Annotated in this window: 54 protein-coding genes and 1 tRNA gene (2 of these 55 only partly in view); 26 read left to right on the top strand and 29 right to left on the bottom strand. The window is 70.6% G+C overall.

The annotated features are described in order from the left end of the window. Positions 1-725: the 5' portion of an ABC transporter ATP-binding protein gene (locus OG510_RS23265; protein WP_406139282.1), read on the bottom strand. 64 nt of this gene lie to the left of the window's left edge; the window shows 725 of its 789 coding nt (coding positions 1-725); it begins with the start codon at positions 723-725; its stop codon lies off the left edge, out of view. 401 nt (positions 726-1,126) lie between these two features. Between OG510_RS23265 and OG510_RS23260 the strand changes: the two genes are divergently transcribed. From OG510_RS23260 to OG510_RS23250, 3 genes are all read left to right on the top strand, one after another. Then, positions 1,127-1,315 (top strand): hypothetical protein, encoded by a 189-nt coding sequence (locus tag OG510_RS23260; RefSeq protein WP_406139281.1) that lies wholly within the window; start codon positions 1,127-1,129, stop codon positions 1,313-1,315. After that, the gene (locus tag OG510_RS23255) at positions 1,312-1,668 is read left to right on the top strand and encodes an ArsR/SmtB family transcription factor (protein ID WP_406139280.1); all 357 of its coding nucleotides are present in this window, start codon (positions 1,312-1,314) and stop codon (positions 1,666-1,668) included. Before OG510_RS23260 ends, OG510_RS23255 begins: the two co-directional genes overlap by 4 nt. A gap of 109 nt (positions 1,669-1,777) precedes the next feature. Next, positions 1,778-1,918 (top strand): DUF6126 family protein, encoded by a 141-nt coding sequence (locus OG510_RS23250; protein WP_406142501.1) that lies wholly within the window; start codon positions 1,778-1,780, stop codon positions 1,916-1,918. A gap of 64 nt (positions 1,919-1,982) precedes the next feature. Here OG510_RS23250 and OG510_RS23245 read toward each other — a convergent pair whose 3' ends face one another. The 8 genes from OG510_RS23245 to OG510_RS23210 form a co-directional block, all read right to left on the bottom strand. Then, on the bottom strand, positions 1,983-2,345 hold the full coding sequence (locus tag OG510_RS23245; RefSeq protein WP_406142500.1) for an ArsR/SmtB family transcription factor: 363 nt from the start codon (positions 2,343-2,345) through the stop codon (positions 1,983-1,985). 249 nt (positions 2,346-2,594) lie between these two features. Further along, entirely contained in the window at positions 2,595-2,969 is a 375-nt protein-coding gene (locus tag OG510_RS23240; protein WP_406142499.1) for an ATP-binding protein, read from the bottom strand. 79 nt (positions 2,970-3,048) lie between these two features. Beyond that, entirely contained in the window at positions 3,049-4,740 is a 1,692-nt protein-coding gene (locus OG510_RS23235) for a SulP family inorganic anion transporter (RefSeq protein ID WP_406142498.1), read from the bottom strand. A 20-nt stretch (positions 4,741-4,760) separates the two neighbouring features. Beyond that, a complete protein-coding gene (locus OG510_RS23230; protein WP_406139278.1) occupies positions 4,761-5,036 on the bottom strand; it encodes an ArsR/SmtB family transcription factor in 276 nt (91 codons plus the stop codon). A gap of 234 nt (positions 5,037-5,270) precedes the next feature. Then, positions 5,271-5,858, bottom strand: a complete 588-nt coding sequence (locus OG510_RS23225; protein WP_406139276.1) for a class I SAM-dependent methyltransferase — start codon at positions 5,856-5,858, stop codon at positions 5,271-5,273. 188 nt (positions 5,859-6,046) lie between these two features. After that, the gene (locus OG510_RS23220) at positions 6,047-6,943 is read right to left on the bottom strand and encodes a cellulose-binding protein (protein WP_406139274.1); all 897 of its coding nucleotides are present in this window, start codon (positions 6,941-6,943) and stop codon (positions 6,047-6,049) included. Positions 6,944-7,321: 378 nt separating this feature from the next. Further along, positions 7,322-10,129, bottom strand: a complete 2,808-nt coding sequence (locus OG510_RS23215) for an SUKH-4 family immunity protein (protein ID WP_406139273.1) — start codon at positions 10,127-10,129, stop codon at positions 7,322-7,324. Positions 10,130-10,136: 7 nt separating this feature from the next. Continuing rightward, positions 10,137-11,120, bottom strand: a complete 984-nt coding sequence (locus tag OG510_RS23210) for an HNH endonuclease (RefSeq protein WP_406139271.1) — start codon at positions 11,118-11,120, stop codon at positions 10,137-10,139. Between the two features lie 263 nt (positions 11,121-11,383). On the opposite strand from OG510_RS23210, the gene OG510_RS23205 reads away from it, so the two are divergent. Together OG510_RS23205 and OG510_RS23200 are read left to right on the top strand one after the other, a co-directional pair. After that, complete coding sequence (locus OG510_RS23205) at positions 11,384-11,971, top strand: YwqJ-related putative deaminase (protein ID WP_406139269.1); 588 nt, start codon at positions 11,384-11,386, stop codon at positions 11,969-11,971. A gap of 10 nt (positions 11,972-11,981) precedes the next feature. Beyond that, positions 11,982-12,515 carry an SUKH-3 domain-containing protein gene (locus OG510_RS23200; RefSeq protein WP_406139268.1) on the top strand — a complete coding sequence of 178 codons (534 nt, stop codon included), beginning with the start codon at positions 11,982-11,984 and terminating at the stop codon, positions 12,513-12,515. A 345-nt stretch (positions 12,516-12,860) separates the two neighbouring features. Here the strand turns inward: OG510_RS23200 and OG510_RS23195 are convergent, their stop codons facing one another. Next, positions 12,861-14,186 carry a sensor histidine kinase gene (locus OG510_RS23195; protein ID WP_406139266.1) on the bottom strand — a complete coding sequence of 442 codons (1,326 nt, stop codon included), beginning with the start codon at positions 14,184-14,186 and terminating at the stop codon, positions 12,861-12,863. A 151-nt stretch (positions 14,187-14,337) separates the two neighbouring features. Between OG510_RS23195 and OG510_RS23190 the strand changes: the two genes are divergently transcribed. The 7 genes from OG510_RS23190 (at position 14,338) to OG510_RS23160 (ending at position 20,069) form a co-directional block, all read left to right on the top strand. Continuing rightward, a complete protein-coding gene (locus OG510_RS23190; protein WP_406142497.1) occupies positions 14,338-15,210 on the top strand; it encodes a hypothetical protein in 873 nt (290 codons plus the stop codon). Between the two features lie 7 nt (positions 15,211-15,217). Next, positions 15,218-15,290 (top strand) — tRNA-Gln (locus OG510_RS23185). Between the two features lie 112 nt (positions 15,291-15,402). Continuing rightward, positions 15,403-16,899, top strand: a complete 1,497-nt coding sequence (glmU, locus tag OG510_RS23180; RefSeq protein WP_406139265.1) for a bifunctional UDP-N-acetylglucosamine diphosphorylase/glucosamine-1-phosphate N-acetyltransferase GlmU — start codon at positions 15,403-15,405, stop codon at positions 16,897-16,899. Between the two features lie 139 nt (positions 16,900-17,038). Beyond that, positions 17,039-18,016, top strand: a complete 978-nt coding sequence (locus OG510_RS23175; protein ID WP_164266846.1) for a ribose-phosphate diphosphokinase — start codon at positions 17,039-17,041, stop codon at positions 18,014-18,016. A 193-nt stretch (positions 18,017-18,209) separates the two neighbouring features. Then, positions 18,210-18,797 (top strand): 50S ribosomal protein L25/general stress protein Ctc, encoded by a 588-nt coding sequence (locus OG510_RS23170; RefSeq protein WP_164266845.1) that lies wholly within the window; start codon positions 18,210-18,212, stop codon positions 18,795-18,797. A gap of 171 nt (positions 18,798-18,968) precedes the next feature. Further along, positions 18,969-19,562, top strand: a complete 594-nt coding sequence (gene pth / locus OG510_RS23165) for an aminoacyl-tRNA hydrolase (RefSeq protein WP_164266844.1) — start codon at positions 18,969-18,971, stop codon at positions 19,560-19,562. 42 nt (positions 19,563-19,604) lie between these two features. After that, positions 19,605-20,069: a hypothetical protein gene (locus OG510_RS23160; protein WP_406139264.1), complete on the top strand. Its 465-nt coding sequence runs from the start codon at positions 19,605-19,607 to the stop codon at positions 20,067-20,069. 180 nt (positions 20,070-20,249) lie between these two features. Here the strand turns inward: OG510_RS23160 and ppc are convergent, their stop codons facing one another. Then, positions 20,250-22,985, bottom strand: coding sequence for a phosphoenolpyruvate carboxylase (ppc, locus tag OG510_RS23155; RefSeq protein WP_406139263.1), 2,736 nt, complete (start codon positions 22,983-22,985; stop codon positions 20,250-20,252). A 245-nt stretch (positions 22,986-23,230) separates the two neighbouring features. Between ppc and OG510_RS23150 the strand changes: the two genes are divergently transcribed. From OG510_RS23150 to OG510_RS23140, 3 genes are all read left to right on the top strand, one after another. Next, complete coding sequence (locus OG510_RS23150) at positions 23,231-24,214, top strand: acyl-CoA desaturase (protein ID WP_406139262.1); 984 nt, start codon at positions 23,231-23,233, stop codon at positions 24,212-24,214. Further along, complete coding sequence (locus OG510_RS23145) at positions 24,211-24,900, top strand: TetR/AcrR family transcriptional regulator (protein ID WP_203600799.1); 690 nt, start codon at positions 24,211-24,213, stop codon at positions 24,898-24,900. Before OG510_RS23150 ends, OG510_RS23145 begins: the two co-directional genes overlap by 4 nt. Positions 24,901-25,014: 114 nt before the next feature. Continuing rightward, positions 25,015-25,617 (top strand): Uma2 family endonuclease, encoded by a 603-nt coding sequence (locus OG510_RS23140; RefSeq protein ID WP_406142496.1) that lies wholly within the window; start codon positions 25,015-25,017, stop codon positions 25,615-25,617. Between the two features lie 17 nt (positions 25,618-25,634). On the opposite strand, the gene OG510_RS23135 is transcribed toward OG510_RS23140, so the two are convergent. From OG510_RS23135 to OG510_RS23125, 3 genes are all read right to left on the bottom strand, one after another. After that, positions 25,635-26,264 (bottom strand): Uma2 family endonuclease, encoded by a 630-nt coding sequence (locus tag OG510_RS23135; protein WP_406139260.1) that lies wholly within the window; start codon positions 26,262-26,264, stop codon positions 25,635-25,637. A gap of 124 nt (positions 26,265-26,388) precedes the next feature. After that, a complete protein-coding gene (locus OG510_RS23130; protein ID WP_406139259.1) occupies positions 26,389-26,751 on the bottom strand; it encodes a VOC family protein in 363 nt (120 codons plus the stop codon). Continuing rightward, positions 26,748-27,536 (bottom strand): trans-aconitate 2-methyltransferase, encoded by a 789-nt coding sequence (locus OG510_RS23125; RefSeq protein WP_406139257.1) that lies wholly within the window; start codon positions 27,534-27,536, stop codon positions 26,748-26,750. Before OG510_RS23125 ends, OG510_RS23130 begins: the two co-directional genes overlap by 4 nt. A gap of 103 nt (positions 27,537-27,639) precedes the next feature. On the opposite strand from OG510_RS23125, the gene OG510_RS23120 reads away from it, so the two are divergent. Beyond that, positions 27,640-28,134 carry a MarR family winged helix-turn-helix transcriptional regulator gene (locus OG510_RS23120; RefSeq protein WP_164267265.1) on the top strand — a complete coding sequence of 165 codons (495 nt, stop codon included), beginning with the start codon at positions 27,640-27,642 and terminating at the stop codon, positions 28,132-28,134. Here the strand turns inward: OG510_RS23120 and OG510_RS23115 are convergent. The 4 genes from OG510_RS23115 to galT all read right to left on the bottom strand — a co-directional run bounded on the left by OG510_RS23115 (position 28,096) and on the right by galT (position 32,304). Then, positions 28,096-28,860, bottom strand: a complete 765-nt coding sequence (locus OG510_RS23115; protein ID WP_406142495.1) for a LuxR C-terminal-related transcriptional regulator — start codon at positions 28,858-28,860, stop codon at positions 28,096-28,098. The two genes, OG510_RS23120 and OG510_RS23115, sit on opposite strands and share 39 nt — an antisense overlap. Before the next feature lie 211 nt (positions 28,861-29,071). Then, complete coding sequence (gene galK, locus OG510_RS23110) at positions 29,072-30,202, bottom strand: galactokinase (protein WP_406139256.1); 1,131 nt, start codon at positions 30,200-30,202, stop codon at positions 29,072-29,074. Between the two features lie 3 nt (positions 30,203-30,205). Continuing rightward, positions 30,206-31,198: a UDP-glucose 4-epimerase GalE gene (gene galE, locus OG510_RS23105; protein WP_406139254.1), complete on the bottom strand. Its 993-nt coding sequence runs from the start codon at positions 31,196-31,198 to the stop codon at positions 30,206-30,208. After that, positions 31,195-32,304, bottom strand: a complete 1,110-nt coding sequence (gene galT / locus OG510_RS23100; RefSeq protein ID WP_406139253.1) for a galactose-1-phosphate uridylyltransferase — start codon at positions 32,302-32,304, stop codon at positions 31,195-31,197. Before galT ends, galE begins: the two co-directional genes overlap by 4 nt. A gap of 219 nt (positions 32,305-32,523) precedes the next feature. Here galT and OG510_RS23095 point away from each other — a divergent pair, with 219 nt between their 5' ends. Next, entirely contained in the window at positions 32,524-34,194 is a 1,671-nt protein-coding gene (locus OG510_RS23095; RefSeq protein WP_406139252.1) for a sodium:solute symporter family protein, read from the top strand. Positions 34,195-34,209: 15 nt separating this feature from the next. Beyond that, positions 34,210-34,506, top strand: a complete 297-nt coding sequence (locus tag OG510_RS23090; protein WP_164266931.1) for a hypothetical protein — start codon at positions 34,210-34,212, stop codon at positions 34,504-34,506. 37 nt (positions 34,507-34,543) lie between these two features. On the opposite strand, the gene OG510_RS23085 is transcribed toward OG510_RS23090, so the two are convergent. From OG510_RS23085 to OG510_RS23070, 4 genes are all read right to left on the bottom strand, one after another. Continuing rightward, entirely contained in the window at positions 34,544-35,320 is a 777-nt protein-coding gene (locus OG510_RS23085) for a response regulator transcription factor (RefSeq protein ID WP_406139251.1), read from the bottom strand. A 210-nt stretch (positions 35,321-35,530) separates the two neighbouring features. Further along, a complete protein-coding gene (locus OG510_RS23080) occupies positions 35,531-37,465 on the bottom strand; it encodes a PQQ-binding-like beta-propeller repeat protein (RefSeq protein ID WP_406139249.1) in 1,935 nt (644 codons plus the stop codon). A gap of 43 nt (positions 37,466-37,508) precedes the next feature. Continuing rightward, positions 37,509-39,368: a PQQ-binding-like beta-propeller repeat protein gene (locus OG510_RS23075; RefSeq protein ID WP_406139247.1), complete on the bottom strand. Its 1,860-nt coding sequence runs from the start codon at positions 39,366-39,368 to the stop codon at positions 37,509-37,511. Positions 39,369-39,609: 241 nt separating this feature from the next. Further along, on the bottom strand, positions 39,610-41,418 hold the full coding sequence (locus tag OG510_RS23070; protein WP_406139245.1) for an ABC-F family ATP-binding cassette domain-containing protein: 1,809 nt from the start codon (positions 41,416-41,418) through the stop codon (positions 39,610-39,612). Between the two features lie 131 nt (positions 41,419-41,549). Here OG510_RS23070 and OG510_RS23065 point away from each other — a divergent pair, with 131 nt between their 5' ends. Together OG510_RS23065 and OG510_RS23060 are read left to right on the top strand one after the other, a co-directional pair. Next, on the top strand, positions 41,550-41,801 hold the full coding sequence (locus tag OG510_RS23065; protein WP_406139244.1) for a type II toxin-antitoxin system Phd/YefM family antitoxin: 252 nt from the start codon (positions 41,550-41,552) through the stop codon (positions 41,799-41,801). Continuing rightward, complete coding sequence (locus OG510_RS23060) at positions 41,798-42,058, top strand: Txe/YoeB family addiction module toxin (protein WP_406139242.1); 261 nt, start codon at positions 41,798-41,800, stop codon at positions 42,056-42,058. The genes OG510_RS23065 and OG510_RS23060 overlap by 4 nt, the downstream gene beginning before the upstream one ends. Here OG510_RS23060 and OG510_RS23055 read toward each other — a convergent pair. From OG510_RS23055 to rsmI, 5 genes are all read right to left on the bottom strand, one after another. Next, the gene (locus OG510_RS23055) at positions 42,046-42,990 is read right to left on the bottom strand and encodes a 4-(cytidine 5'-diphospho)-2-C-methyl-D-erythritol kinase (RefSeq protein ID WP_406139241.1); all 945 of its coding nucleotides are present in this window, start codon (positions 42,988-42,990) and stop codon (positions 42,046-42,048) included. The genes OG510_RS23060 and OG510_RS23055 overlap by 13 nt on opposite strands. Then, positions 42,987-43,823 (bottom strand): 16S rRNA (adenine(1518)-N(6)/adenine(1519)-N(6))-dimethyltransferase RsmA, encoded by an 837-nt coding sequence (gene rsmA, locus OG510_RS23050; RefSeq protein ID WP_406142494.1) that lies wholly within the window; start codon positions 43,821-43,823, stop codon positions 42,987-42,989. The genes OG510_RS23055 and rsmA overlap by 4 nt, the downstream gene beginning before the upstream one ends. Positions 43,824-44,059: 236 nt before the next feature. Further along, complete coding sequence (locus OG510_RS23045) at positions 44,060-44,941, bottom strand: TatD family hydrolase (RefSeq protein WP_406139239.1); 882 nt, start codon at positions 44,939-44,941, stop codon at positions 44,060-44,062. An 88-nt stretch (positions 44,942-45,029) separates the two neighbouring features. Continuing rightward, complete coding sequence (locus OG510_RS23040; RefSeq protein WP_406139237.1) at positions 45,030-45,479, bottom strand: hypothetical protein; 450 nt, start codon at positions 45,477-45,479, stop codon at positions 45,030-45,032. Between the two features lie 267 nt (positions 45,480-45,746). Continuing rightward, on the bottom strand, positions 45,747-46,712 hold the full coding sequence (rsmI, locus tag OG510_RS23035) for a 16S rRNA (cytidine(1402)-2'-O)-methyltransferase (RefSeq protein WP_406139236.1): 966 nt from the start codon (positions 46,710-46,712) through the stop codon (positions 45,747-45,749). Between the two features lie 61 nt (positions 46,713-46,773). Here rsmI and OG510_RS23030 point away from each other — a divergent pair, with 61 nt between their 5' ends. From OG510_RS23030 to OG510_RS23015, 4 genes are all read left to right on the top strand, one after another. Then, positions 46,774-48,543 carry a dolichyl-phosphate-mannose--protein mannosyltransferase gene (locus OG510_RS23030; protein ID WP_406139234.1) on the top strand — a complete coding sequence of 590 codons (1,770 nt, stop codon included), beginning with the start codon at positions 46,774-46,776 and terminating at the stop codon, positions 48,541-48,543. A gap of 104 nt (positions 48,544-48,647) precedes the next feature. Continuing rightward, the gene (locus OG510_RS23025) at positions 48,648-50,348 is read left to right on the top strand and encodes a penicillin-binding transpeptidase domain-containing protein (RefSeq protein WP_406139233.1); all 1,701 of its coding nucleotides are present in this window, start codon (positions 48,648-48,650) and stop codon (positions 50,346-50,348) included. Between the two features lie 79 nt (positions 50,349-50,427). Continuing rightward, positions 50,428-50,916: a YbaK/EbsC family protein gene (locus tag OG510_RS23020; protein ID WP_406139231.1), complete on the top strand. Its 489-nt coding sequence runs from the start codon at positions 50,428-50,430 to the stop codon at positions 50,914-50,916. Continuing rightward, positions 50,913-51,758, top strand: a complete 846-nt coding sequence (locus tag OG510_RS23015; RefSeq protein ID WP_406139229.1) for an EamA family transporter — start codon at positions 50,913-50,915, stop codon at positions 51,756-51,758. Before OG510_RS23020 ends, OG510_RS23015 begins: the two co-directional genes overlap by 4 nt. 25 nt (positions 51,759-51,783) lie before the next feature. On the opposite strand, the gene OG510_RS23010 is transcribed toward OG510_RS23015, so the two are convergent. Further along, on the bottom strand, positions 51,784-52,674 hold the full coding sequence (locus tag OG510_RS23010; protein ID WP_406139228.1) for a helix-turn-helix domain-containing protein: 891 nt from the start codon (positions 52,672-52,674) through the stop codon (positions 51,784-51,786). 152 nt (positions 52,675-52,826) lie between these two features. On the opposite strand from OG510_RS23010, the gene OG510_RS23005 reads away from it, so the two are divergent. Next, positions 52,827-53,588, top strand: a complete 762-nt coding sequence (locus OG510_RS23005; RefSeq protein ID WP_406139226.1) for an alpha/beta fold hydrolase — start codon at positions 52,827-52,829, stop codon at positions 53,586-53,588. Here the strand turns inward: OG510_RS23005 and OG510_RS23000 are convergent. Continuing rightward, on the bottom strand, positions 53,573-54,922 hold the full coding sequence (locus OG510_RS23000) for an MFS transporter (RefSeq protein WP_406139224.1): 1,350 nt from the start codon (positions 54,920-54,922) through the stop codon (positions 53,573-53,575). The genes OG510_RS23005 and OG510_RS23000 overlap by 16 nt on opposite strands. Before the next feature lie 163 nt (positions 54,923-55,085). Between OG510_RS23000 and OG510_RS22995 the strand changes: the two genes are divergently transcribed. Continuing rightward, positions 55,086-56,423 carry the 5' portion of an IlvD/Edd family dehydratase gene (locus OG510_RS22995; protein ID WP_406139222.1) on the top strand. It continues 381 nt past the right edge of the window, so the window shows 1,338 of its 1,719 coding nt (coding positions 1-1,338); its start codon is at positions 55,086-55,088; its stop codon lies beyond the right edge, outside the window.

The following is a 56,423-nucleotide window of genomic DNA, read 5'->3' as shown; positions in this document are numbered from 1 at the left end:
CCGTACATCTCGTCCACGATCCTGCCGTCCGCGAGGTAGAGCACCCGGTCCGCGTACGAGGCGGCCACCGGGTCGTGCGTGACCATCACGATGGTCTGGCCCAGCTCGGACACCGACTTGCGCAGGAAGCCCAGCACTTCGGCGCCGGCCCTGGAGTCGAGGTTCCCGGTCGGCTCGTCACCGAAGATGATCTCGGGCCGGGCTGCCAGGGCGCGCGCCACGGCGACCCGCTGCTGCTGGCCGCCGGAGAGCTGGGTCGGCCGGTGCTTGAGCCGGTCGGCGAGCCCCACGGTCTCCACCACCTGACGCAGCCACTGCGCGTCCGGCTTGCGCCCGGCGATGTCCATCGGGAGCGTGATGTTCTCGATGGCGTTGAGCGTGGGCAGCAGATTGAACGCCTGGAAGATGAAGCCGATACGGTCCCGGCGCAGCTGGGTGAGCTTCTTGTCCTTGAGCCCGGTGATCTCGGTCTCGTCCAGATGGATCTGCCCGCCGCTCACCGTGTCGAGGCCGGCGAGGCAGTGCATCAGCGTCGACTTGCCGGAGCCCGAAGGCCCCATGATCGCGGTGAACTGGCCGCGGGCGATGTCCACATCGACATGGTCGAGCGCCACGACCCGGGTCTCCCCCGACCCGTACGCCTTGACGACCTGCCGCGCTCGCGCGGCAACGGCCGTACGCCCTCCAGTACCCCCGTGCCTGGGAATGGTCACAGCCGTTGTCACGGTAAATCTCCTATGTCGGTCCTGCCCTGCTTGTCAGCAGGCATGGTTGAAGTCTGTCGATCCGGGATGCCCGGCACACTGGTGCACGTAGCCGCATCCGCCCTGGGGTTTTCCCCACCCCCACCCCTGCGGGCGACCATAAACAAACGCTAAGGACCGGCGCGCCCCCTCACGTCCTCCGCCGGGACGAACGCGCCCGGGCTGCAGGTAAGGGGCGGCCCCTAGGGGGATTCCACAGGGGGGATGCCTGCTTCTCAGGGGCGGCGGCGCCCCCGGCACAGCTGGAGACGCAAGACCTGCAGGACGGGGGGGCGGTGTCCGGTGGGACGCTCCCTTAGACTTGCAGAGTTCTGCAATTTGCGAGTTGTCCAATCGGCCAAGTGTGCCGGGCGTGGGGAGCGATGGTGGGCGGGTTCAGCGAGGCGGTGCGGGAGCGCATCTGTGAGGCGCGGTCCCGGCTGGCGGCCGCGTTGGAGGCCGAGGATGCCTACGAAGCGGCGATGGCCGAGGACGAACTCGATGACGCCCTGCGCCTGGCCCGCAAGCATCGCGTCAGCACGGAGACGGAGAACGGGGTGAGCGGGCAGTGAACGTGACAACAGTGCCGCTGTATCAGGCGAAGGCGGAGTTCTTCCGAATGCTTGGGCACCCGGTCCGCATCCGGGTCCTGGAGCTGCTGCAGGACGGGCCGCTGCCGGTCCGCGACCTGCTCGCGGCGATCGAGATCGAACCCTCGAACCTCTCGCAGCAACTGGCCGTGCTGCGCCGTTCGGGCATCGTGAGCGCGACCCGCGACGGCTCCACCGTCGTCTACGCGCTGGCGGGCGGGGACGTGGCTGAGTTGCTGCGAGCCGCCCGGCGGATCCTGACGGTGCTGCTGGCCGACCAGCAGCACCTGCTGGCCCAACTGCACGACGCCGAGACCGAAACGGACACCGCGTGAGGCCGGGCGGCCGCGGAGACGGCAACCGATGCGACACCAACCACCAAAACTGACCCATGACGGGAGACCCGCCGTGAGCGACGAGATCAAGAGCGAGCCGGCCCCCGCCGTGAGAGGCACCGAACGGGAGTCCGAGAGCTGGAAGGAGCGGGGGGTCGCCCTGCGCGCCTTCCTCTACATCTTCGGCACGCACGTCTTCGCGGGATTCATCTGGCTGCTGTTCTACCTGGGCGGCCACGCCAACAAATGAACGCGGCCCCAGCAGGCGAACCCATGACGAGAAGGTGCCACCAGCCAGGAGGCGCCGGAATCACCTACGACGACTTGCGCCGACGGGGCTTGGCCTCCGGTTCGGCGGCTCGAAGGTCGGCCAGCAATTCGGCCTGGCCCGCCAGTACGCCGGACAGGATCGTTCGCGCCACGCGCAGCAACTCTGCTACCTGAGGGTTGGCCAGCGAGTAGTAGACGGCGGATCCCTCCCGGCGGGGGACGACGAGGTTGGCCCGGCGCAGGACGGCCAGCTGCTGAGACAGGTGGGCTGCTTCGACGCCGACCGCGGGAAGCATTTCAGAGACCGCGTGTTCGCGCTCGCTGAGGAGTTCCAGGACCCTGACCCGTACCGGGTGGCCGAGGGTTTTGAAGAATTCCGCCTTCAGCTGGTAGAGCGGCGCGCTCACTGTGCCGACCCCTTGCCCGTAGGAGCAGCCCGGGTGCCGGACGGCCGCCGTCGTGCGTGCACCGTGCATCGCATCCATCCAAAACTCTTCGTCATGGGGACATCCTCGCGCCCTCAACCCAACCTGACAGCCTCAAGAATTTCCAAGTTCAGCAATTACGAAATCCATAAGCGGGAGGCACGGGGGTGCGTATCCACCGGTTCGCGGTCATACGGCGAGTTGGCGGGTGTCCGGGGATCTTTCACAGGGTCACAGAGGAAGGGTGATCCATATGCTTTTGCCCTTGCCGTCCGCGTCACCCCGGATGACGGCGGTGCCGCCCAGGCCGAGGGTGAGTTCCATGACGGTGCCCAGCCCACTGCCGTCGCCGGTCCCGGTGACCGTGGAGAACAGAGCAGGCTTGTGGGGGTGGCGGTCGTGGACCGCGAACGCGAACGTGTCCGATCCGGCCGCGTAGATCACAGTGACGTTCGGGGACATGCCGGCTGCGTGCCGGACGCTGTTGGTCACCAGTTCCGAAAGGATCAGGAGCGCCGGATCGACAAGGGGATGCCGACCGCTGATGCCCCATTCGGCAAGGACCTGCTCGGTCGTCTCGCGGACGATCCGCACCGCTGAGCCCATCGCGGGCAGGGTCAGGACATGTCGCAGGGGCAGGGAATCGAGCTGAGCGCTCACCGGGCCGCCCCGGCTCGGGAGGTGGTCATCGGGAAGCCTCTTCGGTGACGGGGGCGGCGGGCAGGAGGCCCGCCCGGTGCAGGTGGCTGCGGGCCCCGGCGATGGCCTCCCGTGTGGTGGTGTACTCCCGGCCCTCCAGCTGGAGCAGGTCAAGGGCGCCGACCGACTGCAGGGCCCGGCGCTGGGCGGGGCGTATCCCGGAGGCCAGCACGGCGATGCCGCGCCGGTTCAGTTTCTCCACGGCGTCCTTGAGGACCAGGGCCCCGGTGGCGTCCATCGTCGTGATCCGCGACATCCGCAGGATCACCACCCGCACGTCGGCCACCTCCGAAAGTTCCAGGAGAAAGCGGTGGGCGCCGGCGAAGAACAGTGGCCCGTCGATGCGGTAGGCGACGATGTGCTCGGCCAGCAGCGCTTGCTCCTCCTCGCTGTGCTCGCCGGGCAGGTCTGCTGTGAAGTCGACCTGGTCCATCCGGGCCTGATCGGCGACCGCCCGCAGCGTCAGGGCTCCCGCAACGACCAGGCCGATGACCACCGCGTACACCAGGTCGAGCGCGAGCGTGGCAACTGCGGTCAGCACCAGCACAGTCGCATCCGAGCGGGTCGCACGGGCCATCGCCCGCAGTGCACCGAGCTCCACCATCCGGATCGCGGTCGCCAGCAGCACCCCGGCCAGCGCGGCCAGCGGGATCTTGGAGACGAGCGGCGCGGCAGCGAAGACGATCACGGCGAGGACCGCGGCGTGGGTGATTGCCGCGAGCCGCGAGCCGGCGCCGGTCCGGACGTTGACAGCGGTACGGGCGATAGCCGCCGTTGCGGGGACACCACCGAACAGTGGGGCGGCCAGGTTCGCGATGCCCTGCCCGAAGAGTTCCTTGTCCGGGTCGTGCTGCTGGCCGACCGTCATACCGTCCGCGACGGTCGCCGAGAGCAGCGACTCCAACGCCGCCAAGGCGGCAACCGCGACGGCCGGGGCGAGCAGCGAACCCACCGCGGACAGATCAAGGAAGGCGAGCGACGGCGCGGACAGCCCGGAGGGCAGGTCACCGATCGGCTGGGCGGCGTCCAGGTGGAAGAGCTGGGCGGCCAGGGTGGCGGCGATGACCGCGACGATGGAGAAGGGGAGGCGGGGACGCCACCGGGCGCCGAGCAGCATGACGGCCGCCACCGCCAGGGCAAGGACGGTCGCGGTCCAGTTCGGTGCCTTCACGAACTCCCCGATGGCCCGCCAGGTCACCACCAGCACCTTGTCGCCCTCGGGCGTGGCTACACCGAGCGCGTTGGGGATCTGCTGCAGCCCGATGACACAGGCGATACCGAGGGTGAAGCCCTCCACCACCGGGGCGGGGATGTAGCGCATGTACCGGCCCGCCTTCAGCAGAGCGAGCACGATCAGCAGGACACCGGCCATCAGCCCGACGGTCAGGACCCCACCCGGCCCGTACCGCGAGACGATCGGCACCAGCACCACCGTCATCGCCCCGGTAGGCCCGGAGACCTGGAGGTTGGAGCCGCCGAACAGTGCGGCGAGCGTGCCCGCCACCACCGCGGTCGTGAGCCCCGCCTCGGCGCCCAGCCCGGATGAGACACCGAATCCCAGCGCGAGCGGCAGCGCCACGATGGCGACAGTCAGTCCGGCGAGCAGATCGCGGCGCGGGTTGCGGGCCATGACGGCGAAGTCGGCACGGGCGGGCAGCAGGGAGCGCACCCGGCCCATAGCCTGAGTGAGGAGCGTACTCACGAGGCCGCGACCTCGGCTTCCCACAGCTCCCCGGGGAGCTGGTTCTGCCCGGTCAGCATCTCGGCCGGAGTCCGCCGGGCCGCCCGCGTCAAGTCCGCCACGTCCACGCCCGCGAGGCGCCGGGACAGCGCGGAGGGCTCCACCTCGATCGCGGCCGGCACGTCGCGCACCGGCACCGGACCGCTCTGGAGCAGTTCCAGTACGCGTATGCGGACCGGGTGCCCAAGCGTCCGGAAGAACTCGGCCTTGGCCTGGTACAGCGGAACCGGCACGGTCTTCGGACTCCCTTCGCCGCCCCGATGTCCGGGGGCGTCTTCTGGCGCCGTGCCCGCGGCCACCTGCGGACACAACCAACACAGCATGTAGTGAATTGCATAATTTAGCAATTCACAGATTCCGAAGGTCTGTTCTGCCCGGGACGGCTACCGTGGCGCCGAACACCCCGTCACGGTCCGGCGCACGGCCGCGCAGCAGCTGGCGGGCTCACCCGGCGCCGCACGCGGGATTCATCGACGCACGGCGCGGACCACCGTGTCGAGTGCTTCGGCCTCCCCGACCGGACGGTGGGCCACCTCGGCCACGACAAGATCGGCGCACGGTTCCCACGCCTCGCGCACGAACTCGACACTGGACAGCACCCGCGCGTCCTTCGGCCCCCCGGTACCGTGCTCGAGGTTGCCGGCGTCGTGGCCGACCAGCAGCAGCGTGCCGCCGGGCCGGACCGCCCGGCAGGCGCTCGCCAGCACCGCAGCCATGTCCTGCCGGGGCAGCTGCAGATACGAGATCAGGACCAGGTCGTAGGCGGCCTCTTCGGGAATGTAGCGGGTGGCGTCGGCCACCGTGGCACGCACCGACTTCTGATCGCTGCCGACCGCGTCCATGATCCGGCGGACGGCGACCGGTGAGAAGTCGATCGCGTCCACCCGCCACCCCCGGCCCGCCAGCCACACGGCATTGCGGCCCTCCCCCGCGGCCAGATCCAGGGCCCGGCCGGGTTCCAGAGCGGAGGTCTCACGGACCACCCACCTGTTCGGCTCGACCGACCACACACGCTCCACGGCCCGGTACCGCTCGTCCCAGTCATCCGCGTCCATACGTACCCTTCCACCGCCGGTCTGCCGCGCCCGTCCCGGCGGACGCACTGGACGTTCCCCCGCCTTAACGCTACGGGACAGGTGACTGCCCAGGGCCCGGCAACCGGGCCATCACCCGCGGCAGGACCGGCCTCCCGGACCCGGGACTCCGCAGGGGAGGGAACAGGGCCGCTGGGCCGGGTGCGCGGTCAGGTGCCTTCCGTGGCCGGGGTCCTGCCCGTCAGTGAGGCCAGGCTGCTCCGCACATGGGACATGTGCGCCCGCAGCTCCTCCTGCGCCTCACCGTTCTCCCGCAGCACCCGTTCCGTCTCGCGTTCCGTACGCTCCGCGCGGACCCTGGCGTGCGCGATCAGCTCCGCCGCCTGCGCCTCCGCGTCCTCCTGGCTGTGCCGCGCCGACTCCTCCGTCGCCGACAGCGCCCGCTGCGCCTCGCCGAGACGGGCCTCGGCCCGTGCGATCAGGTCCGTATGGCGGGCGTCGAAGTCGGCCTCCCTCGCCGCCAGTTCACGCTCCGCCGCCTCGGCACGCTCGCCGTGCCCCTTCTCCAGCTCCGCCAGCGCCGCCGACGTACGCTCACGCATCTCCCGCAGCACACCCAGCGCCTCGCTGCGCCACTGCTTCGCGTCCTTGCGCGAACCGACCCGCAGCTCGTCGGACGCCTCCTGCGCGGCGGTCAGCACCTGCTGCGCGTGCGCCTCGGCCGCCGCCAGCGCCGCGTCCGCGTCCGCACGCGCCGCGTCCCGCAGCCCCCGCTCCGCCGCACCCGCCTCGTCGTGCAGCCGCTGGGCCGCCGCCAGCGCATCGCCGCGCAGCCCGGCGGCCTCCTCCGTGACCAGCGCGAGCAGCGTCCTGGCCCGCTCGCCCAGCGTCTCGTACGTCTGCGGGGCGAGCCCGGCCACCTGCTCGGCCAGCGCCGCCGACGTGGCCTCCATCTCCTTCGTCAGGACGGTCAGCCGCGCCGCACGCTCCCAGGCCCCGTCACGGTCGTCGGACAGCTCCGCGACGAACCGGTCGACCTGCTCGGGCCGGTACCCACGGCCCCGCACACCCGTGAAGCCATGAGGTGACACCGCTGCTGAACTCATCCGTCAAGCCCCTCTTCGAACACGATGCGCATCGGGTCGCCCCACGCGGCCCGGCGCACATCTTGGTGGATCATCGCGAAGTGCCCATACCGCGACACTCCGCCCATCCCATCCACCCAGGATGCGTCACCCGGCGCGGGAAGTCGGCATCGCCGTCCGGGACGGCTGAATTCAGCCCCCGCGCAGCCCCTGTTCAGGTCTCCCACGGCCGGAGCCGGCGGACCGCACGGTTCCGCCCCGCCCGCGCCGGCCCACCGGAAGGTGCGGCGCCCGTGCGCCCATACGGCAGAGGCGCCCGGCCGCTTCTCGCGGCCGGGCGCCTCGTACACGCACCGGATCCAGTGCCGTTCCAGTGCCGGTCCAGTGCCAGGAGTTACCTCAGAGCAGCCCGTCCCACATCTGCTCCAGCAGGACCGACCACCAGCTCTCCGGCGAACCGAGCGCCGCCGGGTCCAGCATCATCAGCTGCGCCTGGAAGTCGACCGTCCACCGGCCGGCCTGCTCAGGACTGAGGCCGAAGCGCAGCCGCCACATCCGGCCCAGCAGCGCCAGCGACCGTACGAACTCGGGCAGCCCCGAGTTCACGAACTGCGGCGCCACCGGCTGCCCGCCGGGCCCCGCCTCCACCGGCACCGCCACGATGTTCGCCGTGCCGTACTGCACACAGAGCGCCCGGCCGAAGTCGGACCCCATCACCAGATACGACCCCGCGTCGGACGCGGGCTGCACCTGACGCTGCGCGGCCAGCTCGGCCAGCGTCGGAACGGGCTGCCCCGGCACCGCCTGCGCCCAGAAGAACGGTCCGAAATCGACCGGCAGCCCCGCCCACACCAGCGTCTGCGCCACGATCTCCGGCACACCCTGACGGGACACCGCCCGCTGGTCGAAACGGAAGACACCCTGCGGCCCGAACGCCTGCGCCAGCTCGTGCGCGACCCCCTGCGGCGGGATCGGCGGCACCGGCTGCACCGCGGGCAGCGGAGCCCGCACCGGAGCCGGCCGCGCCGGACCGTCCGCGACCTGGTGCAACTCGCCCTGGTGCGTCAGCAGATGCTGCATCCCCTGCTGCCGGCTGGCGTGATCCCTGCCGTACGGGGCGACGCTGGTGATCCGGACCTGCGGCCAGGTCTCCCGGATCATCCGCGCACAGTACCCACCGGGCAGCTCGCACGACTCCAGCTCGGTGTGCAGCTCGATGACCTGCTGCGGCGGCACGTTCATGGCCCGCAGCTCGTGCAGCATCTGCCACTCGGGGTGCGGGGTGCCCGGCGCGGAACGGCGGATGAGCTGCTGCTCCGAGCCGTCCTGCGCGCGGTAGCGCAGCACGGCCTGGTACCCGGGGCCCACCGTCGGCAGCCCGCCGGGGGGCTGCTGCGGATACCCGTACGCGGCGCCCTGCGGCGGCGGCACGGGACCGGGCGGCTGCACCGGGCCGGGGGGCGGTGTCCGGCCGGGCTGCGGTGTGCTGCCGGGGCCGGCCAGCATGGTGGCCGCGTGGTGCACGTCGCCGCCGATGCTGCCACCGGGCGGCGGAGGCATCGGAGGCCCGGCCTGCCCCGGCCTGCCGGGCGGACCCGGCGGCTGCGGCACACCCGCACCCGGCACTCCGGGCGGACCCGGCGGCTGCGGCGCACCGGGCGGACCCGGGGGCCTGCCGCCGTGGCTGCCCTGACCGCCCAGACTGCCCTGGCCGCCCAGACTCGGACCGGCCAGCATCGTCGCGGCGTGGTGCACATCGCCGCCCGAACTGCCGCCCGCCGGCGGAGGCGTCGGCCGGCCGGGGGCCTGGCCGGGAGTCTGCCCCGGCATCTGGCCATGGCTCTGGCCGGGAAGCGGGCCGGGGGGCTGCGGCGCACCCGGGGCACCGGGCGGACCGGACTGTCCCGGCTGTCCCGGCTGACCCGGCTGACCCGGCTGACCCGGCTGACCCGGCTGACCGGACTGTCCGGGATGACCGGGTGTACCGGGCTGCCCCGGCGACTGCTGGCCCTCGGGGCCGAGCGACGAGACCAGCTGCGTCCGTACGTAACCACCGGCCGGCACACCCGGCGGCAGCGGCGGAGCCGCATCGGGCCGCGCACCCGGAGTGCCCGGGGCCCCGGGCGGAGGCGGCGTGGTCGCGCCACCACCACGCGGCGCCCGCGGGGGCGCCGTGGCCTTGCTGGTCGCGGCATCGGCAATGTCCTCGGCGCCCGGGCCGGGAGCCGCACCCTGCCCCGGAAGCCGGCCGGCAGCGGGCGGCGGCAGGGGCGCGCCCGGCGGAGGCGACGGCAGCTGCGAAGGCTGCTGCGGCAGCGGCGGCGGCTGCTGACCCGCCGGCGGCTGCTGGGGCGTACCCGAAGGCTGCTGGGAGTGTTGCTGGGACGGCGGCTGCGACTGCTGGAACTGCTGCGGCGGCGGCTGGGAACCGTCCAGCGCGGGCGCGACAGTCGTCCGCGGCAGCCCGCTGCCCCCGGACATCAGCGCCGTCTTGGCCTCGGGCGCGACACCGGGCGGCGGCGCCCCCTCGTCGTCCGAACCGGCCAGCGGCGGCGCGAACACCGTCGCGGGCAGCGGAACCGAACCGTCCTGGCCCCCCGGCACCGCATTCGTGTCGGTACCGGCCCACGGCGTGCCCTCCGCGGGAACACCCTCACGGGCCGTGGGCTCATGATCCCCACCGGCCCCGGAGCCCGCACCGGACGCACCAGCACCAGCCCCAGCGGATGCACCAGCACCACCAGCCCCGCCGGACACACCAGCCCCGCCCGACGCACTGGACGCACCCGACGCACCCGACGCACCCGTCCCGTCGGCCCCCGACCGCCGGTCGGGAATGCCCAGCTTGTCCGCCGCGTCCTGCAGCCACTCCGGCGGAGTCAGCAGGAACGACGTCTGGTTCAGATCGATCCGCTGCGACGGCTCCGGCGCCGCCGGTGCCTCACCCGAGGCCCCGTACTCCTCCTCGTACCGCCGCACCACCTCACCGACCGGCAGCCCCGGCCACAGCGTCGCCTCACCGCCGTCCCTGGCGATCACCAGCCGCTGCCGGCCGCCACCGCCCGAAGGGCCGTCGGCCCGGTCCTCCGCCCACACCACGAAACCGAGGTCGAACTCCCGTACCCGCACCTCACGGTGCTGATACACGGGAACGTCCCCGTTGACCCACTCTTCCGCGCGCTCCTGCGCCTGCGCAAAGGTCACCATCGGCTCATCACCCCTCGGCCGAGACCGGGACGGCCTGCGCGAAGCCGCCGTCCACCATCAGGTTCGCCACTGTCTCCAGCTCCGGCGGATTCCCCGCGAGCCGCTCGAGGAACGCGTCGAAATCCTCACCGCACGGCAACAGCAGCCGCTCCACCCGCTCAGCCGGCGGCCACGCGTCCTGGTCACGGGCATCGTCGTACGCACAGAACCAGACCGTGCCCACACCACCGCCCTTGACCTTCACGGCGACAATTCCGCCCTGGACGAAACCCACGCCCAGATAGTCCTTCGTCAGGTGGTCCCGCAAGCACTTGTTCACGTACACCAGGTCATTGACGGCGGCCTCGTCCCGCACCGTGAAGAACGGCTGGTCCACCAGCAGGCCCAACTCGGCGTCCAGCGCCGTACCGACCGGCGCACAGCCACCCGCCGCCTTCAGGAACGACCGGTACGCGGCAGGCAGCCGGTACCCCAGATCCTCCTCGGCGGCCAGCACCAGCTGCTCACCGACCGCCACCGACCCCCTGGGCAGCCCGAAATGGGCGGGCCGGGTGTCCTGCAGCGGACGCGTGCCCCGCTTGTTCTGGTCCACAGCAGCCGTCGCGAGCCCGCCGTGGTGCCGCAGCAACGCCTTGACCTCGACCGGCACCAGCTCCAGCCGGCGCGCGCCCGGCACGTGGTGCCAGGTCCAGCCGTGCGGCGTGGCGACCGCCGGGATCGTGTCCCACAGCTCGTGCCCCGACGCCGCCAGCGCGGCGTTGGCCGACACATAGTCCGTGAGCCGCAGCTCGTCCACGCCGAACCCCTCCGGGGGGTCCGCGATCTCCGCGGCCGCGCGCGCGTACGGCGAGAAATCCGGGAAACCGTTCCCGTCCACCCGCACACCGCGGGGGTGGCGCGCGGCCCGGACCGGGTCCGGGAAGCTTACGAGCTGCCCGGCATAGGCCGCGTTCGGTGGCGCGGCTTGCTGCCCGAGCCGACCTGTCGTCATGGCGGTTGCCCCCTGCTGCGAATGGCTTGGAGCGACAGCCTATGCGGTGGTGCAAGAGCCGGTCCCGCCCCGTCGCCGCACAGTCCCGGCCCCCGCACACCCACGTAACGGACGGTCACGTTCGAGTGACCCGCAGCCGACACACCACGCCGATCACAGGCCCCAGCTTCCCCACCCGGTGCCCCATTTGGCAGGCTGACCCCGCAACACGGGGGGCGCAACACCGGCGGCAGCCGCCGCGGGGTGGGAGGGGTAGCACGACCATGCACACCGCACAGACACCGCACACGCCGCACACATCACCGGCGGCACAGGCGGCACCGCAGACCGGCCCGGCACCGCACACCGCACCGCCGCACCGCACCGGACCGGCGGGCGACCCACGCCTGCGCTGGAGCAGCACCGAATCCCGCCCGCCCGAACTCCGCCACCGCAGAGACGGCATCCTCCCCACCGTCGCCGCCGCCCTCTCCGTCCGCGGCGCCGACACCCTCACCTCCACCGCGGGCAAGGCCGACCAGCCCCCCGCACTCCACCCCCTGGTCCAGGACTTCCTCACCACCCTCACCAGCGGCCAGCGTGAACGATTCACCGGACGCTGCCCCGAGGCGATCCTGCTCTCCCGCCACCTCACCGCCGTCGAGAGCACCCGCTCCAAACGCGCCTCCCGCAAACCCCTCACCAACGGCGAAGCCCGCCGCACCCTCAAACACGCCAAAATCACCGCACGCCACATCCGCGAGGACGGCGACCCGCTCCACGGCAGCTACGCACCACCCTGCCGCTCCTGTACGGCGATGCTCGCCCACTTCGGCGTACGCGCAGTCGACCCGACCACCGAGAAGGGCTGAACCACCGCCGATGCCGCCGCACCCGCAGGACGCACCGGACGCACCCGCCGCCACCGGCAGCCGCTTCCCCGAAACCGTGGACACCACGCTCCGCGAAGCAGGCTGGCTGCCAGGCCGCTGGGACATCCGGGGCGCCGAACAGTGGGCCGACACCCTCCGCGCCCACGTCTCACCCGCCGGCCACCAGCACGCCGTCTTCCCCGCGGCCGTCGAAGCCTGGGCCGAATTCGGCGGACTGCGCATCACCGGCCCCGCACCCGGCCGCCAGACAGCCCCCTCCCCCGTCAGGATCGACCCCCTCAGCGGCCTCCACCTCGCCCGCACCCTCGCCGACCTGGGCCGCGCACTCGGCACCGAGATGGCCCCACTCGGCGACGAAGCAGACGGCAGAGCACTGCTCGCGATCGACGCCGAAGGCCGGATCTACAGCATCGACCACACCGGCGACTGGTACCTGGGCCACGACATCGACCAAGCACTCGCCGCCCTCATCACCGGACTCCAGCCGGTCAGACTCGGCTCCGCACAGAGCACCGGCACCTAGCGAACGGACTCACGGAACGGGCGCGGAGAACCCGGGGGAAGGAAACCGCGGGCGGAGAACGGGCGCGGAGAACCGGGGAGGGGCAGAGACAACCGCCGCCCCACCGCCAACTCACCACCGTCGCCCCACCGCAGACCCGCCCGGCCCTCACCCCACCCCCGTCAGACCCGCTAGGGCGTGTCCGCAAAGTCGCGTCTGGCGCGCGACGCCCGGCACGCACTCTCGCCGCACCGGGCGAAAGCCCGAGTACGTCCAGTACGAGGACTTCCGCCCGGCACGCCGAGAGCACGCACCGGACGCCGCGCGCCCGCCCTGCGGGCGACGACGCGACTTTGCGGACACGCCCTAGGCAGGCCGCCGGTCCGGCAGCACCGCCGACACCCGGAACCCCCCGGCCTCCGTCGGCCCCGACACGAACACCCCGCCCAGCGCGGTCACCCGCTCCCGCATCCCCAGCAGACCGTTCCCCCCGCTCGGCAGCCCCGCATCCGCCGCACCCGCGTCCGACGGACCGTTCTCGACCTGCAACGCCACCTCGGCCCCCCGGTGCGCCAGCCGCACCCGCGTCTTCGCCCCGGCGGCATGCTTGTGCACATTGGTGAGCGCCTCCTGGACCACCCGGTACGCCGTCTGCTCCACCAGCGCGTCATACGTCCCGGCCGCACCCTCCACCAGCAGCTCCACCACCATCCCCGCCGCACGCGACTGCCCCACCAGCACATCCAGCTCGTCCAGACACGGCCCGTCCTCCACCGCGGCCGCCGCAGCGGCGGCCGCCGCCACCCCGACAGCCGCCAGCGGAACCGCGGTCGGCGGCACCGCCGCAGGAGCCCGCACCGGCTCACCCGAACGCAACACACCGAGCATCTCCCGCAACTCGGTCAACGCCTGCCGCCCCATGTCCCCCACCAGCGCCGCGTTCCTGGACGCCTTCGCGGGGTCCTTCAACGCCACCGCCTGCAGCGCCGCCGCATGCACCACCATCAGACTCACCCGGTGCGCGACCACATCGTGCATCTCCCGCGCGATCCGCGTCCGCTCCTCCGTCCGCGCCCACTCGGCCCGCTCCTCGGCCCGGTCCGCCAGCAGCGACAGCTCACGCTCCAGACTGTCCGCACGCTCCCGCAGACTCTCCATGAGCCGGCGCCGCGCCCCTATGTACAGCCCGAACAGCACCGGCGGCGCCGTCAGCCCCAGCGACATGAAGACGGACCCCAGCACCACGAACACCGGCCCCGGCGTCCCGTCCTCGGCGCCCACCCCGTGGCGCAGCCGCACGAACGTCACGATGAGCGTCCCGAGCGTCGCCATCACCGTCAGCGCACCGGTCAGCCGGCGCGGCACATCGGACGCGGCGAGCGTGTAGAGCCCGACGATGCCCATCAGGAAACCCATCTGGGCGGGCGTCGTGGCGATCGACACCAGCACCACCGCGATCGGCCACCGCCGCCGCAGCACCAGTACGAAACCGGCCAGCAGCCCGAACACCACCCCGAACGGCACGGGAAGCCCGGCCTGCCCGGAGAAATCAACGCCCTCCAACGCACATTCAAGAGCCGAGACGACACCCAGCCCCACATCCAGCACGGCACTACGCCGCCGTTCCCACCACCACCAGCCACGGGTGGTCAGCCCCGTGGCCGTGGCGTCATGCGCCCCCGTTGCGGTCATGGCAACCAGCGTACGGGCGGGCGCACCCCTGCCCCACGAATTTCAATGTGGGAGGTTACGCGCAATACGCCCCGATCACTCGATCCAGTGAATCGAGCAGGCTTTCGAACCGGACGTCCGCATTCCGGACGATGCTGTCGCCGTGACCGATATCCGCAGCAAAAACAGCAAGTACTCCGACTTCGAAGGACTGCGCGCACAGGCCGTAGCGCTGCGCAGGGAGGGGCTCAGCCGCCGCCAGATCCGCGACCGGCTCTTCGTCGACAACAACGACATCCTCAACCGCCTGCTGGACGGCGAGCCCGCCCCCGAGTGGACGAAACGCCCGAACGCGAAGGACGACCTGCGGGCGAAGGCGCGGGAATTGAGGCTCCAGGGCATGACGTACGACCGGATACAGCTGGAGCTGGGGTGCTCGAAGAGTTCGATCTCGCTGTGGGTGCGGGATCTGCCGAAGCCTCCCCGGCGTACGCGAGAGGACGCATCGGCGATCGCGAAGCGCGGCTGGGAGGCCACACTGCAGCGGCGCGAGACGGAACGCCAGGAGACCAAGCGTGCGGCCGCGGAGGACATCGGCACCCTGTCCGACCGGGAGCTCATGATGGTGGGGACCGCGCTCTACTGGGCCGAAGGGACCAAGGACAAGCCTCACGCCCGACGCGAGAGCGTGGCCTTCGTCAACAGTGACCCCAGCATGATTCAGGTGTTCCTGGCTTGGCTGGATCTCCTCGGAGTGGACCGCGGACTGCTCCACTTCCGCGTACTGATCCACGAGTCGGCCGACGTGACCGCAGCCGAGCAGCACTGGGCAGCGCTCGTCGGGAGCGACGCCTCGTCGTTCGGCAGAACCACCCTCAAGAAGCACAATGCGAAGACGGTGCGCAAGAATGTCGGCAGCGACTATCGCGGGTGTCTCGTCATCCAGGTTCGAAAAAGCGCTGACCTTTACCGTCGCATCGAGGGCTGGTGGTACGGCATAGTGGAGGCCAGCGTTTTGGGCGGGGAGTACTCCTCACCCGGTTGACGCACGTTCCGCCGTAGTGTAATCGGCAGCACGGCATCCTTTGGAGATGTTCGGTCTAGGTTCGAATCCTAGCGGCGGAGCAATGAGTGGTTCGGGTCCTGACCTCCCAGGTCGGGACCCGCCCCCATTTCCACCTCCAGGCCCCCCGGTATTCTGCGGATATCCACCCACCCGCACCCGAAGGGCACCACCGTGAGCGCCACTCCCCCCCAAGGTCTCGGTTCCGCGCAAACAGGGGGAGCGGCTCCCTCGGCTGCCGCCGCCGTCGTCGTTCTCGCGGCGGGTGCGGGCACCCGGATGAAGTCGGCCACCCCCAAGGTCCTGCACGAGATCAGCGGCCGCTCGCTCGTCGGGCATGTCATCGCCGCCTCCCGTGAGCTGGCGCCCGAGCAGCTCGTCGTGGTCGTCGGGCACGAGCGCGAGAAGGTCCAGGCCCATCTCGCCGAGGCCGACGCGAGCGTAAGGACCGCCGTGCAGCGCGAGCAGAACGGCACCGGGCACGCCGTCCGTACCGCGCTCGAAGAGCTGGGCGCGGCCCCGGACGGCACCGTCCTGGTCGTGTGCGGCGACACCCCGCTGCTCACCGGGGCGACGCTCGCCGCGCTCGCCGCCACCCACGCCACCGACAAGAACGCCGTCACCGTGCTGACCGCCGAGGTCCCGGACGCCACCGGTTACGGCCGCATCGTGCGCGATCACGCCACCGGCGCGGTGATCTCGATCGTCGAGCACAAGGACGCGTCCGAGGCCGAGTTGGCGATCCGGGAGATCAACTCGGGGGTGTTCGCCTTCGACGGGCGGCTGCTCGCGGACGCGCTGGGCAAGGTGCGTACGGACAACAGCCAGGGCGAGGAGTATCTGACCGATGTGCTCGGCATTCTGCGGGCGGCCGGTCACCGGGTCGGGGCGTCGGTCGCCGGTGACCACCGGGAGATCGTCGGGATCAACAACCGGGTGCAGCTGGCGCAGGCGCGTGCGCTGCTGAACGCGCGGCTGCTGGAGCGGGCGATGCTGGCGGGGGTGAGTGTGATCGATCCCGCGTCGGTGTTCATCGATGTGGCGGTGACCTTCGAGCCGGATTCGGTGATCCACCCGGGTACGCAGCTGCTGGGGACGACGCATCTCTCCGAGGGCGCCGAGGTGGGGCCGAACTCGCGGCTGAAGGACACCGTGGTGGGTGCGTTCGCGCGGGTGGACAACACCGTGGCGGACGGTGCGGAGGTGGGCGAGCACGCGACGGTGGGTCCGTACGCCTATCTGCGGCCCGGTACGCGGCTCGGTACGCGGGGCAAGATCGGGACGTATGTGGAGACGAAGAACGCCACCATCGGCGAGGGTTCGAAGGTGCCGCATCTCTCGTATGTCGGCGATGCGACGATCGGTGAGTTCAGCAACATCGGTGCGGCGAGCGTCTTCGTGAACTATGACGGACAGGACAAACACCACACAACGATCGGGTCGCACTGCCGCACCGGTTCGGACAACATGTTTGTGGCTCCCATCACGGTCGGGGACGGTGTCTACACCGCGGCGGGCTCCGTGATCACGAAGAGCGTGCCGGCCGGTGCGCTGGCCGTTGCCCGGGGCCAGCAAAGGAATATCGAAGGTTGGGTGGCCAGGAAGCGGCCGGGAAGTGCCGCCGCGCGGGCCGCTCAGGCCGCCTCTGATGAGTCCGGCGGCGAAAGCTGACCGGAAACACGTGCGTTCATCTGCGCGTACCGTGATAGACGCATGCTCGGCTTACGGGCCGGGACTCCGGGGTACGCCCCGGTACATACCTCCGGCTGGCTCGCCCAGCAGCAATCAACACGTCTGAGGAGACTGTGCTGTGACCGGGATCAAGACGACCGGCGAGAAGAAGCTGATGCTCTTCTCCGGCCGCGCCCACCCCGAGCTGGCCGAGGAGGTCGCATCCCAGCTGGGGGTCGACCTGGTGCCGACTAAGGCTTTCGACTTCGCGAACGGCGAGATCTACGTCCGTTTCCAGGAGTCGGCCCGCGGCGCGGACTGCTTCCTGATGCAGAGCCACACGGCTCCCATCAACCAGTGGATCATGGAACAGCTGATCATGATCGACGCGCTGAAGCGGGCCTCGGCCAGGAGCATCACCGTGATCGTGCCGTTCTACGGTTACGCGCGGCAGGACAAGAAGCACCGTGGCCGTGAGCCGATCTCGGCCCGGCTGATCGCTGACCTGATGAAGACCGCGGGTGCGGACCGTATCCTCACGGTCGACCTGCACACGGACCAGATCCAGGGCTTCTTCGACGGGCCGGTGGACCACCTCTTCGCGCTGCCGATACTGGCGGACTACGTGGGCGCCAAGGTGGACCGTTCGAAGCTGACGATCGTGTCGCCCGACGCGGGCCGGGTGCGGGTCGCGGACCGCTGGTGCGACCGGCTCGGTGCGCCGCTGGCGATCGTGCACAAGCGCCGTGACAAGGACGTCGCCAATCAGGTCACCGTCCACGAGGTCGTGGGCGAGGTGAAGGGCCGGGTGTGTGTCCTGGTCGACGACATGATCGACACCGGTGGCACGATCTGTGCGGCCGCGGACGCGCTGTTCGCGAACGGCGCCGAGGACGTCATCGTGACGGCGACGCACGGGGTGCTGTCGGGTCCTGCCGCGGACCGTCTGAAGAACTCCAAGGTGAGTGAGTTCGTCTTCACGAACACGCTGCCCGACCCGGACAATCTGGAGCTGGACAAGATCACGGTGCTCTCGATGGCGCCGACGATCGCCCGTGCGGTGCGTGAGGTCTTCGAGGACGGCTCGGTGACCAGCCTCTTCGAGGAGCAGGCGTAGCAGAGCAGGTCTGACAGCGGCCTGAAAGATCGATTTCTGGGACGGCCTCCCCGCCGGGTAGACTCACGGAGTTGCTCGGCGAGGGAGGCCGTACTCATGGGTACGGGACTCCGTTATCGACGCGCTCTTCGTAGCAGGCCGCGATACGTGGCCGGGTGACCCATCCGTTTTCGTCACCTCCGAGGAGTGCCACATGGCTGAGGTCAAGCTCACCGCTGAAGTCCGTTCCGAGTTCGGCAAGGGCGCTGCCCGCCAGATCCGTCGTGAGAACAAGGTTCCCGCGGTCATCTACGGCCACGGTGCCGACACCGTGCACGTCACCCTGCCGGGCCACGAGCTGATGATGGCGCTCAAGACCGCGAATGCGCTGCTGCGTCTGGACATCGAGGGCCGCACCGAGCTCGTCATCCCCAAGGCTGTCCAGCGTGACGCGATCAAGCGCAACCTGACCCACGTGGACCTGCTCGCGGTGAAGCTGGGCGAGAAGGTCACGGTCGAGGTCTCGGTGCACGCCGAGGGCGACCTGGCGCCGGGCGCCAACCTGCTGGAGTACGTGCTGAACACGCTGACGGTCGAGGCCGAGGCCACCCACATCCCCGAGTCGGTCACCGTCTCGGTCGCGGGCATGGACGCGGGCGACTCGATCCTGGCGAAGGATGTTCCGCTGCCGGCCGGCACGACTCTCGCGACCGACGAGGACGCGGTGGTCATCCAGGTCGTGGCCGCGCAGGCCGAGGAGCCGACCGCCGAGGCCGAGGCGGCCGAGGGCGCCGAGGCCTGAGCCTCGCGCTGAGTGTGTTTCCGCCGGTTGTTCCGGCGGGTCCCGGGGCCGTGGGTCCCGGAGTGTGTCCGAGTCCGCCGTCCGTGCCGTAAGGCGCGGGCGGCGGCTGGCTGTTCACCGGCTTCACCGGGCTTCGCCGGGAGTCGGACACGTGCAGATGGAGACGTGCAGATGACGCCCGACCCGACCGCTCCCTGGCTGATCGTGGGCCTCGGTAATCCTGGTCCCGACTACGCGGCCAACCGCCACAATGTGGGTTTCATGGTGGCCGATCTGCTGGCCGAGCGCATCGGGGGCCGGTTCAAGGCGCACAAGGCGCGCGCCCAGGTGGTGGAGGGCCGGCTGGGTCCGCCGGGGCCCGGCAACCGGCGGGTGGTGCTGGCCAAGCCGATGTCGTACATGAATCTCTCGGGTGGTCCGGTCACGGCGCTGCGCGATTTCTACAAGGTGGGGACGGCGAACATCGTCGCTGTCCATGACGAGCTGGACATCGATTACGGGACGCTGCGGCTCAAGCTGGGCGGCGGGGACAACGGGCACAACGGTCTGAAGTCGATGACGAAGTCGCTGGGTCCTGACTATCACCGGGTGCGGTTCGGTATTGGCCGGCCGCCGGGCCGGATGCAGGTCGCCGACTTCGTGCTGAAGGATTTCTCGTCGGCGGAACGCAAGGAGCTGGGGTACTTCGTGGACCGGGCGGCGGACGCGGTGGAGGCGCTGATCATCGAGGGTCTCGACCGGGCGCAGACCACGTACAACTCCTGACGGGTTGACCTGGCGTGGTCCGATGGCCAAGGATCGCGCCCCATGAAGCGGAGTCACGGCGTCCTGCTGTACGCGCGCCGGGCAGCCATGGGCTGTGTCGCGGTGCTGATCCTGGTGGCCGGTTTCTGGTCCTCGTGGGGCACGGCGCAGCATGTGCTTCTGGCGAAGGGCCGTGATCACGGGACGCTGACGGTCGCCTCGTGTTCCAAGGGCGTGTGTTCGGGTTCGTTTGCGCCGGCGGCGGGTTCGGCCGCGCACAGCGGTCTGGTCATCGACAGGTCGACGGCCGCGGACAAGGGTGAGCGGCTGCCTGTGGTGGTGCGTCCCGGGAGTGATGAGGCGATCCGGACGGGCTGGGCGGGTGCGTTGCACGCGTGGGTGCCGCTGGGGGGCGCGTTGCTGCTGGCGGCGCTGGTGATCGGGGGCGGGTTGCGGATGACGCGTACGGGGTGGGCGACGGGGGTCGCGGGGGCCGGGCTGCTGGTGGCGGCGTTCGTGGCGCTGTGAGGGCGCGCCGGTCGAGTGCGCCTCGGGTGCGCGGGGCGGGCGCGCCTCGGGTGCGCGGGGCGAGTGCGCCGGTCGGGTGCGCCTCGGGTGCGCGGATGCCTGTGGTGCCGCCGGGTGGCACCACCACAGGTCACGGGCCGGGGCGCGGGACAGGTGTCCGGCGCCCCGGCCCGTGGTGGCTCATCCTGTGTTGCGCAGTCCCGCCGCGACGCCGTTCACGGTGAGGAGCAGGGCCCGTGCGAGGGTCGGGTCGGCTTCTTCGCCGCGTTCGGCCGCTGCGCGCTGGCGGGCGAGCAGGGATACCTGGAGGTAGGAGATCGGGTCCAGGTAGGCGTCCCGGATGCCGAAGGTCTGCTGGAGCACCGGGTGGGAGTCGAGGAGCTTCTGGCCGCCGGTGACGCGCAGGACTTCCCGGACGGTCAGGTCGTGTTCGGCCTCGATGTCGGCGAAGACGTGCTTGAGTTCGTCGGGCACGAGGGTGTCGACGTAGTGCCTGGCGATCCGCAGGTCGGTCTTGGCGAGGGTCATCTCGACGTTGGAGATGAAGTTCTGGAAGAAGTGCCACTGTTCGTGCATTTCGTCCAGGACGGTGTCGAGTCCGGCTTCGCGCAGGGCCTTGAGGCCGGAGCCGACGCCGAACCAGCCGGGGACGATCTGGCGGGACTGGGTCCAGCCGAAGACCCAGGGGATGGCGCGCAGTCCGTCGAGCGAGACGCCCGAGCCGGGGCGGCGGGAGGGCCGGGAGCCGAGGTGCAGATCGGCGAGCTGGTCGACCGGCGTGGAGGCGAGGAAGTACGTCGGCAGGTCCGGGTCCTCGACCAGCTTGCGGTACGCGGCGTGCGCGGCGTCGGAGACGACCTCCATGGCGGCGTCCCAGCGGGCGAGTGCCTCGTCGGACTGGCGGGGCGCGGTGTGCAGCGCGGATGCCTGGAGGGTGGCGGCGACGGTGAGTTCGAGGTTCTCGCGGGCCAGGGACGGCACGAGGTACTTGTCGGAGATGACCTCGCCCTGTTCGGTGACCTTGATCTCGCCTTCGAGGGTGCCCCAGGGCTGGGCGAGGATCGCGTCGTGGGAGGGGCCGCCGCCGCGGCCGACGGTGCCGCCGCGGCCGTGGAAGAGCCGCAGCCGTACGCCGTAGCGGTGGGCGACGTCGCGCAGCCGGCGCTGGGCGCGGTGGATCTCCCACTGGCTGGTGGTGATGCCGCCGAACTTGGAGGAGTCGGAGTAGCCGAGCATGACCTCCTGGACGTCGCCGCGCAGGGCGACGAGGCGCCGGTAGGAGGGGTCGGCGAGCATTTCGTCGAGGATGACGTCGGCTGCGCGCAGTTCGTCGGTGGTTTCGAGGAGCGGCACGATGCCGATCTTGGCCCAGCCGCCGTGCAGGTCGAGGAGTCCGGCTTCGCGGGCGAGTACGGCTGCGGCGAAGACGTCGTCGGCGCCCTGGCACATCGAGATGATGTACGACTCGATGACTTCGGGGCCGAAGCGTTCGAATGCCTGCTTGATGGTGTGGAAGACGCCGAGTGTCTTCTCGCCGTCGGCGTCGAGCGGGGCGGGGCTGGGGGCCAGCGGGCGCCGGGACCTGAGTTCCTTGGCGAGGAGCTTCTGCCGGTATTCGCGGGGCATGTCGGCGTAGCGCCAGGATTCTTCGCCGAGCCGGTCGAAGAGCTGGCCGAGTGCGTGGTGGTGGGCGTCGGCGTGTTCGCGTACGTCCATGGTGGCGAGCTGGAGGCCGAACGCGGCGAGGGTGCGGATGGTGCGGTCCATCCGGCCGTCGGCGAAGAGTCCGCCGCGGTGGTCGCGCAGTGACGCCTGGATGAGGGTGAGGTCGCTGAGGAGCTCGGAGGTGCCGAGGTAGTCGCGGCCGACGCGGTGCGGGGTGCCCTTGGCGAGGCGTTCGCGGGTGTTGACGAGCTTCTGCCGGATGCAGGTGGCCTTGAGCCGGTAGGGCTCTTCGGAGTTGAGGCGCTTGTAGCGGGGGCTGATCTCGGGGAGGCGTTCCAGGTCGAGCTGGAGGGAGTCGAGGAGTTCCTGGGTGGCGCCGGTGTAGCGGATGGAGTTGGAGAGCAGGCCGCGCAGGTAGTCGACGAGGTCGATGGCGTCGGTGATGCCGTGTTCGTGCTGGAGGATCAGCACGTCCCAGGTGACGGCGGGGGTGACGTTGGGGTTGCCGTCGCGGTCGCCGCCGATCCAGGTGCCGAAGGTCAGCGGGCGGGTGCCCGCGGGCAGCTCGACGCCGACGCGGTCGAGTTCGGCGGCGAGGTCTTCGAGGACGTCGCCGACGGCGCCCGCGTGGAGTTCGTCAAGGTAGTAGATGGCGTTGCGCGCTTCGTCCGCGGGTTCGGGCCGTACGACGCGCAGTTCGTCGGTCTGCCAGATGAGGTCGATGCTCTCGGCGAGGCGCAGGTCGTGCCTGCGCCGGTCGGCCTCGATGACGGGTGTCTCCAGCAGTTCGGCGATACGCCGCAGCTTGTTCAGTACGGAGCGGCGTGCGGCTTCCGTCGGGTGTGCGGTGAAGACGGGCCGTACGTTGAGGTTGCGCACGGTGTCGCGCAGGTGGTCGGGGTCGGCGTCCTTGAGCCGGTCCGCGGTGCGGGCCAGGAGTCCGCCCTCGGCGGCCCGTACGGCGCGCATCTCGCGGCCGCGGTGTACCTGCTCGGTGACGTTCGCCAGGTGGAAGTAGGTGGAGAAGGCGCGCACCAGCTTGGCCGCTGTCTCCAGGTCGGTGTCTCCGAGCAGCTCGGCGGCTGCTTCGCCGTCCTCGCGGGTGAGGGCGCGGACGCGCTCGACGAGTTCGAGGAGTTCGGGGCCCTCCTGGCGTACGAGGGTCTCGCCCAGCAGATCACCGAGACGGCGGATATCGGCGCGCAGCTCGGGGCTGGCGGTCGGGTTGGGGGTCAGGTCGGCACTGCTCACAGGTGCGGCTCCTTGCAGTGTTGGCACGACTGGCAAAGGGGGTCTGGGTGTCATTCCCAGAAGTCACAGAACGGACCGCGCTGTCCGACGACACGCACACAGGATAGGTGTCCGGTTGTCCGGCTCGCCGGGGCGTCCACGGCCCTCTTGCCGCGAGGCTGCTCGCTGACATACTTACGAGGCCGTAGGTTACGGAACCGTAGCCGGGCATCAGCCGCATTCCTCACCCCACGGGGGACGTCCTTATGACCATTGGTCCCGATCTGATCGACGACGCCCAGACCCCGACAGGACCCGCCATCCCCTCCGCGACGCTGGGCGGGGACAGCAAAGGTTCCGTGGAGCAGTTCGGTCTGCTGCTCTTCATCATCGTGCCGTTTCTCGCTCTGGTCGCGGCGGTGCCGCTGGCCTGGAGCTGGGGCGGTGTGAGCTGGCTCGATCTGGGTCTGCTCGTGGTGATGTACTACGTCGGTTGCCATGGCATCACGATCGGTTTCCACCGGTATTTCACGCATGGTGCTTTCAAGGCCAGGCGTCCGCTGCGCATCGTGCTGGCGATGATGGGTTCGCTGGCCGTCGAGGGGCCGCTGGTCCGCTGGGTGGCCGATCACCGCAAGCACCACAAGTTCTCCGACGCGGAGGGCGACCCGCATTCGCCGTGGCGGTACGGCGAGACCTTCCCGGCCCTGCTCAAGGGGTTGTGGTGGGCGCACATGGCCTGGATGTTCGACGAGGAGCAGACCCCGCAGGGCAAGTACGCCCCGGATCTGGTCAAGGACCCGGCGATCCGCTGGATCTCGCGGAACTTCATCTACTGGACGGCTGTGTCGCTGGCGATCCCGCCGCTGGTGGGCGGTCTGGTGACGATGTCGTGGTGGGGCGCTTTCACGGCGTTCTTCTGGGGTTCGCTCGTGCGGGTGGCGCTGCTCCACCATGTCACCTGGTCGATCAACTCGATCTGTCACGCGGTGGGCAGGCGGCCGTTCAAGTCGCGTGACCGCTCGGGCAATGTGTGGTGGCTCGCGATCCTGTCCTGCGGGGAGTCCTGGCACAACCTGCACCACGCGGACCCGACGTCCGCCCGGCACGGTGTCCTGCGCGGCCAGCTGGACTCCAGCGCGCGTCTGATCCGCTGGTTCGAGCAGCTGGGCTGGGCGTACGACGTGCGCTGGCCCTCGGCTTCCCGGATCGATGCCCGGCGCAAGAGCGAGCTCACAGAAACGGCATGATGACAGACGTGGCGATCGAAGGCAGCAGTACCAGCGGTGGCAAGAACCGCCCGCCCGCGGCCCGGCGTGCGCGCCGGGTCCGTATGACCGGGAAGGAACGCCGCGAGCAGCTGCTGGACATCGGCCGCACCCTCTTCGCCGAGAAGGGGTTCGAGGGCACGTCGGTGGAGGAGATCGCGGCGAAGGCCGGGGTGTCCAAGCCGGTGGTGTACGAGCACTTCGGCGGCAAGGAGGGCCTGTACGCGGTGGTGGTCGACCGTGAGATGCGTCAGCTGCTCGACCTGGTGACGGGTTCGCTGACGGCCGGCCACCCGCGTGAGCTGTGCGAGCAGGCGGCTTTCGCGCTGCTGGATTACATCGAGGAGTACACGGACGGTTTCCGCATCCTGGTGCGGGACTCTCCGGTGGCCCAGTCGACGGGTACGTTCGCGTCGCTGATCAGCGATATCGCCACCCAGGTGGAGGACATCCTGGGGATGGAGTTCAAGGCCCGCGGCTTCGACCAGAAGCTGGCGCCGCTGTACGCGCAGGCGCTGGTGGGCATGGTGGCGCTGACGGGCCAGTGGTGGCTGGACGTCCGCAAGCCCCCGAAGGCGGAGGTGGCGGCGCATCTGGTGAACCTGGCGTGGCACGGCCTGGACGGCCTGGAACCGAAACCTCGGCTCATAGGCCATCGGAAGGGCTGATGGTCCGGATCAGGCGGACAACGAGGGGCGGTCCGTCACTCGCTGTGATGACCCTTCGGGATTCCGCCCGCTACCGTGAGAGGGCAGGCCGAGAATCCCCGCATGGGAGGAATCATGACCGCCGAGCCGATCGCCGGATCAAGCTGCCGCTGGCCGGTGCCGCCGCAGGACGGCTACACCGTGGACGACCTGTTCACGCTGCCCGATCTCCCGCCGCATACAGAGCTGATCGACGGGAGCCTGGTTTTCGTGAGTCCCCAGCGGGATTTCCACAGCACGATGATCGACCTGCTGATGACTGGGCTGCGCCGCACAGTTCCGCCGGAACTGAAAGCCCGGCGCGAGATGACCGTGGTCCTGGACCGGCGCAACGGCCCCGAACCGGACGTCTCAATCGTCCGTGCCGAAGCGGTGACGGGCCTTGATCAGACCCGGTTCCAGGCTGCCGATGTCCTTCTCGCCGTCGAGGTGGTCTCTCCGGACTCGGAGTCGCGCGACCGTGACACCAAGCCGCACAAGTACGCGGCAGCCGGCATCCCGTACTTCTGGCTGGTCGAGATGGCCGGCGCCAACCAGCACCCTGTCGTGCGCGTCTATGAACTCGACCCGCTGTCCAAGACGTACGGGCTGTCCGGCATCCACCACGACCAGCTCAAGGTCGGCGTCCCGTACGACATCGACATCGACATCACGCTGGACGCGCTCAAGGAGCTCTGACCGGCTCGGGAAGGGCGTCAGGCCCTGGTGATGTCCTCGCCGATGGCGAAGCCCTTCGCCGGGCCCTCCTGGATCACCGCGTCCGTGCCGTACGGGACGCGGTGTTCGTCCGTGTAGACGGCTTTCTTCGCGTCGGGCGAGGTCAGCAGGACGACCGTGCCGTCGCCGTCGTGGTCGTCCACCAGAACATAGAGCGGGATGCCCGCGCGTGCGTACTCGCGGCGCTTGCGGATCCTGTCCCGCTGCTCGTTCTGCCTGCCGGGTGAGACCACCTCGATGACCGCGGACACTCCGGCGGCATCGACTCCGAGGCCGTCCTCGTCCGGGATCTCGTCCAGATCGAGCGGCCCCACGAAGAGGTCCGGGATCCACGATTTTCGGTGATGGATCACGTTGACGTCGTGGTGGACAACTTCTCCGTGGTCTCCACCTGCCAGGTGAGCATCCAGCGCTCGGCGGATTCGTCCGATGAGCACGCCATGACGGCGGCGGCCAGTAGGTGACACCTCGATGGACCCCTCGATGATCTCGGCCCGGTAGCCCTCGGGGAGATCCATGGCTTTCCACGCCTGCCAGAGGACCTCGTCCAGGTCGGAGACCGGGTCGTCGTCCACAGCCGGGGAAACCTCGTGTGCGAGAGCGGTCATCGTGAAGCACCTCCTCCATCAGTGTGGGCGCGGGCGCCACAGCGGCACAAGCGACACCGCCAAGTTAGGCAGCGCGGTACCCCGGTGCGCACGGGATGCTGTCCGATCATCCGAAAGGGTGAGGTCAGGCCACCGGCTCCAGGAATTCGATGCGGTTTCCGGCCGGGTCCCAGGAGTAGAAGCGGCGGTGGCCCGGCAGGTCGCCGTCCCACTTCACCTTCGCGCCGTGTGACTTCAGCCGTTCCGCGTACGCCTCGATGCCGGTGACGCGCAGCGCCGGGTGGGCCTTCGCCGAGGGGCGGTGGTCCTCTTCCATGCCGAGGTGGAGCTGGACCGGGCCCGTCTGGAACCAGCAGCCGCCCCGCGCGGCGAGGACCGGGGGCTTGGGGATCTCCGTCATGCCGAGCGCCTGTGTGTAGTAGGCGCGGAGTGCGTCCTCGGTGCCGGGTGGGGCGGCGAGCTGGATGTGGTCGAAGGCGGTGATCATCGGGTCTCCTTGCGTGCGACGGCGAAGATGCGGCGGAACGGGAAGACCGTGCCGTGCGGGCCCGGCGGGTATGCCTCGCGGAGCAGGTCGCGGTATTCGGTGAGGAAGGCGGTCGTGGCCTCCTCGTCGTCGGCGAGCGCGGTGAGTACGGGGCGCAGGGCGGTGCCCTTGACCCAGTCGAGGACCGGGTCGTCGCCGGTGAGGAGCTGGAGGTAGGTGGTCTCCCAGATGTCCGTGGTGCAGCCGAGACCGGTGAGGCGGGAGAGGTAGGCGGCGGGCTCCAGGACCGCTCCCGTACGGTCTCCGACGCCGGAGAGCCGGGACTTCCAGCGCGGGGATTCGCGCAGTGCGGCGAGGATCGTGTGGCTGGGTGCGGTGAAGTTGCCCGGCACCTGGAAGGCGAAGGTGGCGCCGGGGGCGAGGGCGTCGAGCCAGTCGGGGAAGCGGTCCGCGTGGCCGGGGACCCACTGGAGCAGGGCGTTGGAGACGAGCAGGTCGTACGGTTCGGCCGGGGTCCAGGTGGTGGCGTCCGCGGGGGCGAAGCCGAGGCGGGGGCCCGCGTACCGCTGGGCCTCCGCCAGCATCTGCGGGGAGTTGTCGAAGCCGGTGATCCGGGCGTTCGGCCAGCGGTCGGCGAGCAGGGCGGTGACGTTTCCTGCGCCGCAGCCGAGGTCGGCGATGGTGGCCGGGGTGCCGGGGATACGGGCGAGGAGGTCGTGGAAGGGGCGGGTGCGGTGGTCCGCGTGGCGCAGGTACTGGCGCGGATCCCAGGTGGGTGCGGTCATGGAGTCAGCATTCCCCCGAAACTCTCTCGATGTCAAGATAGTTGTCGTCGAGATAGTCGATACCAAGAGACTTCATGTCGACAGACCCTCTACACTGATCCACATGGAGGATGAGGTCGACCGGCTGGTAGCTGCATGGCGTCGCGAGCGCCCCGACCTCGACGTGGAACCACTTGAGGTCCTGAGCCGCGTATCCAGGCTGGCGCGCCATCTCGACCGCGCCCGCCGGCTCGCGTTCTCCGAGCACAGTCTGGAGCCCTGGGAGTTCGACGTCCTGACGTCGCTGCGCCGTGCGGGCGACCCGTACCAGCTCTCCCCCGGACAGCTGCTGACCCAGACCCTGGTCACATCGGGCACCATGACCAACCGCATCGACCGGCTCGCCACCAAGGGACTCGTCGAGCGGCTGCCCGACCCCAGCGACCGGCGCGGAGTGCTGGTGCGGCTGACCGACGAGGGGCGCGACCGTGCCGACCAGGCACTGGCCGGGCTGCTCGCCCAGGAGCGCGCCCTGCTCGCCGAGCTCTCCCGCACCCAGCGCGGCGAACTGGCCAGCCTGCTACGCCAGTTGACCGCCCCGTTCGACAACATCCCCTAACTCCGCCGGCCCGACACCCGCCCGTCTCGCCAGGGCGACCGCGGCCAGTGTGGAGTGCACTCCGAGCTTTCCCAGCACGTTCTGCATATGGGTACGGACGGTGTGCGGGGAGAGGAAGAGCCGCTCCGCCACCGCCTTGCGGCCCAGGCCCGCGACCATGCACCGCAGCACCTCGCGCTCCCGGGGCGTCAGCGCCTCGACCAGCAGCTCGCCCTCGGAGCGGTGCCGGTGGGCCAGGGTCAGCTCCCGCAGGACGCCGGTGAGCAGTGCGGGCGGCAGATGTGTCTCGTCCCGCAGGACGCCCCGTACCACCGCGAGCAGGCGCTGCAGCGAACAGTCCTTGGCGACCCACCCCGAAGCCCCCGTCCGGAGCGCCAGCGCGGCCCGGCGGGGGTCGTCCCGCGCCGCGAGGACGACCGTGCGCAGCGCGGGCCGGGCCGCGCGCACCGCCGCGGCCAGCGAGATGCCGTCCTCCGGGGCGCTCTCCCCGTCGGCGGGGACGGCGGCCGGGCGGGCGCCCCACCCAGGGGCGACGCCCAGGTCGGCGTCGGCCAGCAGCACATCGAAGGGGCGCCCGTCCGCCGCGGCCCGGTCCAGGCAGCGCAGCGCGGCCGGCCCGCTGCCCGCTGCCGTGACCTCCACGTCGGGTTCGGCGGCGAGGGCCGCGGCGAGCGATTCGGCGAAGATGCGGTGATCGTCGACGACGAGAACACGGATATGACCCAGCTGACCCATAGGAACCCCCACGCCCGCGCACCGGCCCCCACCGGTGGCTCTGATTCAGCGTACGGGCGCGCACCGGACTCGTCCGGTGATTGGCGAACACCGGTGGGTGACGGGCGCCCACCGGTGACCGGGTATCTCACCTACGGCCGGCCGTCCCTCAGGCCACCCGGCGCGTGGCCGCCTCTCAGGCCACCCGGCGCGTGGCCGCCTCTCAGGCCACCCGGCGCGCCCCCGCCGATGCCGTGGCCGGGAAGATCCGCGGCGCCGTGTACCCGGCCCCGGCGAACGCCTCCGTCACCGCCTTCGCCACCGCGTCCGCGTGCACCTCGTCGACCAGTACGACGGCCGAGCCGCCGAACCCGCCGCCGGTCATCCGCGCGCCCAGCGCGCCGCCCGCGTTCGCCGCCGCCACCACCAGGTCCAGCTCCTCGCAGGAGACCAGCAGGTCGTCGCGGAGCGAGGTGTGGCCGTCGGTGAGGATCGGGCCGATGCCGCGTATGTCGCCCGCGTCGAGCAGCGCGACCGTCCGCGCCACCCGGTGGTTGTCGGAGACGACATGGCGGACGTAGCCGCGCACCTTCGGGTCGGTGAGCCTGGCCAGTGCGTCGGGCAGCTGCTCGTACGCCACGTCGCGCAGCGCGGGGACGCCCAGGATCCGGGCGCCCTCCTCGCAGCCCGCGCGCCGCTCGGCGTACGCGCCGTCCCCCAGGGCGTGTTTGACCCTGGTGTCCACGACGAGCAGCCGCAGCCCCTGCGCGGCCAGGTCGAAGGGGACCTGTCGTATCGAGTGGTCCCGGCAGTCGAGGTGCAGGGCGTGGCCCTCGGCGCAGCAGGCCGAGGCCGTCTGGTCCATGACCCCGCAGGGCACCCCGACGAAGTCGTTCTCGGCGCGCTGTGCGATCAGGGCCAGCTGGTTGCAGTCCAGGCCCAGTCCGTACAGGTCGTTGAGGGCGAGCGCCGTGACGACTTCGAGTGCGGCGGACGAGGAGAGTCCGGCGCCGGTGGGGACGGTGGAGTTGAGGTGGATGTCGGCGCCCGTCACCGGGTGGCCCGCCTCGCGGAGCGCCCAGACGACGCCCGCCGGGTAGGCCGCCCAGCTGGTGTTGGTGAGCGGTTCGAGTTCGTCGGTGCGGAGCTGGACGACGCCGCCCTCGATGTCCGCCGAGTACAGCCGCAGTACGCCGTCGGTGCGCCGCGAGACCTGGGCGACGGCGGTGTGCGGCAGGGCGAGCGGCATGACGAAGCCGTCGTTGAAGTCGGTGTACTCACCGATGAGGTTGACCCGGCCTGGCGCGGCCCAGGTGCCCTCGGGCGCCGCTCCGTACAGCTCCTCGAAACTCATTCCTCAGCAACTCCCCTGCGTCGGGACAACACTGTCCTGGCTGATGTGCTGTGCGAAGGCCCAGGCGTCGGAGACGATCCCGGCCAGATCGGAGCGCGAGGGGGCCCAGCCGAGCCGCTCGCGTGCGGTGTCCGCGGAGGCGACGAGCGCGGCCGGGTCGCCCGCGCGGCGGCCTGCGGCCTGTTCGGGGACCGGGTGGCCGGTGACCTTGCGTACGGTCTCGATGACCTCGCGGACCGAGAAGCCGCTGCCGTTGCCGAGGTTGCAGATCAGGTGCTCGCGCGGGGCGGCCGCGTCCAGGGCGAGCAGATGGGCGTCGGCGAGGTCCGCGACATGGATGTAGTCGCGGACGCAGGTGCCGTCCGGGGTGGGGTAGTCGTCCCCGTACACGGAGATGGCGTCCCGGCGGCCCTGGGCGACCTGGAGGACCAGCGGGATGAGGTGCGACTCGGGGTCGTGGCGCTCGCCGTAGGTGCCGTAGGCGCCCGCGACGTTGAAGTAGCGCAGGCTGACCGCGGCCAGGCCGTGCGCCGCGCACTCGCCGCTGATCATGTGGTCGACGGCGAGCTTGGTGGCGCCGTACGGGTTGGTCGGCGCGGTGGGCGCGCTCTCCCTGATCGGTACGGTCTCGGGCTCGCCGTAGGTCGCGGCGGTGGAGGAGAACACCAGGGTGCGCACCCCGGCGGACCGCATCGCGGCGAGCAGCGCGGTGGTGCCGCCGACGTTGTTCAGCCAGTACTTCTCGGGGTTGACGACCGACTCGCCGACCTGGGACGAAGCGGCGAAGTGCAGCACCCCGTCGAAGGAGGGGTCGAGCCACCGGGCGGCGTCCTGGATGCGGCCCTCGATGAACGCGGCGCCGGCGGGGACGGACTCGCGGAAACCGGTGGAGAGGTCGTCGAGCACGGTCACGTCGTGACCGGCCTCCAGGAGGTGGGCGGCCACGACACTGCCGACATATCCCGCGCCACCGGTGACCAGGTACTTCTTGCTCACTTGCTCGCTACCTCTCGCAGTCGCTCGGCCGCGGTCTCCGGCGGCACGTCATTCACGAAGACGTTCATGCCCGACTCGGAACCCGCGAGGAACTTCAGCTTGCCCGAAGTGCGGCGAATGGTGAAAAGCTCAAGATGCAGGGCGAATTCGTCCCGGTTGATGCCGTATCCGTCCAGCTCCCCGAAGGGTGCCTGGTGGATGGCGGAGATGTACGGCGTCGGGGGCTCGCCCGCTCCGTCCCTGCCGCCGCCCGGCGCACCTTCCTTCCCGCCGCCCGCACCGTCGAAGATCCGGTCGAAGCGCTTCAACAGTTCCAGATACATCTGTGGAAACTCTGTGCGCGCGTCGTCGCCGAGGAAGCGCAGATCGGGCACGCGCTGCTTGGGGTAGAGGTGCACCTCGTACGGCCAGTGCGCGGCGTACGGGACGAACGCGACCCAGTGCGCGCCCTCCAGCACCACCCGGGTGCCGTCGGCCACTTCGCGTGCGACGGTCTCGTCGAAGAGGTTCCGGCCGCCGCTGCTCTCCTGGAACGCCTCGGCGGAGCGCAGCATCAGGGCGGTGCGCGGGGTGATGAAGGGGTAGCCGTAGATCTGGCCGTGCGGGTGGCCGAGGGTCACGCCGATCTCGGCGCCGCGGTTCTCGAAGCAGAACACCTGCTTGACGGCGGGGAGTTCGGCCAGTTCGGCGGTCCTGTCGGTCCAGGCGTCGAGGACCAGGCCGGCCTGCTCGGGGGTGAGGTCGGCGAAGGAGGCGTCGTGGTCCGATGTGAAGCAGACGACCTCGCAGCGGCCGGAGTCACCGGCGAGCGAGGGGAAACGGTTCTCGAAGACGGCGACGTCGTACTGCGCGTCGGGGATCTCGCTGAGCCGTCCGTCGCGCGAGGGGCAGAGCGGGCACTCGTCGGCCGGCGGGTGGTACGTGCGGTCCTGGCGGTGCGAGGAGATGGCGACCGCGTCGCCCAGCAGCGGGTCGGTGCGGATCTCGGAGTCGGTGGCGACGGGGCCCAGGGGGCGCCGGTCCACGGCGTCCCGGACCACGTCGTCCCGGCCGTCATAGTAGAGCAGCTCACGACCGTCGGCGAGACGGGTCGATGTCTTCTTCACTCTGGCGCTCCTCGCCCACTGCTACCTACCCAAACAGAACCGCACACAACAAACCACAAGCCAACAGAACAGTCAATGCGTATGCAGCAAGCGCTTTCATCAGGACATACCAACCACCCCGATCACAATCAAACAAAGAACACCAGGCGTGTGTTCAATTTTTGAACATGTAGGCGTAGGTTCCACAGCGGAAAAGTTCTGGCAACGAAGCGAGTACTCATGCAATACCTGGCTGCCGGACTCCGGCTCCCCACGAACGGGCTCGACTACACGATTCTGGCGATCTACTTCATCGTGGTCCTGGGCATCGGATTCGCCGCCAGAGCGAGCGTGAAGACGAGCCTGGACTTCTTCCTCTCCGGCCGTTCACTGCCCGCCTGGGTCACCGGCCTGGCCTTCGTCGCCGCGAACCTCGGCGCGACCGAGATCCTCGGCATGGCGGCGACCGGCGCGCAGTACGGCGTGGCCGTCGTCCACTGGTACTGGATCGGCGCCATCCCCGCCATGGTCTTCCTCGGCCTGGTGATGATGCCCTTCTACTACAAGTCGAAGGTGCGCTCCGTACCGGAGTTCCTGCTGCACCGCTTCGACAAGTCGGCGCACCTGCTGAGCTCCATACTCTTCGCCTTCTCGGCGGTCCTCATCGCGGGCGTGAACCTCTACGCCCTGTCGATCGTCGTGGAGGCGCTCCTGGGCTGGCCGCAGTGGGTCGCGATCGTCGTCGCCGGCCTCTTCGTCCTCATCTACATCACCATCGGCGGTCTCTCGTCGGCGATCTACAACGAAGTACTGCAGTTCTTCGTCATCCTCGCCGCGCTGATCCCGCTCACCATCCTCGGCCTCAAGCGGGTCGGCGGCTGGGACGGCCTCTCGAACACGCTCACCAAGAGCAAGGGCCATGACTTCATGACCGCCTGGGGCGGCACATCGATCGGCCACGCGAACCCGCTCGGCGCGAACTGGCTGACGATCATCCTGGGCCTGGGCTTCGTGCTCTCCTTCGGCTACTGGACGACGAACTTCGCCGAGGTGCAGCGCGCGCTCTCCGCGAAGAACCTCTCGGCCGCGCAGCGCACCCCGCTGATCGCCGCCATCCCGAAGATCTTCATCGTCTTCCTGGTGATGATCCCCGGCCTGGTCGCCGCCGTCATCGCCCCGAAGATCGGCACGCCCGGCTCGGACCTCACGTACAACGACGCGATCCCGCTGCTGATGCAGGAGCTGCTGCCCAACGGTGTGCTCGGTATCGCGGTGACCGGTCTGCTGGCCGCCTTCATGGCCGGTATGGCCGCCAACGTCTCCTCGTTCAACACCGTCTTCACGACGGACATCTGGGCGCGGTACGTGAAGAAGGACAAGCCCGACGCGTACTACCTGCGCTTCGGACGGCTGATCACGGCGATCGGTGTGCTGGCCTCCATCGGCACGGCCTTCATCGCCGCCAGCTTCTCCAACATCATGAGCTACCTCCAGACGCTGTTCTCCTTCTTCAACGTCCCGCTGTTCGTGGTCTTCATCATCGGCATGTTCTGGAAGCGCGCCTCGATGAAGTCCGGTGTGTGGGGCCTGCTCGCCGGTACCACGGCCGCGATGGTCAACTACTTCTGGATCTACAAGCAGGGCATCATCGACATCCCGACCGACCAGGGCGCCAACTTCGTCTCGGCGATCGTCGGGTTCGTCGCCGGTGCGGTCGTCATGGTGCTCGTCACGCTCTTCACCGCGCCCAAGCCGGTGGCCGAACTGGCCGGTCTCGTATACGGGACGGAGTCGCCGGACGCCCCGGAGGCGCCGGCCGAGGGGGACGACGCCTGGTACCGCAAGCCGGCCCTGCTCGGCTGGGGCGCGATCGTCGTCGCCGCCCTGTGCTACCTGCCCTACTCGCTCTGATCGGAGGCACCCACCATGTCTGAACTGCAGAACGAAGTCTCCGAACTGGAGAAGAAGTCCGCGACGGCGGCCCGCCTCTTCGACATCCGGCGCATCATCGGCGGACTGTTCGTGGTCTACGGCGTCATCGTCACGATCGCCGGGTTCACCGCGTCCGACGCGGATCTGAAGAAGGCCCAGGGCGTCAACATCAACCTCTGGACCGGGCTCGCGATGCTCGTTCTCGGGCTGTTCTTCCTGGTCTGGCTGTGGCTGCGCCCGGTGGCGCCGCCCACGCCGCAGGAGGCACCGGCCGAGGAGAAGACGCCGTAACGGAAGATCCCGTAACGGCCGTACGAGGGGCCGGACTTCACTTCGGTGAGTCCGGCCCCTCCGGCGTGTCCGGGCCGGTGGCGTCCCGTGCGGCCGGGTTCCGAGAGGCCGCGTCCCGGCCGGTGGCGTCCCGTGCGGTCGGCGTCGCCCGTACCGCCGCGTGGTCGAGCAGCCCGGTGCGCGCGGCGAGCGCCGCCGCCTCCAGCCGGGAGCCGACGCCGAGCTTCACCAGGATCCGCTGCACATGCGTACGGGCGGTGCTCGGCGCGATCCGCATCCCGGCCGCGATCAGCCGGGTGTCCTCGCCCTCCGCCACCCGGACCAGCACATCGACCTCGCGCGAGGTGAGCAGGCCCAGCAGCCGCTGCCCCTCGTCGTCCGGCTGCGCCACCGGGTGGAGCAGCTCGGTGAAGACGGCCTGCAGCAGCTGCGGCGCGACCGCGGTCTCCCCCGCGCGCGCCTGGGCCATGGCCCGCTCGACGCCCTCCATGCGCTCGTCGTGGCGTACGTAGCCCGAGGCTCCGGCGGCGAACGCGGCCGCGATACCTGACGAGTCGGTCACCGGGCCCAGCACCACCACGGACACCTGCGGCCGTTCCCTCTTGATCCGCGCGACCGGGTCGAAGACTCCGGGCCCGCCGGGTGCGGCCGTGCCGAACAGACAGACGTCGGGCGCCCGGCTCACCACGAGGTCGGCCGCGCCCCCGGTGGGTGCGGCCGCGGCGAGCACCCGGTGCCCGCGGAGTCTCAGCGCCGAGGCGAGTGCCTCGGCGAGCAGTCGGTGGTCGTCGACCACTATGAGCCGCACGCCCATGGAGCAGTCCCCCTGTTCCCCGTACCGGGAGCGGTCCCGGCTTTCCTGCCCCGGCAAGTTACACGCCCGTACGGCTCCGCGCGCCCCCGACGGCCATAGTGCGCCGTCCCGTTGGGGCCCGACGGCGCCCGCGTACGCCGATGGGGGCGCCCCCGTCACCGGGTGGCGCCCCCATCGGGGTGTCCGGGGAGAGTGCCCCGGGGCCTGCGGTCAGCTCGTGCCGAAACCGATGGCCAGGTAGTGCTTCTCCGAGTCGGACGACGTGTACTCGCTGAGCGTGTCGTCGGCCAGATACAGCCGGCCGTCGGCGAAGCGGATCTCGGCGCTGTCCGGCAGGAAGGTGGACTCGGCCCCGCGGACCGCCTCGTCGCTGGGGTTGTTCATCAGCAGCGTCTGCTTGAGCGTGGAGCCGTTGATCGAGACGACCTGGCCGCCCTTGTTGTACGGGCCGGTCTTGTACGCGATGACGTTGGAGCCGTCCATCCGCACCGGATAGGACGTGTAGCCCCCGCCCGCGTCGGCGCGGCCCGGGACGGCCTTGCCGGTGCCCAGGTCGAAGGCGACGATCTCGTTGGTCTGGCCGATCGCGTCACCGGTGCCGTCGTGCTGCTCGGTCGGGACGTACAGCCGGTCGTCGCCGACGACCAGGTTGGTGCACTGCTCGACCTCGGTGCTCCCGCACTTGCCGCCGTACTTGTCCGCCTGGGCCGGGATCCGGGCACGCAGCTTGCCGGTCTTCGCGTCGACCGAGAAGTAGTCCGAGATACCGCTGCCGTCGCCCGCGGTGTCGCCGACGTCGGCCGCCACGACCAGCGGGTCCGTGGAGACGATATGGGCGTACTCGACACCCGCCGGCATCTTGAAGGAGGAGAGCGGTGCGCCCGTCTTCGGGTTCAGGTTCTGAACACTGATCTGCGGACTGTCGTAGTCGCCGCACTTGCGGACGGCGACCAGGGTGGTGGCGCCGCCGCCGTATCCGGCGTCCTCGCACTGGTCGGTGGAGACCTTCGGCGCCCAGCGCAGCTCGCCCTTCTCCAGGCCCCAGGCGGCTCCGCCGTGGGTGCTGCCGGTGGCGACGGTGTCGCCGCCGAGGGTGACCTCGTCGACGCTGACCTTGTCGTCACCGTCCTTGTACGACTTCTGCCAGAGCAGCTTGCCGCTGTCGAGGTCGAGCGCGGCGACCTCCGAACAGCCCCAGAACTGCTTGGCCTTCGTCGGCACCTTCGGCTGGAAGGCGATGGCCGTCTTGTCGTCCTTGCTGACATGGCTGGTCGCGGCGCAGAGCGGGCCCGGCAGCGGCAGCTTCCAGACCTGGCGGCCCGAGACCGCGTCGTAGCCGTAGACCGCGTCGACGCCGGACTTCACATACAGCTTGTCGGTGGTCCAGGAGCCGTCGACGCCCGTGACGTCGCTGACCTTCGGGGCCGGCAGCTGGAAGAGGACCTTGGAGCTGGTGTCGGCGGGCACCTTCTCCTTGCCCCCGCTGCCCCCGGTGTCGCCGCCGCTCTTGTCGTCGCGGCCGGTCGGGCCCGCGGTCGACACGTTGGCTTCCTTGTCGCCCTTGCTCGACGAGTAGACGAAGCCCGCGGCGACGATCAGCACGATCGCGACGACCGCGGCGGTGATGATCTTCGCGTCGATGCCGAACTTCCCGCCACCGGCGCCGCCTCCCGTGCTGCCGGGCTGCGGCTGCATGGGCTGCGTCGGGTACTGGTACGCGGGTGCGCCGGGCTGCTGCTGGGGTGGCTGCTGGGGCTGCTGCTGCTGCTGCTGCGGGAAGCCGTACCCGGGGGCGCCCGGCTGTTGCTGCTGCGGATAGCCGTAGCCCGGCTGCGGGGGCTGGGCCTGCGGATAGCCGTACACCGGGCCCTGCGGGGACCCGGCCTGCGGCGGACCCGCGGGCGGGCCGCCGGCCGGCGGGGTCTGCGGTGCCGGCGGGGTCTGCGGTGCCGGCGGGGTCTGCGGTGCCTGGGGCGGCATCTGCGGCGGGACCGGCGGGGTGTTCGGGGGCGGGGTGTTCGGCGGAGTGTTCGGCGGCGGGGCCGGGGTGCCGTATCCGCCCGCCGGGGACTCCTTGGGTGCGCCGAACCCTCCCGGCGGCGGTCCGTTGGGCGGCTGGGGTGGCTGCTGGGGCGGCTGTGTCATCTTTCTGCCTTCGTGGAGGGGGAGTTGAGGATCCGGGGACAGCTCACTTGCCGAAGACCAGCATGGTCTTCTCGGTGGTGTCGCCCTTCTTGCCCCTGACCTGGCCCGACATCAGGAAGAACCGGCCGTCCTGATAGGCGACCAGCTTCGAGTAGAAGGAGTTCTCGATACTGGCCGTGGACTCCGGGTTCTGCAGGACCACACTCGCCTTGCCGCCCGTCGGCGGGACGGAGACGACCGCGCCGCCCCCGTCGTACGAAGGCTCCTTGTACGCGATGAGGTGGGAGCCGTCCATCCGCAGCGGCAGCAGCGTACGGTCGCTGCCCGCCGGGACCCGCCACTTCTCCTTGCCGGTGTTCAGGTTGAAGGCGACCACGTCGTTCGCGCCGCTCTTCACCTGCGTCGGCAGATACAGCGTGTTGGCGTCGGCCGCCGTGCCGACACAGCCCTGGAGGTCACGGTCGATGATGGACAGACCGCACTCGGGCTGGAAGCTGTCCTTCGTGGTCAGCTGGGAGCGCCGGGTTCCGTCGTGCTTGAGGACGGAGATGTTCCAGGACTTCTTCTTCTCGTTGGTCGAGTAGATGACCAGCGGGTCGAGCGAGTAGACCTTCTTGACCTGCCAGCCCGCGGGGAGCGGGAACGTCCACTTGGACTTGCCGGTCGACGGGTCGAGTTCCTGCACCTGCTCGGTGGCGTCCGGCTGGCCGCTCTTGGTGCACTCCTCGACCGCGATCAGCTTGGCACCGCCGGCGAAGGCGTCGGGCTGGCACGCGCCCGCCATCTTCCCGAAGATCTTGTGCCCGTCGCTGACCGAGAAGGCGCTGGAGGGTCCCATCCGGCTGGCGGTCACGGTGTCGCCCGCGATCGTCAGCTCCAGGGAGCTCATGATGTCGAAGCTGCCCTCCTGCGGGATCTGCTTCTTCCAGCCGCCCTTGCCCGCCTTCAGGTCGATGACCTGCATCTGGTTGCAGTCGGCCTTGTCGGTGTCATTGCTCTTGTACGCGATGACGATCTTGTCGTCGGGGGTGGTCTGGCGGGGCGCGGCGCAGATCGCGTGCGGGACCGGCACGCTCCACTTCTCCTTGCCGTCGTTCACCCCGTACGCGGTGACCGTCTTGTACATCGCGCGTACGACGACGTCACCTGCGAACCACATGCCGTAGTTCTGGGCGCCGTCCTGCGGCAGCGCGACCTTGTTGGTCTGCAGCCAGAGGACCTTGTCCTCGCCCGCTTTGCGGCCCGCGTTGAGGTTGTCGTCGCCGGAGCGCCCGTCGCCGCTGCCGTCGCCCTGGTCGACACTGGCGGACGCGGACGGCCGGTCGTCCGTGTTCTTGCTGTCGCTCGCGACCGGCTTCTTGCCGTCGTCGTCACCGTTCCCGACGGCCAGATAGACCCCGCCGCCGATGACGAGCAGCGCCGCGACGGCCGCGCCGATGATGACACCAGGCTTGCCCTTGAAGGGGTTCTTGCCCCCGCCCTGCGGCGGGACCGGTCCACCCGGGTACTGCTGCTGCGGATAGCCGTACGGGCCCGGCTGCTGCCCGTAAGGACCCTGCGGCTGCTGGCCGTACGGGCCGGGCTGCTGGGTCTGGCCGTAGGGGCCCGGCTGCTGGGGCTGCTGCTGCGGGTATCCGTAGGGGCCCGACTGCGGCTGCTGGGGGGCCTGCTGGGGATATCCGTATCCGGGCTGCGGCCCGGACGGCGGCCCCTGCGGCTGACCCTGCGGCGGCGTCGGCGGCTGGGCGGGTGCGGACGGCGGGCCGGGCGGTGTCTGGGGCGGCGGCGGCATCTGCGGCGGCTGGGCGGGCGGCGGCGGAGCGCCGAAGCCACCCGGCGGCGGGTCCTGCGGGGCGCCGAAACCGCCCTGCGGCGGCTGCTGGTCGGGGGGCGGCTGAGTCATCAGCACATACCTCTTTACGCGGGGTCCACTGCCCGACCGGCCTCCCCCGCAATTCCGGCGGCGACAACCACCGGAAAGGAGCGAATCGGGTGTGGACCCCACACATCAACGTCAGTCGAGCGGGAGTTCTTTCTATCACCCGGGGAACGCACGGAGACGGCCCGGTCCGCCCCTGTGCCCAAGGGAGAACCGGGCTGTGATGCCCTCGTTACGCGCGTCTCGCGGTACGGCCGGACAGGTCCTAGGCGTCCTCGGCGAGCTCCAGCCAGCGCATCTCCAACTCTTCGCGCTGACCGGCCAGTTCCCGCAGCTCGGCGTCCAGTTCGGCCACTTTCCCGAAGTCTGTGGCGTTTTCGGTGATCTGGGCGTGCAGCTTGGTCTCACGGTCGGAGAACTTGTCCAGCTGCCGCTCGATCTTCTGGAGTTCCTTCTTCGCGGCGCGGCCGTCCTTCGCGGACACCATGCCGGGGACCTCCTTGGCCACGGACTGCACGGCGGCCGGGGTCTGCGCGTCGATCACCTTGCGGCGGCGCTCCAGATACTCGTCGACTCCGCGCGGCAGCATCCGCAGGCTCGCGTCGCCGAGCAGCGCGAAGACGCGGTCCGTGGTGCGCTCGATGAAGAACCGGTCGTGCGAGATCACGATCATCGACCCGGGCCAGCCGTCGAGGAGGTCCTCCAGCTGGGTCAGGGTCTCGATGTCCAGGTCGTTCGTCGGTTCGTCGAGGAACAGGACGTTGGGCTCGTCCATCAGCAGCCGCAGGATCTGCAGGCGGCGCCGCTCACCGCCGGAGAGGTCGCCGACCGGTGTCCACTGCTTCTCCTTGGAGAAACCGAACTGCTCGCAGAGCTGGCCCGCGGTCATCTCGCGGCCCTTGCCGAGGTCGACCCGGTCCCGTACCTGCTGCACCGCTTCGAGCACCCGCAGGGTCGGCTTGAGTTCGGCGACCTCCTGCGAGAGGTAGGCGAGCTTGACGGTCCTGCCGACGACGACCTTGCCCGCGGCGGGCTGGGTGTCGCCCTGGGTACGGGCCGCCTCGGCCAGCGCCCGCAGCAGCGAGGTCTTGCCCGCGCCGTTCACACCGACCAGACCGATGCGGTCGCCGGGGCCGAGCTGCCAGGTCAGATGCTGGAGCAGCAGCTTGTCCCCGGCCCTCACGGTGACGTCCTCCAGCTCGAAGACGGTCTTGCCGAGCCGGGCGTTGGCGAACTTCATCAGCTCGGATGTGTCGCGCGGCGGCGGCACGTCCGCGATCAGTTCGTTGGCGGCCTCGATGCGGTAGCGGGGCTTCGACGTACGGGCGGGGGCGCCGCGCCGCAGCCAGGCCAGCTCCTTGCGCATCAGGTTCTGCCGCTTGGACTCCTCGGTGGCCGCGATGCGTTCGCGCTCGGCGCGCGCGAAGACGTAGTCGCTGTAGCCGCCCTCGTACTCGTGGACCGCGCCGCGCTGGACGTCCCACATGCGGGTGCACACCTGGTCGAGGAACCAGCGGTCGTGGGTGACGACGACGAGCGCGGAGCGGCGGGCGCGCAGGTGGCCGGCGAGCCAGGAGATGCCCTCGACGTCGAGGTGGTTGGTGGGCTCGTCGAGCACGATCAGGTCCTGCTCGGCGATGAGCAGCTTCGCCAGGGCGATCCGGCGGCGCTCACCGCCGGAGAGGGGGGCGATGACGGTGTCCAGGCCATCGGAGAATCCGGGCAGGTCGAGCCCGCCGAAGAGCCCGGTCAGCACGTCCCTGATCTTGGCGTTGCCCGCCCACTCGTGGTCGGCGAGGTCGCCGATGACCTCGTGCCTGACGGTGGCCTGCGGGTCGAGGGAGTCGTGCTGGGTGAGGACACCGCTGCGCAGACCGCCGTTGTGGGTGACCCGACCGGTGTCGGGCTCCTCAAGACGGGCGAGCATCCGGATGAGGGTCGTCTTGCCGTCGCCGTTGCGGCCGACGACGCCGATACGGTCGCCCTCGGAGACGCCGAGCGATACACCGTCCAGCAGGGCACGGGTGCCGTAGACCTTGCTGACGGCCTCGACATTGACGAGGTTGACGGCCATTGACGCTCCTGGGACGGGGGTGATCGATCTCCCAGGGTACGGCGCGGTGGGCGAGCCCATTGCGACACCTCCGATTCCCGCGTACAGTTTCCTGTACGTACAATTTTCCGTACATCCGGGAGGGAGACTCCATGCGGACCATGACGTACACAGAATCACGGGCGAAATACGCCGAAACGCTCAACGCAGTGGTGGATGACCGCGAGGAGGTCGTCGTGACGCGGGCCGGGCACGACCCGGTCGTGATCGTGGCTCTCGACGAGTACGAGTCGCTGCGGGAGACGGCCTACCTGCTCCGCAGTCCTGCGAACGCCCGGCGTCTGCTGGCGTCGATCGAGCGCCTCGAGAGCGACGGCGGCACCGCACGCGAGCTGGCCGAGTGAAGTTCGTCTGGGACGAATCGGCCTGGGAGGACTACGTCTGGTGGCAGGCCCAGGACCGGAAGATCCTCAAACGCATCAACGCCCTGCTGCGGGACGTCGCGCGTAACGGCAACGACGGCATCGGCAAACCGGAGCCGTTGAAGCACGGGTTCCAGGGGTACTGGTCCCGCCGCATCACCGATGAGCACCGGCTGATCTACAAGCTGGTCGACGAAGAGGTCCGGATCGCCGGCTGCCGCTATCACTACGGGCGCTGACCGGAAACCCGCAGCACCGTCGCCCCCGCCACCCCGGACACCGCGACCCGCGCGGACCGGCAGGTGCCCGATTCCAGGAGCTCCGCCGCGATCCGCTCCGCCGTGTCCGCGTCCTTCGCCAGGAACGCCGTCGTCGGGCCCGATCCGGAGACCAGCCCGGCCAGGGCGCCGGCCGTCGTGCCTGCCGTGAGCGTGTCCGCCAGGGACGGGCGCAGGGAGAGCGCCGCCGGCTGGAGGTCGTTGGCCAGGGCGCCCGCCAGGGCCACCGTGTCGCCGGTGCGCAGCGCTTCGATCAGCGCCGGTGCCGCCTGCGGCGGGCCGGCGCCGGGGGTGAGCCGGTCGAACTCGCGGAAGACCGTCGGGGTGGAGAGCCCCCCGTCGGCCATCGCGAACACCCAGTGGAACGCGCCGCCCACCTCCAGCGGTGTCAGCCGCTCGCCCCTGCCGGTGCCGAGCGCCGCCCCGCCGACCAGGCTGAACGGCACATCGCTGCCCAACTCGGCACACAGGGCGAGGAGTTCCTCGCGCGTCGCACCCGTGGACCAGAGCGTGTCACAGGCCAGCAGGGCGCCCGCGCCGTCCGCGCTGCCGCCCGCCATGCCGCCCGCGACGGGGATGTCCTTGTCGATGTGGATGTGCACACCGGGCTCGATACCGCGCCGGGCGGCGAGCAGTTCGGCCGCCCGCGCCGCCAGGTTCGTACGGTCCAGCGGGACCTGGTCCGCGCCGGGGCCGGTGCAGGTGATGCGCAGGGTGTCCGCGGGGGTGACGGTGACCTCGTCGTACAGCGAGACCGCGAGGAAGACATTGGCCAGGTCGTGGAAGCCGTCGGGGCGGGCGCCGCCCACCGCGAGCTGGACGTTGACCTTGGCGGGGACGCGGACGGTCACGCCCGCCCCGGCCGTCCTCCCGGTACCGGCGTGCGCCGTCATGCTTTGCCCTCCGCGATCCGTGCGAACTCCTCGACCGTCAGCGACTCCCCGCGCGCCTGCGGCGAGACACCGGCGGCGATCAGGGCGGCCTCGGCCGCCGGCGCCGACCCCGCCCAGCCCGCGAGCGCGGCGCGGAGCGTCTTGCGGCGCTGTGCGAACGCCGCGTCGACGACCGCGAAGACCTCTTCCTTGGTGGCCGTGGTCGCGACCGGTTCGGTGCGCCGGACCATCGACACCAGGCCCGAGTCGACGTTCGGCGCGGGCCAGAACACATTGCGGCCGATGGAGCCGGCCCGTTTGACGTGGGCGTACCAGTTGGCCTTGACCGACGGCACCCCGTACACCTTGCTGCCGGGCTCGGCCGCGAGCCGGTCGGCGACCTCCGCCTGGACCATCACCAGCGTCCGCTCGATCGACGGGAACCTGGCCAGCATCGTGAGCAGGACCGGGACCGCCACGTTGTACGGGAGGTTCGCGACCAGTGCGGTGGGCGGCGGGCCGGGGAGTTCGGTGACCTGCATCGCGTCGGAGTGGACGAGCGTGAAGCGGTCGGCCCGGGCGGGCAGCCTGGCCTCGACCGTCGCGGGCAGCGCACCCGCCAGCACATCGTCGATCTCGACGGCGACCAGCCGGTCGGCCGCTTCGAGGAGCGCCAGGGTCAGCGAGCCGAGGCCGGGGCCGACCTCCACGACCACATCGTCCCGGGTCACCTCGGCGGTCCTGACGATCCTGCGCACCGTGTTGGCGTCGATGACGAAGTTCTGGCCGCGCTGCTTGGTCGGGCGTACGCCGAGCGCGGCGGCCAGTTCCCGGATGTCGGCGGGGCCCAGCAGGGCGTCGGAGACTTCGGGTCCCTGCGGGGACGTCTCGGGGGATGCCTGGGGAGACGTCTCGGGGGATGGCTCGGAGGATGACTCGGGTTCAGTGCTGCTCACCCGTCAAGCCTACGGCCGCGCGGACGGCGCCCGGTGCGCGCCGGGCTCGCACCGCGCGCACCGGCCCGGCACCGCCCGCACGCCGGCTCGCACCGCGCCCCGCCCGGGCGCCCGTCTCGCCACAGGGCGCCGTTTCACACGGTGGCGCCGTCCAGGCCGAACGCCCGGACCGTGTTGGCCATGAGCGCGGCGGCCAGTTCGTCCTCGCCGGTGTTCCGTACGGCCGCCATCGCCCGGACCGTCACCGGAATGAGATACGGCGCATTCGGCCTTCCCCGATAGGGGGCGGGGGTAAGAAAAGGCGCGTCGGTTTCGACAAGGACGAGTTCCAGCGGGGCCACGGCGAGTGCGTCACGCAGCGGCTGGGCGTTCTTGAACGTCATGTTGCCCGCGAAGGACATGAAATAGCCCCGGGCCGCGCAGAGTTCGGCCATTTCGGCGTCACCGGAATAGCAGTGGAATACCGTGCGGTCCGGCGCCCCCTCCTCGTCAAGAATGCGGAGTACATCGGCGTGGGCCTCGCGGTCGTGAATAACCAGCGCCTTGCCGTGCCTTTTCGCCATCTCGATGTGCGCCCGGAACGAGCGTTCCTGCGCCGCCAGGCCATCGGGCCCGGTCCTGAAGTGGTCGAGCCCGGTCTCGCCGACGGCCCGCACCTGCGGGAGCCCGGCCAGCCGGTCGATCTCGCCGAGCGCCTCGTCCAGCGCGCCGTCCCCGCCCGAGGGGCGGGCCCCCTGCCGCGACCAGCCTTCGTCGTCGCCGAGCACGATGCGGGGCGCTTCGTTCGGGTGCAGGGCGACCGCCGCATGCACGCTGTCGTACGCGGCGGCCGTCTCGGCCGCCCAGCGGGAGCCCTTCAGATCGCACCCCACCTGGATCACCGTGGTCACACCGACGGACGAGGCCCTGGCCAGGGCCTCGTCCACGGTGCTGTCCTGCATGTCCAGATGGGTGTGCGAGTCGGCCACCGGCACAGCGAGCGGTGCGGGCAGCGGCGGCGCGGTGTCCTTGCTCATGGGTTCGATCCTATGGGGGCACCTCCCAGCCCCCCGGGGCTGGGGGAGGGCCGCCGTGCGAAGGCCGATCCTCGGTGGGCGCGGTGCTCTAACCGCGGTGCTGGAAGGGGTGCAGCAGGTCCCGGAGCTGCCAGTGGTGGCGCTCGGCGGGTGCGGGGGTCGCCCCGCCCACGGCCGCGGCCCCTGCCGCAGGCCCGGCGTCGGCTCCCCGGTGCCCGGTGTCCCGGTGCTCGGTGTCACCGACTGCCCCGAGCGGGCCGGCGGGGGCGGTGAGGGTGTCGGGGTAATGGAGCAGATTCTGCACCGATGAGACCCGCCCGGACCTCATGATGCGTACGACGTGACCGCCGCAGTTCAGACAGCTCGGATTGGAAAGCGGCGAAGGCACACGCTCGCCGTTGGCCCGGTATACGACAAAAGTCTCGCCGGAAGCGCCGACGTGGTGCTCGATCTCGTACGACTGCTCCCAGCCATGACCACACCGCATACAGGCGAAGGAATACGCCTCATGGGCGGTGCTTTCAACTATCTCACTCATGCCAGCTCCTCTTGTCCGACGGACAAGCCTTCCGTGGGGCGATTCCGTCCCACTTCCAGTGGACGCCTCCGGCCCCCGGAATGCATCAGGTGCTGCCGACTATTGGACCGGTTTTGGCCTGCTCGTGGCCAAAGGCCCCGTGATCACGTTGCCCGCTTTGCCAATCGCGCGGGTCCTTTACCTCCCGGTGGCACGCGGCCGCCGCCGGGCGCCGCACGGCCACCTTCCGCGACCGCGCGGCTGCGGTACGCGGCCGTAGGGGCGCCCTCAGGCACCGGCCGGCCCGCGGTCCCCCGCCGGGCCCTTTGCCGTGTCTTTGACCGCGCCCCCGGCCGCGCCGCCGCCCGAATTCCCGGCCGTGTTCCTGGCCGCGCCGCCGACCGCGCCCTTGGCCGCGTTCTTGGCCGCGACCACCGCGTCGAACACCTCGCGCTTGGGCAGCCCCGCGTCGGCGGCGACCGCGGCGATGGCCTCCTTGCGGCGCTCCCCCGCCTCCTCGCGCACCTGCACCCTGCGCACCAGCTCGGCCGGGTCGAGCTGCTCGGGCCCGGTGTCGGGGGCGCCCTCGACGACGACGGTGATCTCGCCCCGTACGCCGTCCGCCGCCCACTCCGCGAGCGCCTTCAGTCCGCCGCGCTTCACTTCCTCGTACGTCTTGGTCAGCTCACGGCAGACCGCGGCCCTGCGGTCGGCGCCGAAGACCTCCGCCATCGCGGCGAGGGTGTCGTCCAGCCGGTGCGGAGCCTCGAAGTACACCAGCGTCCTGCGCTCGGCCGCGACCTCGCGGAGCCGGCCGATGCGCTCGCCCGCCTTGCGCGGCAGGAAGCCCTCGAAGCAGAAGCGGTCCACCGGCAGCCCGGACAGCGCCAGCGCGGTCAGCACAGCGGACGGGCCGGGGACGGCGGTGACCTTGATGTCCTGCTCCACACACGCGGCGACCAGCCGGTAGCCGGGGTCGGAGACCGACGGCATCCCCGCGTCCGTGACCAGCAGCACCCGAGCCCCGCCCGTCAGCGCCTCGACCAGCTCCGGGGTGCGGGCCGACTCGTTGCCCTCGAAGTACGAGACGACACGCCCCGTGGTCTGGACGCCGAGCGCCTGCGTCAGCCGGCGCAGCCGCCGGGTGTCCTCGGCGGCGACGACATCGGCCGTCGCCAGCTCCTCGGCGAGCCGGGGCGGCGCGTCCGACACATCACCGATGGGGGTCCCTGCGAGTACCAGCATTCCTGTCACGACTCCATTCTCCCAGCCCCGTGCACACCACTCTCACAGTCGGGTTCCCTACGATGGCGCGGTGACGAGTACAGCGCCTCAAGCCCTGAAGGGCCACGACGCCGGGGAACAGCCGCCCACCTGGGGGCGCAGACTGCGCCGGTTCGGGTACGCGGCCCCGCGCGAGACGGGTCTGCGCGAGCGGCTGGTGCCGCCGTACGCCACACCGGGCCCGCAGGTGTGGAACGTGCTCGGCCTCTCCCCCGCCTTCGCGGAGCGGCTGCTGCGCTGGTCGGCCTGGGGCGGTCCGCTCCTGGTCACCCTGGTCGCCGGGGTGCTGCGGTTCTGGAACCTCGGCAGCCCGCACGCGGTGATATTCGATGAGACGTATTACGCGAAGGACGCCTGGGCGCTGATCCACCAGGGCTACGAGGGCCACTGGCCGGACAACATCAACAACGCGATCCTGGCGAACCCCTCGCATGTCTCGGTGCCGTCCGACCCGGGCTATGTGGTGCACCCTCCGGTGGGCAAGTGGCTCATCGGGATCGGTGAGCACTTCTTCGGGTTCACGCCGTTCGGCTGGCGCTTCATGACGGCGCTGCTCGGCACGCTCTCGGTGCTGATGATCTGCCGGATCGGCAGGCGGCTGCTGCGCTCGACGTTCCTGGGGTGCCTGGCGGGTGCGCTGCTGACAGTCGACGGGCTGCACTTCGTGATGAGCCGCACCTCGCTGCTGGACCTCATCGTAATGTTCTTCGTGGTGGCGGCCTTCGGGGCGCTGCTCATCGACCGGGACAGAGCCCGCGCCAGGCTCGCCGCCGCCCTGCCGGTGGGCGAGGAGGGCGGGCTGCGGCCGGACAGCGGCATCGCGAGCACGGCCGGGCTCGGCCCGCGGCCCTGGCGGATCGCGGCCGGTGTGCTGCTCGGCCTGTCCGCCGCGACCAAGTGGAACGGCCTGTACGTCCTGGTCTTCTTCGCGGTGATGGCGGTGCTCTGGGACGTGGGCGCGCGCCGCACCGCGGGCGCCGTCCGCCCCTACCGGGCCGTGCTGCGCCGGGACGTGCTGCCGGCCTTCGTCTCGACGGTGCCGGTCGCCGTGGTGACGTACATGCTCTCCTGGACCGGCTGGTTCGTGACCAAGGGCGGGTACTTCCGCGACTGGGCCGCCCACCGCGCGGGGCTCTCCCCCGATCACATCAAACTGCCGGTGCTCGGCACGGTCCAACTGCCACAGTTCGACATGAGCTGGGTCCCGGCGTCGCTGCGCAGCTTCTGGCACTACGAGGCCGAGGTCTACAGCTTCCACGTCAATCTGACCGAGGGGCACCAGTACCAGTCGAACCCGTGGAGCTGGCTCGTGGTGGGCCGCCCCGTCTCGTACTTCTACGAGTCCCCGAAGCCGGGCACGGACGGCTGCCCGCAGGGCACCGAGAGCTGCGCCCGCGAGGTGCTGGCGATGGGCACCCCGCTGCTCTGGTGGGCGGCGTGCTTCGCGGTCCTGTACATCCTGTGGCGCTGGGTCTTCCGCCGGGACTGGCGGGCCGGGGCCATCGCGTGCGGGATCGCGGCCGGGTATCTGCCCTGGTTCATGTACCAGCAGCGGACGATCTTCTTCTTCTACGCGGTCGTCTTCGTGCCGTTCCTGTGTCTGGCCGTCGCCATGATGATCGGCGCGATCCTGGGGCCGCCCGGGTCGAGCGAGCGGCGCAGGGCGGTGGGCGCGATCGGCGCGGGTGTGCTGGTCCTGCTGATCGTGTGGAACTTCATTTATTTCTGGCCGCTGTTCACCGGGGACGCGATCCCGCTGAGCCAGTGGAACAACCGGATGTGGCTGAACACCTGGATCTGATCCCGGTCGGATAACGACGCCCCCTGCGCCACTGGGGTCCCGTACGCTGCTGGGCGTAACTCTCTTGAACATGTTCAAGAGACTCCTGGGGAGGGGACGCCGTAGTGCGTAGCGGGGCGAAGATAGGCATAGCGGGCGGGGTGTTCGTGGTCGTGGCCGGTGGGGTCGGCTATGGCGCGTACAACCTCTGGAACGGGCTGACCGGTTCGGGCACCGGAGACGGCTCCACGGGGACGACCCAGGCCGCCCCCGCCCGCACCGGTCCGCCGACCGCGGACGAGACCAGCGGTGTGGCCAAGGACTTCCTCGCCGCCTGGGCGAAGGGCGACGCGGACCGGGCGGCGCAGCTGACCAACAACGTGGCGGACTCCCAGCCGCTGCTGGCCGGTTACCGCGCGGACGCCCATGTCACCAGGGTGACGCTGACGCCGGGTGCGGCATCGGGTACGAAGGTGCCGTTCACGGTGAAGGCCACCATTTCGTACGAGGGGAAGACCAAGCCCTGGTCGTACGCGTCGTCGCTGAGTGTCGTACGCGGTCTGACGACCGGCCGGGCGCTGGTGGACTGGGACCCGTCGGTCGTCCACCCGGACCTGAAGAAGGGCCAGACGCTCACCACCGGTGAGGCGGAGTCCGCGCCGATCAAGGCGGTGGACGTCAACGGTGTCGAGCTGACGAAGGCCAAGTACCCCTCGCTGGGGCCGGTCCTGGACTCGCTGCGGCAGAAGTACGGCGACAAGGCGGGCGGCAAGCCGGGCATCGAGACGTACATCGGGGCGAGCGGATCCGCCGGCGGGGCCACCGAGGGATCCGGGGACGGCTCCGCGGACAGTCCGGCCCCGGCCAGGACCCTGCTGACTCTCTCCAAGGGCACCCCCGCGCTGCTGCACACCACGCTCGACGCGCGGGCGCAGGCGGCGGCCGAGGTGGCGGTGAAGAAGTTCAGCGAGTCGTCGGTGGTGGCGGTCAGACCGAGCACGGGTGAGATACGCGCGATCGCCAACAACCGTGCCGACGCCTTCGACGCGGCGACGCAGGGCAAGCTCGCGCCCGGCTCCACGATGAAGATCATGACCGCCGCGATGCTCATCGACAACGGTCTGGCATCCGAGAAGAGCCCCCTCCTCTGCGAGCCGTCGGTGACCTGGCAGGGTCAGACCTTCCACAATCTGGACAACTTCTCCATCCCGGGCGGCACCATGGAGAAGGCGTTCGCCCGGTCCTGCAACACCGCCTTCATCAAGCCGGTCGGGAAGCTGAACGACCGCGGCATCGCGGACACCGCCCTGCCGGACACGGCGAAGAAGTACTTCGGCATCGGCTCCGTCTGGAACGTCGGCATCCCGACCTTCGACGGCAGTGTGCCGCAGACGTCCGGCCCCAACACCGCGGCGGCGATGATCGGCCAGGGGCTGGTCCAGATGAACCCGCTCAACATGGCGTCGGTCACCGCCACCGCCCGCAGCGGCGCGTTCCACCAGCCGGTGATCGTGCCCAGGTCGCTGCGCGAGGGGGACACGGCCACCGCGCGGCCGCTGCCCGCCGCCACCGCGCAGCAGCTGCGCGACATGATGCACATCACGGCGACGGCCGGGTACGGGACGGGCACCGTGGCGATGTCGGGGGTCGGTGGGTACAAGGGCGCCAAGACCGGCTCGGCCGAGGTCGACGCACAGGGCAAGTCCAACAGCTGGTTCACCGGGTTCAGCAACGACCTGGCCGCGGCCGCGGTCGTCCAGTCGGGCGGCCACGGCGGCGACGCCGCAGGTCCGGTGGTCGCGGCCGTACTGGCAGCGGGCTCCTGAGACCGTTACTGGCGGCGGGCTCCTGAGACCGTTCAACGAGTTCGCGTGGCAGGTACACCGGACGCTAGCGTTACGGGCCATGAGCACTTCCGAACCCCCTGTGAATCCCCGGTTCGCCGAGGCGCTGCGCCAACTGGGCCTGGAGGTCGAGGTCCGCGGCTTTCCCGAGGCGACCCGGACGGCGGCCGAGGCGGCGGCCGCGGTCGGCTGCGAGCTCAGCGCGATCGTCAAGTCGCTGATCTTCGAGGCCGACGGGGCGCCCGTCCTGGTCCTGCTGGACGGGGCGTCCCGGGTCGACGTCGAGCGCGTACGGGAGGTGCTCGGCGCCGAGAAGGTCAAGCGCGCCGACGCCGCTCTCGTACGGGAGACCACCGGCTACGCGATCGGCGGGGTGCCGCCCTTCGGCCACCGCAACCGCACCCGGGTCATCGCCGACCGGGGCCTGCTGGAGCACCCCGTCGTGTGGGCGGCGGCCGGCACCCCGCACACGGTCTTCGCCCTGGAGCCGAAGTCGGTGGTCGCCCACGCGGGCGCCACCCTGGCCGATGTCCGGGAGTCCGCCGCGTGACACTCACGGTCATCCTCGCCGTCGTCCTCGCAGCGATAACCCACGCCAGCTGGAACGCCATTGCCCACCACATCAAGGACCAGCTGGTCTCCTTCACCCTGATCTCCGGGGGCGGGCTGCTGGTCGGCGCGCTGGGCGCGCTGTTCGTCCCCTTCCCGGCCGCCGCCGCGTGGCCGTATCTGCTCGTCTCGGCCGCGCTGCACGTCACGTACATGCTGCTGCTGATGCGGTCGTTCACACTCGGCGACTTCGGCCAGATGTACCCGATCGCGCGGGGCACCGCACCGCTCGTGGTGACCGTGCTGGCCGCCGTCTTCGTCCATGAGATCCCGAACGGCTGGCAGTTGGCGGGCGTCGCGGTGGCCTGCGCGGGGCTCGTGGGGGTGGCCGTCTGGGGCCTGAAGGGCTCCCGCCCGCAGTGGCCCGCGATCATCGCGGCGCTCGCCACCGGCCTGGCCATCGCCTCGTACACCACGGTCGACGGCGTCGGCGTCCGCGACTCGGGCTCGTCGCTGGGCTACATCGCCTGGCTGATGATCCTGGAGGGCATCGCCATCCCGGCGTACGCGCTGCACAGGCGCCGCGGCCAACTGGTCGCCCAGCTGCGCCCGTACGCCACCAAGGGGCTGATCGGCGGCGCGATGTCGGTGGTCGCGTACGGCCTGGTCCTGTGGGCCCAGACCCGCGCGCCGCTCGCCCCCATCGCGGCGCTGCGCGAGTCGTCGATCATCGTGGGCGCGGCGATCGGAGCGCTCTTCTTCAAGGAGAGGTTCGGGGCGCCGCGAATCGCGGCGGCCGGGCTGATGGTGGTCGGCATCGGGCTGATGCTGCACACGGCTTAGCCGCTGACGGCCGGGTGGCGTCGGTCTACCTGGATTCGGGGTGCGTGGCAGCGGGCCCAGGGGCGGCGGGCTGCGTGGCCGTGGGCTGCGTGGCCGTGGGCTGGGTGGCGGCGGCCAGCAGTGCCAGCTTGTCGGCGCTGTCCGTGCCCGGGTCCGGGTGGTAGATGACGAGGGTCTGGCCGGTCGTGCCGTCGATGCCGAGCCGCTCCCGGTTCAGCCGGAGCGCACCGACCTGGGGGTGGTCGATCCGCTTGGGCCCGCCCTCGCACAGCGCCACGTCGTGGCGGGCCCAGAGCCGGCTGAAACGGGGGCTGCCGAGGGAGAGTTCACCGACGAGTTCGATGACCCGGGGGTCGTCCGTGCCGGTGCCCACGGACTCACGGAAACCGGCGACCATCCCCAGGGCGGCGTTCTCCCAGTCCGGGTAGAGGTCCTGTTCCGCGGGGTCGAGGAAGATGCCGCGCAGGCGGTTGGCTCCTGGCGTGAGGCGGGGTGACAGCGCGGTCGCCAGGGCGTTCGCGGCGAGGACGTCGAAGTAGCGGCCCTCGACCAGCGCGGGCAGCGGGAGCGTGGCGACGAGCTGGGCGATACCGGCAGGAACGGTCTCCTTGCGGGGCCGTCGGCGGCGCCGCCGGGGTGTGGCCGCGCCGAGGTTCAGCAGGTACGCCGTCGCGTCGTCGTCGAGCCGCAGCACCCGGGCGAGGGATTCGAGGACCTGCACGGACGGGTTGCGGTCGCGGCCCTGCTCAAGGCGCAGGTAGTAGTCGGCGCTGATACCGGCCAGCATCGCGACCTCCTCCCGGCGCAGGCCCGGCACACGCCGGACGCCGAACACGGGGATACCGGCCTGGTCAGGGGTGACGAGCTCGCGGCGGGCGCGCACGTAGTCACCCAGCAGGTTCGGTTCACCGGTCATACCGCCACTGTAGGTCGGCCACCGGCGTACGTGCCTGGTCCTGCCACCCCCAGGACCGCGGGGGCCCTGGCTCGGCCCGCGCCCCGGCGGCAGCGTGGTCGGCGGCCCACCGGGCCTGCCATTCCCCGCAGGACACAGCAAGGAGCGAACCCATGCCGACGACGTATCTGCTGGTACACGGTGCCTGGCACAGCGGGCAGTGCTGGGAGCGGGTGGTACCGCTCCTTGAGGCGGCCGGGCACCGGGTGCTGGCACCGTCGCTCACCGGATACGGCGACAAGGCGCACCTGCTCGGCCCCGATGTGGGGCTCGACACCCACGTCGACGACATCGTCGGGCTGATCACCGGGGAGGACCTCACCGATGTGGTGCTCGTGGGGCACAGCTACGCCGGGCTGGTCGTCTCGGCCGTGGCCCACCGCGTCCCGGACCGGATCGGCCGGCTGGTCCATCTCGACGCGATGGTCCCGCGGGACGGCGAGAGCGCCGCCGATGTCATGCCCGTGACGCGGTCCCTGATCGATCTCGCCCTGCGGTCCGAGAGCGGCTGGCGGGTGCCGCCGCTGCCCGAAATGCCGCCGCCGGCCGGGCTGTTCGGGGTCACCGACCCGGCGGACCTCGCCTGGCTGCGCACCATGCTGTCGGACCAGCCGGTGCGCTGCCTCCAGCAGCCGGTCCGGCTGGACAATCCGGCCGCGGACGCGATCCCGCGCACACACATCCACTGTGTGACCGGCATACCGGAAGGCTTCGCCCGCCGCCCGGTCCCCGCGGTCCAGCCCAACGGCGACCCCGCCGAGGTGTGGGAGCTGGCGGCCGGCCACGACTGCATGATCACAGAACCGGCCGGGCTGGCCGGGCTGCTGCTCGGGGTGGGGCGCCCGGGCCTCCGTCCGGATCAGGCCGGGCTCTGAGGCCCGTTCCGCACCGGCGCACCCGGCTCGTGGTCGACGACCCTGCCGTTCTCGATCAGCCGCTTGATGCCGTACGTGGCCACCGCGGCCACCGCCATCGCGGCCACCAGGAACCACAGTCCGGCCACCGCCGACCCCGTGCGGTCCACGATCACGCCGATTCCCATCGGGCCGAATCCGCCGCCGAGGTTGCCGACCGCGTTGATCATGGCGATGCCGGACGCGGCCTGCACCCCGGTCAGGAACCGCGACGGCAGTGACCAGAGCACCGGCTGACCGGCGAAGATACACATCGCCGCGAGGCTGATGAAGGCCATCTGGAGCACATGGTCGCCCGACGGGACCAGCGCGGAGCCCGCGAGACCGGCCGCGCCGACCGCCGCGTTGCCCGCGATCCACGGATAGCGGGAGCCGCTGCGGTCGGCGAGCTTGGGCACGACGTACAGGCCGATCGCCACGAAGACGTACGGGACGGCCGTGACGAAGCCGACGGCCGTCCCGGAGAGTCCGCCGAAGCCGTCCACGATCGTCGGCAGCCAGAAGCTGAGTCCGTACGCACCGAGCGGGAAGCACAGGAAGTACAGGGACATCAGGACCACGCGTTTGTCGCGGAGGGTCTTCAGCGGGGATTCATGGTCGCCGCCCAGCGTGCTGCTCTCGACGGCCAGTTCGTCGGCGATCCACTTCTTCTCGCCGTCCTTGAGCCAGCCGACCCGCTCGGGCCCGTCGGGCAGGACGCGCAGCGTGAGGAAGCCGAGGAGCACCGCGGGGACACCGGTCGCGATGAAGATCCACTGCCAGCCCTTGACGCCGAGGACCCCGTCGAGGCCGCCGAGCGCGCCCATCAGCGGATTGCCGATGATGAAGGCGAGCGGTGTGGACATCATGAACCAGCCGGTCATCCGGGCGCGGTAGCGGTACGGGTACCACTTGGTCAGGAAGTAGAGGACGCCCGGATAGAAGCCGGCCTCGGCCGCGCCCAGCAGGAACCGGGCGGTGTAGAACTGCCAGCCGGTGGAGACCAGCGCGGTGAGGGCGGTGACCAGGCCCCAGCTGATCAGGATGCGGGTGAACCAGCGCCGGGCCCCGAACCGTTCGAGGAAGATGTTGCTGGGCACCTCGAAGATCGCGTAGGCGATGAAGAACCCCACCTGGCCGAGGGTGAACGCGGCGTTGGACAGGCCGAGTTCGTTCTGGAGCGTCAGCTTGGCGAAGCCGATGTTCGAGCGGTCCACATAGGCGACCAGATAGAGCAGGACCAGGAACGGCATCAGCCGCCAGGTCACCGCCTTCATCGTGCCGGTCTCCGTGCCGGTCCTCGTGCCGGTCCCCATGGCGTTCCTCCCCGGTGTGGCGATCATCATTGACCCTTTCGGTGCGTCCCTGGACACGCCTGGACCGTATCGTGATTTGATAGCACCATTAAGAGCGGGCAGGACACGACTAGGTCACAGCCGGTTTCCACCGCATCGACGACGGCACTGGAAGGACCACCACATGGCACCGCAGCTGCGCAGCCGCGCCTGGTTCGGGGACGGCGGCAAGAACGGCTTCATCGCACGCCATCATCTGCGGGCCATGGGGCGCGGCGGCCACAATTTCGACGGCAGGCCGGTCATCGGCATCTGCAACACCTTCTCCGAGCTGACGCCCTGCAACGGCCATCTCCAGCTCATCGCGGACGCGGTGAAGCGCGGGGTGCTCCAGGCCGGCGGCTTCCCCCTGGAATTCCCCGCGATGTCGCTCGGAGAGCCGTTCCTGCGTCCGACCTCCATGCTCTACCGCAATCTGGCCGCGATGGAGATCGAGGAGCAGATACGGGCCAACCCGATCGACGCCGTCGTCCTGCTCACCGGCTGCGACAAGACGACCCCGGCCGCCCTGATGGGCGCGGCCAGCGCGGGCGTGCCCGCGATGGTCTTCACCGGCGGCCCGATGCTCAACGGCCGCTTCAAGGGCCGCAACGTCGGCTCGGGTACGGACATCTGGCGGATGACCGAGGAACTGCGGGCCGGGACGATCACCCAGGAGGAGTTCACCGAGTTCGAGTCCTCGCTGAACCGTTCGGCCGGCCACTGCATGACCATGGGGACCGCGTCCACCATGGCCTGTCTGGCCGAGGCGCTGGGCATGATGCTGCCCGGCGGCTCGGGGCTGCCCGCGGTCGACGCCCGGCGCGGCACGCTCGCCGAGGAGACCGGTGCCCGCGCCGTCGAGCTGGCGACGAGCGGCCTCACCCCGCAGCGGATCATGACGCGCCACGCCTTCGAGAACGCGGTCCGCGTCAACGCGGCCATCGGCGGCTCCACCAACGCGGTCGTGCATCTGCTCGCCATCGCGGGCCGGCTCGGGGTGCCGCTCACCCTGGACGCCTTCGACCGGCTGGGCGCCGAACTGCCCCTGCTGATCGACCTGATGCCGTCCGGCCGCTTCCTGATGGAGGAGTTCGCGTACGCGGGCGGCCTGCCCGCCCTCATCAACGACCTGCGCGAACATCTCCACCCCGACACGGTCACCGTCACCGGCCGCTCGCTCCTGGAGAACTGCGAGGGCGTCGAGGTGTACGACCGCGAGGTCATCCGCCCCTTCGGCGATCCGGTGCTGCCCGCGGGCAGCGGCACGGCCGTGCTGCACGGCAATCTCGCCCCGGACGGCGCCGTGATCAAACAGTCGGCGGCCGAACCGCGGCTGCTCAGCCATACCGGGCCCGCCCTGGTCTTCGACTCGCTCGACGACTATCTGGACGTCGCCGAGGACCCGGATCTCGATGTCACGGCCGACACCGTCCTGGTCGTACGCAACACCGGCCCCCGGGGCTATCCCGGCATGCCCGAG

The organism is Streptomyces sp. NBC_01089, from assembly GCF_045162975.1.
Taxonomy (GTDB): domain Bacteria; phylum Actinomycetota; class Actinomycetes; order Streptomycetales; family Streptomycetaceae; genus Streptomyces.
Note: the sequence above shows the minus strand (reverse complement) of the source record. Positions and strands in the feature narration are given on the sequence as shown.

Bases quoted from the DNA above. Each gene is read 5' to 3' on its own strand.
- OG510_RS23010 (WP_406139228.1), bottom strand. From the start codon at position 52,674: ATGACCGGTGAACCGAACCTGCTGGGTGACTACGTGCGCGCCCGCCGC.
- OG510_RS23020 (WP_406139231.1), top strand. From the start codon at position 50,428: ATGAGCACTTCCGAACCCCCTGTGAATCCCCGGTTCGCCGAGGCGCTG.
- OG510_RS23045 (WP_406139239.1), bottom strand. From the start codon at position 44,941: ATGAGCAAGGACACCGCGCCGCCGCTGCCCGCACCGCTCGCTGTGCCG.
- OG510_RS23005 (WP_406139226.1), top strand. From the start codon at position 52,827: ATGCCGACGACGTATCTGCTGGTACACGGTGCCTGGCACAGCGGGCAG.
- OG510_RS23075 (WP_406139247.1), bottom strand. From the start codon at position 39,368: ATGACTCAGCCGCCCCCCGACCAGCAGCCGCCGCAGGGCGGTTTCGGC.
- OG510_RS23140 (WP_406142496.1), top strand. From the start codon at position 25,015: ATGACCGCCGAGCCGATCGCCGGATCAAGCTGCCGCTGGCCGGTGCCG.
- OG510_RS23120 (WP_164267265.1), top strand. From the start codon at position 27,640: ATGGAGGATGAGGTCGACCGGCTGGTAGCTGCATGGCGTCGCGAGCGC.
- galK (WP_406139256.1), bottom strand. From the start codon at position 30,202: ATGAGTTTCGAGGAGCTGTACGGAGCGGCGCCCGAGGGCACCTGGGCC.
- OG510_RS23085 (WP_406139251.1), bottom strand. From the start codon at position 35,320: ATGGGCGTGCGGCTCATAGTGGTCGACGACCACCGACTGCTCGCCGAG.
- OG510_RS23260 (WP_406139281.1), top strand. From the start codon at position 1,127: ATGGTGGGCGGGTTCAGCGAGGCGGTGCGGGAGCGCATCTGTGAGGCG.
- OG510_RS23080 (WP_406139249.1), bottom strand. From the start codon at position 37,465: ATGACACAGCCGCCCCAGCAGCCACCCCAGCCGCCCAACGGACCGCCG.
- OG510_RS23000 (WP_406139224.1), bottom strand. From the start codon at position 54,922: ATGGGGACCGGCACGAGGACCGGCACGGAGACCGGCACGATGAAGGCG.
- OG510_RS23215 (WP_406139273.1), bottom strand. From the start codon at position 10,129: ATGGTGACCTTTGCGCAGGCGCAGGAGCGCGCGGAAGAGTGGGTCAAC.
- OG510_RS23205 (WP_406139269.1), top strand. From the start codon at position 11,384: ATGCACACCGCACAGACACCGCACACGCCGCACACATCACCGGCGGCA.
- OG510_RS23070 (WP_406139245.1), bottom strand. From the start codon at position 41,418: ATGGCCGTCAACCTCGTCAATGTCGAGGCCGTCAGCAAGGTCTACGGC.
- OG510_RS23195 (WP_406139266.1), bottom strand. From the start codon at position 14,186: ATGACCGCAACGGGGGCGCATGACGCCACGGCCACGGGGCTGACCACC.
- OG510_RS23145 (WP_203600799.1), top strand. From the start codon at position 24,211: ATGATGACAGACGTGGCGATCGAAGGCAGCAGTACCAGCGGTGGCAAG.
- OG510_RS23135 (WP_406139260.1), bottom strand. From the start codon at position 26,264: ATGACCGCTCTCGCACACGAGGTTTCCCCGGCTGTGGACGACGACCCG.
- OG510_RS23210 (WP_406139271.1), bottom strand. From the start codon at position 11,120: ATGACGACAGGTCGGCTCGGGCAGCAAGCCGCGCCACCGAACGCGGCC.
- OG510_RS23130 (WP_406139259.1), bottom strand. From the start codon at position 26,751: ATGATCACCGCCTTCGACCACATCCAGCTCGCCGCCCCACCCGGCACC.
- OG510_RS23170 (WP_164266845.1), top strand. From the start codon at position 18,210: ATGGCTGAGGTCAAGCTCACCGCTGAAGTCCGTTCCGAGTTCGGCAAG.
- OG510_RS23240 (WP_406142499.1), bottom strand. From the start codon at position 2,969: ATGGGCTCAGCGGTGCGGATCGTCCGCGAGACGACCGAGCAGGTCCTT.
- OG510_RS23150 (WP_406139262.1), top strand. From the start codon at position 23,231: ATGACCATTGGTCCCGATCTGATCGACGACGCCCAGACCCCGACAGGA.
- OG510_RS23160 (WP_406139264.1), top strand. From the start codon at position 19,605: ATGAAGCGGAGTCACGGCGTCCTGCTGTACGCGCGCCGGGCAGCCATG.
- OG510_RS23095 (WP_406139252.1), top strand. From the start codon at position 32,524: ATGCAATACCTGGCTGCCGGACTCCGGCTCCCCACGAACGGGCTCGAC.
- OG510_RS23065 (WP_406139244.1), top strand. From the start codon at position 41,550: ATGCGGACCATGACGTACACAGAATCACGGGCGAAATACGCCGAAACG.
- OG510_RS23090 (WP_164266931.1), top strand. From the start codon at position 34,210: ATGTCTGAACTGCAGAACGAAGTCTCCGAACTGGAGAAGAAGTCCGCG.
- OG510_RS23225 (WP_406139276.1), bottom strand. From the start codon at position 5,858: ATGGACGCGGATGACTGGGACGAGCGGTACCGGGCCGTGGAGCGTGTG.
- OG510_RS23040 (WP_406139237.1), bottom strand. From the start codon at position 45,479: ATGAGTGAGATAGTTGAAAGCACCGCCCATGAGGCGTATTCCTTCGCC.
- OG510_RS23200 (WP_406139268.1), top strand. From the start codon at position 11,982: ATGCCGCCGCACCCGCAGGACGCACCGGACGCACCCGCCGCCACCGGC.
- OG510_RS23235 (WP_406142498.1), bottom strand. From the start codon at position 4,740: ATGGGCCGGGTGCGCTCCCTGCTGCCCGCCCGTGCCGACTTCGCCGTC.
- OG510_RS23055 (WP_406139241.1), bottom strand. From the start codon at position 42,990: ATGACGGCGCACGCCGGTACCGGGAGGACGGCCGGGGCGGGCGTGACC.
- pth (WP_164266844.1), top strand. From the start codon at position 18,969: ATGACGCCCGACCCGACCGCTCCCTGGCTGATCGTGGGCCTCGGTAAT.
- OG510_RS23125 (WP_406139257.1), bottom strand. From the start codon at position 27,536: ATGACCGCACCCACCTGGGATCCGCGCCAGTACCTGCGCCACGCGGAC.
- OG510_RS23220 (WP_406139274.1), bottom strand. From the start codon at position 6,943: ATGAGTTCAGCAGCGGTGTCACCTCATGGCTTCACGGGTGTGCGGGGC.